Source organism: Streptomonospora wellingtoniae, from assembly GCF_031845375.1.
In the GTDB taxonomy this organism is placed as follows: domain Bacteria; phylum Actinomycetota; class Actinomycetes; order Streptosporangiales; family Streptosporangiaceae; genus Streptomonospora; species Streptomonospora wellingtoniae.
The window spans coordinates 1-57,671 of the sequence record NZ_JAVREK010000009.1 but is presented as its reverse complement, the minus strand read 5'-3'; the positions used below and the strand labels follow the sequence as shown (position 1 = coordinate 57,671).

Sequence of the window (57,671 nt, the reverse complement as noted above, 5' to 3'; positions counted from 1 at the left end):
GGCCACGCCCGCGCGGCCGCCGCGCATCCCGGCGAGGCGGCGCGCGTGGCCGGCCTCCATCGCCGCGCTGCGCAGGGCGGCGACTCCGGGGACGGCGGTACTGACACCGACGGCCAAGCGGTGGTCGCGCAGTCCCGCCTCCAGTACCGCCGCGCGTCGGGCGATCTCGGCGCGCAGCGCCTCCGCGCCCGCGCCCGCGTTCGCGGCGGCGCCCGCGGCGGGCGGCGCGCCCCCTTCAGCGGCTTCGCCCGCGGCGCCGCCGGATTCTTCGGATTCGCGGGAAGCGTCGCTCGGCGGTTCCTCCGCGGCGACCGGCACCACGGCCATCGCTCCTCCCTCGGCGGCCAGCGCCGTGGCCGACAGCCCGGCCACCAGCTCGCCCAGGACGCGCCGTGCGAGGTCGCAAGCCGCGGGCTCGGGCACCAGCTCGGCGCTGACCACCACATGCCGGGCGCGGGCGCGCTCCTCCTCGTCCGGCGACCCGGCGACCTCCAGCAGGGCGGCGGCCTCGTCGAAGCGCTGAGCCGCCAGTAGGCGCCCAAGCCCGTGGAGGTGGCGGGCGTCGTCGGCCGCCCGCTGCTCGCCCAGGCTGCGCGCCAACCCGGCCAGGGCCGCCAACTCCTCCACCGACTCCGCGCCGTCCTCGGGCCAGGAGTCGGGTTCGCCGTCCACCGCCAGCACCCAGTCCACCAGCGGGTGGGACTCGCGCCCGCCCACCGGCACCACGGTGACGCGGCGCCCGGAGCCGCCAGGTTCGGCCAGGTCCGCGGTGTGGCGGTGCGGTCGCCGCAGCGCCTGCGCGGCGAGCCGCTCGCGCTCTGCGCGCGAGGGGCGGGGGCCGACACCGGCCACCGGCCGCCCGGTGCTGGAGACCACCCGGCACGCCAGGCCCGCCTGGTCGGCGGCGGTGGCGAACACACCGCCGAAGCCGGCTCCGGCGGCCAGGTCGGCCATCAGCCGCCGGTGCCGCTGCCGGGTCTCGGCCATGCCGGCGAGCAGGCTGCCCGTCTGCTCCCGCTGCACCTCCTCGGCGACCGCGGCGAATGAGGTCTCGGCGGGGACCTCGATCAGCGGCAGGCCGTGGCTTTCGCAGGCCTCGACCAGGTCGGCCGGTACGGCGCCCAGCGCGGCGCCCGCGCCCAGTCCCGACGCGCCGGACCCGACCAGGCCGCGCACGAAGGTGTCGCTGTCGCCGGGGCCGCTGCGCCACATCAGCCCGGTCAGCACCAGGTCGCCGCCGCCGATGTAGCGCTCGGGGTGGAGCAGGTCGGTGGTGTAGACGCGGGTGACCGCGCGATCGGCGTGCTCGGCCCGTGTCAGGAAGCGCAGCCGCAGGTGAACGGCGGCGACCAGATCGCTGATACGCATCGTCGCTCCCCTCGCCCGTTCCGACTGCGCACCCCGGCACGGCACGCGCCCCTGGGTCGCGCGCGGCCGCCGTGTGGGCCCTGCTCCGCGTGGCGGACACGTTAGTGCACCGCCGCGGTTGTAGGAAACAACGAAGAGGGAATGGTGGCTGTGCGTGCACTTCGTGCCATCGCGTGCTGGTCGAGGGCGGGCGCGCGGCTGTCTACTGCAGGACAGGGAGCGCCCGAACAGCGGCGGCAGGCGCCCCCGTTCGCCCCGCGCCGCCGATGAGGAACACCGATGGAGTTCATCGCCCCCACCACGTGGGAGGACGCACTGGCCGCCAAGAGCGGCCGACCCGACGCGGTGCCGATCGCGGGCGGCACCGACGTGATGGTGGAGCTGAACTTCGACCGGCGGCGGCCCGGGGTGCTGCTGGACCTGAGCCGGGTGCCCGAACTGGCGCAGTGGGGCTCCGACGGCCCCTACCTGCGGCTGGGGGCAGGGGTGTCCTACACCGAGGTCGTCGAGCGGCTGGCCGCCCGCGCGCCCGCGCTGGCGCGTGCGGCCCGCTCGGTGGCCTCGCCGCAGATCCGCAACCGGGGTTCGGTGGGCGGAAACCTGGGCACGGCCTCGCCGGCCGGCGACTGCCACCCGCCGCTGGTGGCCGCCGGTGCGCTGGTCGAGCTGGAGTCGGTGCGCGGAGTCCGGCGGGTGCCCGCGCGCGACTTCTACCTCGGGCCGGGCCGCAGCGCGCGCGAGGACGACGAGCTGATCTCGGCGGTCCTGGTGCCCGCCCCCGGCGGCCCCCAGCAGTTCAGCAAGATCGGCACGCGCAACGCCATGGTCATCGCGGTCGCCTCCTTCTCGCTCGTGCTCGACACGCCCGCGCGCAGCGTCGGCACCGGGATCGGCTCGGCCGGGCCGCGGCCGCTGCGCAGTCCCCGGGCCGAGGAGTTCCTGGCCGCGGAGTTCGACTGGGAGCGCGGGGCCGATCCGTCCGAGGCGGCGGCGCGGCACTTCGGGGACCTGGTGGCGGCGGCCGCCCAGCCCATCGACGACGTGCGCGGCAGCGCGGCCTACCGCAGGCGCGCGCTGTCGGTGATGGCGCGCCGCGCCGTGCTCTGGTGCGCCGCCGACTATCGGAAGGGAGCCCGCTGATGCGGGTCGAGTTCACCGTGAACGGCGAGGACGTGGCCGCCGAGGACGTCTGGCCCGGCGAGAGCCTGCTGTACGTGCTGCGCGAGCGCCTGGGGCTGCCGGGCAGCAAGAACGCCTGCGAGCAGGGCGAGTGCGGCTCCTGCACGGTCTACCTGGACGAGGCGACGGTGTGCTCCTGCATGGTCGCCGCCGGGCAGGCGCAGGGCCGCCGGGTGCGCACCGTCGAGGGCCTCGCTGCGGCCGAGGACGACGACGCGGCCCCCGGGGTCCGGCTGAGCACCGTGCAGGAGGCGTTCGTCGAGGCCGGTGCCGTGCAGTGCGGTTTCTGCACCCCGGGGCTGGTGGTGCAGGCCGACGACCTGATCGGGCGCACCGTGGGCGCGGGCGGCCCGGTCCCCGGCGACGCCGAGATACGCGAGGCGCTGGCGGGCAATCTGTGCCGGTGCACCGGGTACCAGGCGATCGTCGAGGCGGTGCGCACCGCCGCCGAGCGCGAGCAGGCGGCCGCGGCGGGGGGTGCGCGATGAGCGCAGTGGTGATCGAGGGCGCCTACGTCGCGGCTGGCAGCGGCGCCGAGCACGAGAGCGGACACGTCGTCGCCGAGGACGGGGTGATCACCGCCGTGGGGGCCGGACCCGCGCCGCCCGCGGCCGGGGCGCGGCGCATCGACGGGCGCGGCCTGCTGGCCACGCCGGGCCTGGTCAACACCCACCACCACCTCTACCAGTGGGCCACCCAGGGGATGTTCGCCGACGCCACCCTGTTCGAGTGGCTGAGCGGCTCCTACGCCCTGTGGAGCGGTCTGGACGCGCAGACCGTCTCCGAGACCACCACGGCCGGCACCGCCTGGCTGGCCCTGTCGGGCTGCTCCACCGCCGGCGACCACCACTACGTGTTCCCGCGCGAGGCCGAGGCGATGGCGGCCGCCGAGGTCGAGGCGGCGCGCGCGGTAGGCGTCCGGTTGGACCTGGCCCGCGGATCGATGGACAGGGGCCGCTCGGCGGGCGGGCTGCCGCCGGACGGCGCCACCGAGAGCCTGGAGGGCGCGATCGCGGCGACGGAGGCGGCGATCGATGCCCACCACGACCCGTCCTTCGGGTCGATGACCCGGGTCGCGGTGGCCCCGTGCTCCCCGTTCACCGTCAGCCGCGAGCTGATGACGGCGGCCGCCGAGCTCGCGCGCGCCAAGGGGGTGCGCCTGCACACTCACCTCGCCGAGACCGCCGACGAACAGGAGCAGTGCCTGGCCGAGTTCGGCACCACGCCGGTGGGCTACGCCGAGAAGCTGGGATGGCTGGGCGATGACGTGTGGCTGGCGCACGGCGTCCACCTCTCCGACGACGCCATCGAGCGGGTCGCCGCCTCCGGCACGGGGGTCGCGCACTGCCCCAGCTCCAACGCGCGCCTGGGCGCGGGCGTCTGCCGCACCCCCGAGCTGCTCGATGCGGGAGTCGCTGTGGGGCTGGGCGTGGACGGCCCGGCCTCCAGCGAGCTGACCGGGCTTGCCGGCGAGATGCGCCAAGCCCTGCTGACAGCCCGGGCCCGGGGCGGCCCGCGCGCGCTGAGCGCCCGCCAGGCCCTGCACATGGCGACTCTGGGAGGCGCGCGGTGCCTGGGGCGCTCCGCCGAGCTGGGGTCGCTGGAGGCCGGCAAGCTCGCCGACATCGCGCTGTGGCGCGTGGACGGCTTCGGCCGTGACGTCATCGACGACCCCGTGGTGGCGCTGGTGTTCTCCCCGGCGCCGCCACTGGAGCACCTGCTGGTGGGCGGGCAGGCCGTGGTCGGGGACGGCGAGCTGCGCACCGTCTCCGCCGAGGCCGCCGCTGCGGCCGGCCGCAGCGCCCACCGCCGGATCGTCGCCGAGGAGGCCCGCCGATGACCGCATCCGCCGCCGGCCGCGAGGCCGCCGCCGGCCGCGAGGCCGCCGCACGCCTCGGCGCAGGCACGGCGAGCGCCGCTCGGACGGGCTTGGAGAGCAGTACCCGCGACGGTGTCGGCGCCAGCCCGCGCCGGCCGGACGGGACGCTGAAGGCCGCCGGCGAGTTCGCGTTCTCCTCCGACATGTGGATGGAGGACATGCTGTGGGGCACGACGCTGCGCAGTCCGCACCCCCGCGCGCGGATCCGCTCGATCGACGTCTCCGCGGCGCTGGCCGTCCCCGGTGTGCACGCTGTGCTGACCCACGAGGACGTGCCCGGCGAGAAGCTCTTCGGTCTGGAGACGCGCGACCAGCCCGTGCTGGCCGTCGACCAGGTGCGCTACAAGGGCGAACCGGTGGCGATCGCGGCAGCCGACCATCCCGAGACCGCGCGCCGGGCACTGGAGCGGGTCGCCGTCGACTACGAGGTGCTGGAGCCGGTCTGCGACCCGCGGCGCGCCGCTTTCGACCCCGACTGCCCGCTGGTGCACGAGGAGCCGATCGGCGCCCACCCCGAGCACAATCCCGGCGGCAACGTCGTCCGCCGCCAGCCCGTGCGCACCGGCGCTTTCGCGCGCGGCGCCGAGGCCGCCGAGCTGCGGGCGAGCGCCGCGGCGGTGGTGCACGGCACGTACCGGGTGGGCATGCAGGACCAGGCCTTCCTGGGACCGGAGTCGGGGCTGGCGGTTCCGGCGCCCGACGGCGGGGTGGACCTCTACATCGCCACCCAATGGCTGCACGTGGACCAGGGCCAGATCGCGCCCTGCCTGGGGCTGGCCCCCGAGCGGGTGCGGATGACGCTTGCGGGGGTGGGCGGCGCGTTCGGCGCCCGCGAGGACCTGTCCATGCAGATCCACGCGTGCATGCTCGCGCTGCGCACAGGCCGACCGGTCAAATTCGTCTACAACCGCGAGGAGTCGTTCTTCGGCCACGTGCACCGGCACCCGGCCACGATGCGCTTCGAACACGGCGCCGACGCCGAAGGGCGGCTGCTCTACGCCACCCTCGAGATCGTGCTCGACGGCGGCGCCTACGCCTCGACCACCGCCGCGGTGGTGGGCGTGGCCTCGTCGCTGGGCCTGGGCCCCTACGAGATCCCCGACGCGTCAATCGACGCCTACGGGGTCTACACCAACAACCCGCCCTGCGGGGCGATGCGGGGCTTCGGCGCCGTCCAGGCGTGCTTCGGCTACGAGGCGCAGATGGACCGGCTCGCCGCCGAGCTGGGGCTGCACCCGGTCGAGCTGCGCACGAGGAACGCGCTGTCGCAGGGGTCGCGCATCGCGACGGGGCAGCGCATCGACATGCCCCTGCCCATGGCCGAGATGCTGGCGCGCTCGCGCGGCATGGCGCTGCCGGCACGCCGCGAGGAGCTGCCCGATCCCGCCGACCCCCGCACGCTGCCGGGCGGGGTGGCCGGCACGAGCCGCGGCGAGGGAGTCGTGCGCGGCGTCGGCTACGGGGTCGGGCTGAAGAACCTGTGCTTCTCCGAGACCTTCGACGACTACTCCACCGCCCGAGTGCGCCTGGAGGTCGTCGGCGGCGAGCCCGCCGTGCTGGTGCACACCGCCGCCGCCGAGGTGGGCCAGGGCCTGGTGACGCTGCAAGGGCAGATCGCCCGCACCGAACTGGGCGTGCAACGGGTGACGATCCACCCGGCGGACACCTCGGTGGGCTCGGCCGGCTCCTCCTCGGCCTCGCGCCAGTCCTACGTGACCGGCGGCGCCGTGAAGGCGGCGTGCGAGGCCGTCCGCCGGCGCGTGTTCGCGCTCGTGCGCGAGCGCGGCCTGGCCGGTGCCGACCACCCCGAGGACGACCTGGCGCTGGAGGGCGGCAAGGTCGTCTCGGCCGCCGGAGGGGTGCTGGCGCCACTGGCCGACGTGCTGGGCGGAGCCGCCGTGGAGGAGACCCGGGTGTTCCGGCACCGCCCCACGCGCATGCTCGACCCCACGACCGGCCAGGGTGACTCACACGTCCAGTTCGGAATGTGCGTGCACCGGGCGGTGGTCGACGTCGACGCGGACCTGGGGCTGGTGAAGGTCGTGGCCTTGGACGCGGTCCAGGACGTGGGCCGGGCGATGCACCCCCAGCAGCTGCTCGGGCAGATCCACGGGGGCTCGGCCCAAGGGCTGGGACTGGCGCTGATGGAGGAGGTCCGCGTCGCCGACGGCGTGATCCGCAACCCCTCCTTCACCGACTACCTCATCCCCACGGTGCTGGACACTCCGCCGATGCGCGTCGAGGTACTGGAGCACGCCGACCCGCACGCGCCCTACGGGCTGCGCGGCGCGGGCGAGCCGCCCACGCTGTCGTCGACACCGGCGATCGTGGCGGCGGTGCGCGACGCGACGGGCCGCACGCTGGCCCGCGCGCCGGTGCGTCCCGAGGACATCGCGGGCGTCGAGCACTGAGGCGCCCCCCGGCGGCGCCCGCCGGCCGGGGCGGCGCGCCGGGCGGACCGGCCGCGCGGGCTGGCTAGTCTCGGGACCATGAAGATCTCTACAGCATTCGTCACGGGGGCCAGCACCGGCTTCGGCGCGGAGATCGCGCGCCGCTTCGCGGGGTCGGGCGTGCGTGTGGTGGCGGCGGCGCGCCGCGGAGAGCGGCTGGCCGGCCTGGCCGAGGAGCTGGCGCCCAACGTGCACGCGGTGGAGCTGGACGTGCGCGACCGGGCGGCGGTGACCGCGGCGGTCGAAGGGCTTCCCGCCGAGTTCGCCCAGGTCGACGTGCTCGTCAACAACGCCGGGCTGGCGAAGGGTCTGACGGGGGCGGCCGAGGCCGACCTGGACGACTGGGAGCAGATGGTGGACACGAACTGCAAGGGCGTCATGTACTGCACGCGCGCGCTGCTGCCGGGCATGGTCGAGCGCGGGCGCGGCCACGTCGTCAACATCTCGTCGACGGCTGCCAACTACCCCTACCCGGGCGGCAACGTCTACGGCTCCACGAAGGCGTTCGTGCGCCAGTTCAGCCTGAACCTGCGAGCCGACCTGCACGGCACCGGTGTGCGGGTGACCGACGTCGAGCCGGGGCTGGTCGGCGGCACGGAGTTCTCGGAGGTGCGCTTCGACGGCGACCGGGAGCGCGCGCAGGCGGTCTACGAGGGCACCCGGCCGCTGACGCCCGAGGACGTGGCCGAGACCGTGCAGTGGGTGGTGGCCCAGCCGGCCCACGTCAACGTCAACATCCTCGAACTGATGCCGGTTTCGCAGTCGTTCGCGGGGCTGTCGGTGTGGCGCGGGCAGGAGTGAGCGCGGTGCCGGTCGGCGCCCCGGACCGCGGCAGGCCCGGGCGCCGTTGCGGCGCCGGCGGCCGGGACCTCCGCCGCCGAGCATGGTGCGGGGTCAGTCCAGTGACCGCACGAAGTGCGCGGCCTCGGCCTCGTTCATGCCGGTCTCCTCGGCGACCAGGCTGATCGCTTCGGCCGTTCCCTTCCGGTCGCGCAGGTCCCGCACGCGTGCGGCCAGTCCGGCGCCCTCACGGTTCGGCTCGGCAAGGGTGGGCACCGCGATCCCGGCGCCGATGGCGTCGGCGACGTCCTTGGCGGTGCGCAGGTCGTAGCCGGTCGCCTCGCGCAGCTCCTTGATCGCCTGGATCCTCCTGCCCTGGGCGAGAACCGCTCGGGCCCGCTCCACCACGGGAGCGGGCAGCGGGTGCGGCGGCGCCTGGGGTACCCGGGCGCGCCGACGGCGGCCGTTCGCCGCGCCTGCCACTGCGACCGCGGCGCCGGCGACCGCGACCGCGACCGCGACGGCGGAGAATGCGGCCGCGAGGGTGCTGCTGTCGAACTCCACGGCGCACTCAGTCCAGCGACCCGACGAGGAGGGCGGCGTCGACGGTCTCGCGCGGCGCCGACCCGGGTTCCAACGGCGCGGACGGCCCCGGCGAAGGGCGGCCCGGCGCCGGCGACGCGTTGCGGAGGTCGAGCCGCAGGTGCGGCCGCACGAACCCGGGCAGCACGGCGACGGCGGCCGGCGCAGCCGCCACGACCAGCATGAGGTCGGCGCGGATACCGAAGACCTCGGGTGGCGCGCCGGAGAGTGCGGAAAGCATGGCCGGAAGCCTAAGGGCTCCCGGCGGGAGTCGGTAGCGGGGGGCTGCGGCCGCCCTCGGCCGCCGATCCGGCGGCGGGGCGGTTTCCGAGAGGCGCCGGAACGGGGGGCTGTGCCCGTCAGTCCTCGGCGGACTCGCCGAGAGTGGGCACGCTGCGCCCCTCGCTCAGCGCGTCGACCACCGCCTTCGCCGAGCGCAGGTCGTAGCCGGTCGCCTCGCGCAGCTCCTTGACGGCGAGCACGCGCTTGCCCGCGTCGATGCGCTCCCGCGCCCGCTGGAGCACGTCGGCGGGCAGCGGCCTGCTCAGCGGCGCACCCGGCGAGCTCCGCCGCTCGGCGCGCCGCTGCGACTCCCGGTACAGGCCGAGGCCGATTCCGCCGAGGACGACGGCGGCGACCGCGAAGGCCCAGAGGTAACTCTCCACCCCGCGATTCTAGGCGCCGGCAGCAGGGCTCGAACCAGAGGTGCCCGACTCGGGCCGGCCTGCGGGCTCCTCCCGCCTGACCAGTCCGGCGACCAGGTCGGCCACGAGGGCGGCGAGCTCGCCGCCCTCCTCGGTCTGCAGGCCCTTGCGCGCCAGGTGGCCGGAGCCGGCCAGGGTGACCAGCCCGTGCAGTGCCGACCACGAGAGGATGGCCATGGCGCGGGGATCGCCCGACCGGACGACGCCGGCACGCTGGCCTTCGGCGAGGGAGTCCACGCTCAACTGCATGAGTCCTTCGGCGGCCTCGTGCACTCCGGTGCCGTCGACGTGGGACAGGTGCTCGCCGAACATCAGCCGGTAGTGCTCGGGGCGGTCGACGCCGTGCCGCAGGTAGGCGTGGAAGGCCCGGCGCAGTGCGGCGGGCACCTCGTCCGGCCGGGTCCGCGCCGTCGGCAGCTCGGCGGCCACCTCGGCGTGCACCTTTTCCAGGCTGCGCAGCGCGACGGCGCGCAGAAGGTCGTGCTTGTCGTCGAAGTGGCGGTAGGGCGCCGCCCGCGAGACGCCGGCCAGCTCGCCGACCCGGCGCATGGTCACGGCGTCGGGACCGCCATCGGCCAGCAGCTCGGATGCAGCCCTGATCAGTCGCTCGCGGGTGTCGCCCGCGGCTGCGGGCTCGGCCGCGGCGCCCGCCCTTCTCCGCTGAGCTGCCGACATGCCGCGACCGTAGGCCACGGGTGTTGACAACGTCAACACCACCTCCTACGTTGACGATGTCAACACCGCCGCCGGCCACCTCTTGGGAGCACCGCGTGGGCACCACAGTCAACGGGACCCCGGCGCAGATCGGCGCCGACCCCGCAACCACCGCCGCCGAGTTCGTCCGCGACGGACTCGGCCTGACCGGAACCAAGACGGCGTGCAACGCCGGGGTCTGCGGATCCTGCACGCTGCTCCTCGACGGCGCACCCGCCGCCTCCTGCCTCCTGCCGGCGACCGCGCTGGAGGGCCGCTCGGTCACCACCGTCGAGGGGATCGGCAACGGCGCGGAGCATCCGGTGCAGCGCGCCTTCGCCGCCCACGACGCCATGCAGTGCGGATACTGCACGCCGGGCTTCGTCGTGGAGGCCGCCGCCTTCGTCGATCGGCACCGCGCCGAGCACGGTGACACCGCACCCGCACGCGACGAGATCGCCGACGCCCTGGCCGGGCACCTGTGCCGCTGCGGCGCCTACCCGGGGATCTACGCCGCCGTCGCCTCGGCCTGCGCCGGGGAGCACGACGGCGCCGCCGAGTCGGCGCCGCCGCGCACCGAGGCCGCCGAGAAGGCGTCCGGGCGCGCCCGCTACACCACCGACGTGCGGCCCGAGGGCTGCTGGGAGGCGGTGATCGTGCGCTCGACGCGGGCGCACGCACACGTGCTGGGCGTCGACGCCGGCGGTGCGCACCACGTGGACCTGCTTGGCGCCGACCGCACGGTCCGCTATGTGGGGCAGCCGCTCGTGGCGGTCGCCGCGCCCACGGCCGCCAAGGCGCGGGCCGCCGCCGAGCAGGTCTCGGTCGACTACCGCGACCTGCCGGCCGCTGCGGACCCCGCGGCGGCCCGCCTGCCCGGCGCAGCGGTCGTTCACTCCACGCGCGCCGAGCGCGGCGCGGCCCCCTCGCACAGCGAAGGCTTCGTGCCGCCGGCCCGGTGGAAGGACAACGTCCGCGGCCCCTTCAACATGGGGTGGCGCAGCGCCACCGCCGTCAAGCGCATCCGCGAGGCGGCCCGGCGCGGCGACGACCGCCTGGTCACCGGCGTGTTCCAGACCGCCGTCCAGGCGCACACGCCGCTGGAGCCGCATGCGTGCGTCGCGCGCTGGGACGACGCCGGCGACCTGCACATCCACGTCTCGACCCAGGCGGTCGCGGCACTGGCCGAGGAGGCGGCCGAGCGCTGGGAGCTGCCGCGCGGGCGCGTCCACATCACGGCCGAGCACGTGGGCGGCGCGTTCGGCGCAAAGGCCGGCCTGCGGGTGGAGACCGTCGCGGCCGTGGAGCTGGCGCGTGCCTGCGGCGCCCCCGTGCGGCTGGTCTTCGACCGCGCCGCGGAGCTGACCGACGGCGGGCACCGCCCCGCCTCGCGCACCGAGATCGCGCTGCTGGCCGACGCCGACGGCCATCTGTCCGCGATGACCATGGACGCCTACTCCGACGGCGGGGTGTCCGTGGGCGGAATGGTGACGACGCTGGCACGGCTGATGTACGGCCGCGGACCGCGGCGGCTGCGCGACTTCGACGTGGTCTCGCACCGCCCGCCGGGCGCACCGTTCCGCGGTCCCAACGGCCCGCAGCTGCTCTGGGCGCTGGAGCAGGCTGTCGACGACATGGCGCACCGCATCGGCGAAGATCCGATCGCGCTGCGCCGGCGCTGGGACGGCAACACCAAGCGGCACGCGCTCTACGACTGGGCCGCGGCGCTGCCGGTGTGGCGCGAGCGCACCGCAGGCGCGCCGCCGGGGCGCTTCCGGCGCGGTGTTGGCGTGGCCGCGGCCAACTGGATGTACCTGGTGGACTCGGCCACGACGATCGAGCTGGTGGTCGAGGACGGCACCGTGGTGGCCGAGACCGCGGTCCAGGACATCGGCACCGGCGCCCGATCGGTGGTCTCCGGCGTCGTAGCCGACGAGCTGGGCGTTCCGGCCGGGCTGGTGCGCGTGCGCGCCGGGCACAGCGACCTGCCCTACGCCCCTGCGTCCACCGGCAGCCGCACCACCGCGTCGCTGGGGCCGGCGGCCCGGGACGCGGCCGCGAAGCTGCAGGAGGAGGCGCGCGGCCGCGGCGCGGGCACCGCAGGCTCGGGGCGGCTGGACGCCGCCGCGCTGGCCGCCCTGGAGGGCCTGCGGGTGCGCGGGCGCCGCCGCCGCGACCGCCGCGGCTACGTGACGCCGTTCGCCCTTCCCGACGGCGGCACGATCGGGCGCGGCTTCACCGGCGCCGTGCACGTGGTGGAGGTGGAGGTCGACACCCTGCTGGGCGCCGTACGGCCCACCCGCTGCTGGGCGGGGATCTCGGCGGGGCGGATCTACGCCGAGCGGCCCGCGCGCAACCAGTGCGAAGGCGGCGTGGTGCAGGGCATCGGCTACGCGCTCTACGAGCAGCGCCGCGACGACCCGCTCACCGGCGCCGTTCTAACGGCCAACATGGAGGACTACCGCATACCCGGGATCGGGGACACGCCCGAGATCACCGTGCACTTCCACGAGGAGGGCTGGGAGCACGTGACCGGCGGAGGCGTGGGCCTCGGCGAGGTGTCGACCATCGGCGTCGCCGCGGCGGTGGGCAACGCCGTCTTCGACGCCACCGGATGGCGCCCGCGCGAGCTGCCCCTGCGGCCCGACCGAATTCTCGAAGGGATCGGCGCGAAATGAGCACACCAGTGGACGTTCCCGCGGCCGCCGCCGCGCTGCGTGATTCCACCGCCGAGGCGCGGGCCGGCGGCACCGACGTCATGGCGCGTCTGAGCGAGGGGCTGGCCGCGGCCCCCTTCACCGACCTGCACCGGGTGCGGGAGCTGCGCGGGGTGGAGTGGCGCGCCGACGGGTCGGCGCGGATCGGTGCCATGACCACCGTCGCCGAGATCGCGGCCGACGCGCGGCTGCGCTCGGCCTACCCCGCGCTGACGGCCACCGCCGGCGCCCTGGCCACGCCGCAGATACGGTCGGTGGCCACGGTGGGCGGCAACCTGCTGCAGCGCAACCGGTGTCCCTACTTCCGCAGCGCGGCGTTCGACTGCCTGCAGAAGGGCGGCGACTCCTGCCCGGCCCGCACGGGCGACCACCTGCACGGCACCGCGGTCGACCTGGGGGCGGCCTGCGTCGCCCCGCATCCGTCGTCGCTGGCGGCGGCGCTGCTGGCCTACGGAGCCGAGGTGCAGGTCGAGGGCACCGAACCGCGGCCGGTGGGCGAGCTCTACGACGGGTCCGACTCCGGCCGCGACCACGTGCTGGAAGCCGGCGCGCTGGTCACCGGTGTGGCGCTGCCGGTTCCCGCCGCGGGAGAGAGCGCCGCCTACCGGCGGGCGACTTCCCGATCGCGCGCCGAGTGGCCGCTGGTGGAGGCGGTGGTGCGGGTCGTACGCACCGGCGGCGCCGTCACCGAGGCGGCGGTCGCCGCGGGTGCGGTGGCGCGGACCCCCCTGCGCCTTCCCGATGTGGAGCAGGCCCTCCTCGGGGCGTCGGGGCCCGAAGCGGCGGCGGCCGCCGTGGCGCCGGTCCCCGACCTGTGCTCCCCGCTCCCCCAGACCGGCTACAAGGCGGTCCTGCTGCGCGACACCGTCCGCGACGCGCTGGAACGGGCACTGGAGCCGCTGGAGGCATAGGCGCGTGGCCCACGGCGTGTCGATGCCGCACGCGCGTCCCGCCCCTCCGCCGCCCGTACGCACCGCGCTCCCGCGGCGCGTGCGGGCGGCGGCGTGCGGGACCTGCCCCAAGGAACGGGGCGCCGCCTTCAGGCGCCGTCCGCCCCGTGCGCGGTGCGGGGGTGGCGCAAGGCCGACCCGCGAGCCGCGGACCGGGCCGCTTGGGCGCCCCCGGTGCCGCTTCGCTCCGGTCAGCCCTCGCCGGACGCGAGCCGGCCGCGGAGCCAGCGTTCGACCTCCAGGACGTGCATGGTGGCCGCGGCGCGGGCGGCGTCGGGGTCGCGGTCGCTCAGCGCCTGGTAGATGCGCTCGTGGTCCTCGCGCAGGCGGGCACTCGGCCCGGCCTCGCGGTGGCCGTGCCAGACGCGGGCGTTGAAGGTCCGCGAGGACAGCCCGTCGTTGACCGCCACCAGAGTCGCGTTGCCCGTGATCTCCACGATGGCCTGGTGGAAGCAGAGGTCGGCGGCCACGGTCTCGCCCTCGCTGCCGCCGGTGCCGATCCGGTCCAGGACCGCAGCCAGCCGGCGCAGCTGCGCGTCGTCGGCGCGTGCGGCGGCGAGAGCGGTGGCGGCCGGCTCCAGCATCCGGCGCACCTGCAGCACCTCGACCAGGGTCTCGCCCTGGGAGATCTCGGCGAGCACGGAGAACGTCTCCAGCAGGTCGCCGGGACGCAGCCGCGTGACGTAGACCCCGGCGCCGTGGCGCGCCTCCAGCACACCCAGGGTGGTAAGCGCGCGGATCGCCTCGCGCATCGAGCTGCGCGAGACCCCGAGCTCGGCCGACAGGTCGCGCTCGGTGGGCAGCCGGTCGCCCGGACGCAACAGCCCGGCGGCGATCATCCCCTTGATGTGCTCGATGGCCCGCTGGGTCACCGGCAGGCGCTCGGCCGGGGCCGCGTCGGCTCCGGGCTCGGCGGCATGGTCGGGCGTGGTCACCGGTGCCTGCCCTCCGTGGGTCGTGGGTGCGCGCCCGGCGGTCGGGGCGCTTTGCCGGGCGCGCTGCCGACGGCTCACCCCAATCTTGACATCCGAGTTCGACGCGGCGTAGAAGTGGTCGGACCAATCGTACCGATCGTCGGCCTTCCTCGCCGGACTGCGCCGCCGTTTCGGCTGATACGCGAAAAAGTGACCACTACTACTGCCGAGCAGAAGCCGGACCACTGGCCACTGTTTGCCGGGGCCGACGGCGCCCGGCCCGCCCGCCGCGTTGCCGCGCCGGTGCGGCGCAGCCGTCCTGGTTGCGGTACGGGCCGGGGAGCGTGCCCGCTCGCGCAGCGGGGGTCGGGCGGGAATCGAGGGAGCGCATGCGGATCGCGTTGTTCATCACCTGCGTGAACGACACCCTGTACCCCCGGACGGGACAGGCTGTCGTGCGCCTGCTGCGCCGGCTCGGCCACGAGGTGGTGTTCCCCGAGTCCCAGACGTGCTGCGGCCAGATGCACTACAACACCGGCTACCGCCGGGAGGCGCAGAAGCTGGCGGTGCGCTTCGTCGAGACCTTCGCCGACGCCGACGCGGTGCTCGCCCCCTCGGGGTCCTGCGCCGCGATGGTCCGCGACAACTACCCCCGGCTGGGCGAGGCCGGCAGCCGCCTCGACCGCGCCGTCTCCGAGCTGGCCCCGCGCGTCTACGACCTGTCCGAGCTGCTCGTCGACGTCCTCGGGGTGACCGACGTGGGCGCCTACTTCCCGCACACGGTCACCTACCACCCCACATGCCACGGGCTGCGGCTGCTCAAGCTGGGCGAGCGCCCCTACCGGCTGCTGAGCAACGTCCGCGGCATCGACCTGCGTGAGTTGGAGGGCTCCGCGGAGTGCTGCGGCTTCGGCGGCACGTTCGCGATGAAGAACGCCGACGTCTCCGCCGCGATGGGCGGCGACAAGGCCCGTCACGTCGCCGCCACCGGCGCCGAGGTGCTGTGCGCGGTCGACAACTCCTGCCTGATGCACATCGGCGGCACACTCAAGCGCCAGCGCGCCGGCGTGCGGACCGCACACCTCGCCGAGATCCTCGCCTCGACCGAACAGGAGCCGGCACGGATATGAGCCCCGAGCACCGGACCGACCGCCGCACCGGCGGCGACCGCTCCTCGGCGGGCCGCGCCGCCGGGCACGCGACGTTCATGGGCATGCCGCCCTTCCCGGAGGCCGCGAAGAGCGCCACCGGCGACTCCCAGCTTCGCCACAACCTGCGCAAGGCCACTCACACCATCCGCGACAAGCGCGCCGGCGTGGTCGGCGAGCTCGACGACTGGTCGGACCTGCGCGCGGCGGGCAAGGCGATCAAGGACCGCACGCTGCGCCACCTCGACGGCTACCTGGAGCAGCTGGAGGAGGCGGTCACCGCGGCCGGCGGCCGGGTGCACTGGGCGGCCGACGCCGACGAGGCCAACGAGATCGTCACCGGCCTGGTGCTCGCCACCGGCGAGAGCGACGTCGTCAAGGTCAAGTCGATGGCCACCCAGGAGATCGAGCTGAACGAGGCGCTGGCCCAGGCCGGGATCACCGCCTACGAGACCGACCTGGCCGAACTGATCGTGCAGCTCAGCGACGACCTTCCCTCCCACATCCTGGTGCCGGCCATCCACCGCAACCGCGCCGAGATCCGCGACATCTTCCGCGACCGCATGGCCTCCTGGGGCGTGCCCGCGCCGGACGCGCTCAGCGACGACCCGCGCGCCCTGGCCGAAGCCGCGCGCGTCCACCTGCGCGAGCGGTTCCTGAGCACCAGGGTGGCGATCTCGGGCGCGAACTTCGCCGTGGCCGACACCGGGACGATGGTGGTGCTGGAGTCGGAGGGCAACGGGCGGATGTGCCTGACCCTTCCGGAGACGCTGATCTCGGTGGTGGGCATCGAGAAGATCGTGCCCACCTGGGCGGACCTGGAGGTGTTCCTGCAGCTGCTGCCGCGCTCCTCCACCGGCGAGCGGATGAACCCCTACACCTCCACCTGGAGCGGCGTGACGCCGGGCGACGGCCCCCAGGAGTTCCACTTGGTGCTGCTGGACAACGGCCGCAGCGACGTCCTCGCCGACGAGGTGGGCCGCCAGGCGCTGCGCTGCATCCGCTGCTCGGCGTGCCTGAACATCTGTCCGGTCTACGAGCGCACCGGCGGGCACGCCTACGGTTCGGTCTATCCCGGCCCGATCGGCGCGATCCTCACCCCGCAGCTGCGCGGGACCGCCTCGGAGACGGAGGCGTCGCTGCCCTACGCGTCGTCGCTGTGCGGCGCGTGCTACGAGGTCTGCCCGGTGGCCATCGACATCCCCGAGGTGCTGGTGCACCTGCGCGAGGAGGTCGCCTCCTCGGGCGGGCACCGCGCCGAGAAGGCCGCCATGGGCGCCGCCGGATGGGTACTGGACGGCGAGCGCCGGCTGGGCGCCGTCCAGCGCGCGACCTCGGCCGTGCGCTCGCTGCTGCCCCGGCGCATGCCCGGGCCCGCCTCGGCCTGGACCGACACGCGGGACATCCCCGACATTCCCGCGGAGTCGTTCCGCTCCTGGTGGCGCCGCGAGGGGGCGGCCGGTGACGGGGACGGCGGCGCAGGCGAAGAGCGCGACGGACGGGAAGGCGGTCGGCGATGAGCGGCTCGCGCGAACGGGTGCTGGGGCGCGTGCGCGCGGCCCTGGCCGACGTCCCCCGCGGCGAGGAGCCGGGGGACGTCGTGGTGCCCCGCGACTACACGCCCTCCCACGACCAGGGCGAGACCACGGCGTTGCTGGTCGACCGGCTGGAGGACTACAAGGCCGTGGTGCACCGCACCACCGCCGAAGGGCTGGCCGGCACCCTCGCCGACGCGCTGGGGCGGCGCGGCGTCCGGCGCGTCGCCGCCCCCGACGACGCGCCGGCGGACTGGTTCTCCCGAGCCGGGGCCGAGGTCGTGCGCGACAGCACCCTGGACGTTCCCGGGCTGGACCGGGTGGAGGGCGTGGTCACCGGGTGCGCGGCGGCGATCGCCGAGACCGGCACCATCGTCCTGGACGCCGGCGAGGCCCAGGGCAGGCGCGCTCTCACGCTGATCCCCGACTACCACCTCTGCGTGGTCCACGGGGACCGGATCGTCGCCGGGGTACCCCAGGCGCTTCCGCGCCTGGCCCCCGAGCGCCCGCTGACCTGGATCAGCGGCCCCTCAGCCACCAGCGACATCGAGCTCGACCGCGTCGAGGGCGTGCACGGCCCGCGCACACTGGAGGTCGTCGTCGTCGAGTGACACCGTGTCCGCCTGCGGTGCGGCCCGGACAGGCGCGGGCGTGCGAGCGGCGGCGGCAACTGGCACAGCACCGTCGATCTTGTAGCCATCGTCACTGGAAATCGTTTTACTTCACGATGGCTACAAGATCGACGGGGTTCGGGGCCGGCGATCTCGCTAGCCCGTTCCGCGCTCGGTGCAGACCTCGTCGGAACGCGCGATCTCGTCCACGCTCAGCACGGCGACGACCGTGAAGCAGTACTCCTGGCTTGCGTTCAGGCCGCTCACGGTGGCCTCCGTCGCGCCGGCCTCGGCGTCGGCGAGGTTGGCCGGCGTGGTGCCCACCGGTCCGCCGATGACGTGGTGCGAGGCGCCTCCCCCGCTGTTGTCGGTCCACGTCACGACCACCGTGTCGCCGCTGTCGTCCAGCGCCACTCCGGTGGGCGCCGCCGCCGGGTTCGTCCCCGCCGCAGGCGCCGGCGGGCCGCTCGGGCCGCCGGAGGCGCCCGATCCACCGTTCGGAGCCGGCGAGGGGCCCTCGCCCGCCCCGGCCTGCTCCATGAGGTCGCCGCCCAGGCCGGGGCGCAGGATGGCCACGGCGCCGACGGTGACGACCACGAATCCGATGGCCACGACGGCCACGGCGATGTAGAGCGGGCGGCGCCGCACGGGCCGGGCGGCCGGAGCGGCGGGCGGCTCCGGAGCCGCGGGGGCCTGCGGCGGAGCGAACGTCGGACCGGGCTCCTGTGCCGCCGCGAAGGGCAGGCCGCCCCCGCCGCTCCACGAAGTCGCACCGGAGCCGTCGGGGAGCCCTGCCGAGCCCGCACCGTGGCCGGACGCGCCGGTGTGCGGGGCGTGCGGGTCGTGCGAGCCCGTCCAGCCCGCCAGTCCGGCCCAGGCGTCCTCGGGCAGTCCGCCGGGCGCCGCGGGGCCGCCGCCGGTGCCGGTTCCGGCGCCGGGCTGACCGCCCGTGCCGCGCAGCGTGTCCACGGCCTCCTGCACGGCGTGCGCCCACTGCGCGGATCCGTCGCCGGGGCCGCGAGCGGGGGCATCCACTCCGTCGCCGCAGGGGGCCGGGCCGGAAGCCGCCGCCCCGTGCCCGGCCGGTTCCGCCGCCCCTCCACGCTCCTCCTCGCCGGAGGCGTCGGACCGCGGAGGCGGAGCAGGTCCCTCCGGCACCGCTCCGGCGACGGTGTCGGCCGCCGACTCCGCGGCGGCGCCCGGGTCCGGTTCCGGTTCCGGTGCGCGCTCCCCCGCCGGAGCGGCGTGCGCGACCGCGTCGCCGGAGAGGGCGGCCGCGAAGTCGGCGGCCGTGGCGTAGCGCTCGTCCGGGGCCTTGGCCAGTGCCCGCCCGAACACCGGGCGCAGAGCGCCGGGCAGGTCGGCGCGCGGCAGCCGCGGCGGTGCGGCGCCGAGCGCCTTGTCCCGGTAGTCGAACGGGTCGACGCGCTCCTGGTCCGGCCCTTCACCGAAGGGCGGATACCCGGCCAGCAGCGTCCACAGCGTGGAGGCGAGCCGGTAGACGTCGGAGGCCGGTGCGGCCGACTCGCCGCGCAGCGCCTCCGGCGGCGCGTGCAGGACGGCGTCGGGGTCGGGGCCCGGCGCCGGGAACGGCTCCCCGGCCGGGCGCACCGCGCCCGCGTCGGCCAGCACCGCACCGTCGGGGCACCGCAGCAGGTTCCCCGGCTCCACGCCGTGGTACAGCAGCCCCTGCTCGTGGACGGCGTGCAGTGCCGACGCCGCGGAAACCCCCGCGCGCACGACCTCCTCCACCGGCAGGGGATGGCGCCGCCGCAGGTTGGCGGCGTAGTCGCCATCGGGGCAGTAGTCCATAGCGACGAACGCGCGTCCGGAGGAGGTGCGCCCGCGGCCCAGGACCGCGACCATGCCGGGAAGCCGGGCGAGTTCGCGCAGCCGCTCGATCTCCGCCTCGCCGCCGTCGTCGCGCATGACCTTCAGCGCGGCGGGCTCTCCGCTGCCGTCGCGCAGGGCCCGGTAGACGGTGGAGGCCGCGCCGCGGTGCACGACCTCCAGGGAGTGGAAGCCCGGGGCCAGGCTGCTGTCGTGCTCCGCGCCGCTCATCGGCGTCCTCCTCGTCGCTGGTCGCGCCGGCGTTCCGGTGCGCGTGCCGCCCCGCCCGCCGGTCGGTCGCTCATCGGTTCCTCCAGAACAGGGGTCGGGGGTCGAGCCACCAGGTGAGCCTTCTGCCGCGGCCGCGGCTCGCGCGCAGTGCGCGCACGTGGCGGCGCGCGCCTCCGGCGATGCGGTCGGCGGCGGCGTCGTCGATCCCGGCGCCGGGCGCTGCGCCGCCGAAGGAGACGACGTTGACGGCGGCGGCCAGGCGGTCCAGGTCGGGCCGCGCCTCGGCCCGCGCGACTTCGGGCAGCAGGCGGCCCGCCAGCGCGGCGGTGTCGGTGGCGGTGTGGCCGTGCGGCGGCGCCGCACGGCACATCCGCAAGGCGTCGCGCAGCTCCTGCCAGGCGCCCAGCACCCGCGCTTCGGCGGTCCCGCTGCGCAGGCGCCGACCGGTGCGGGCCAGCCTCAGGACCGGCACGGCCAGCACGAGCGCGAAGGCGCCCGCCGCGGCGGCACCCGCGGGCCGCCACCAGCCTCCGTTGGAGCGGCTCGGGGGCGCGGCGACGTCGTGGGGGTCGGCGTCCGCACCGGGGTCGTCGCCGTCCTGGGCGGCGTCGGCCTCCTCGGGCTCGGGGGCGCTCTCGGGCGCTCCGCCGGTGTCCTCGCTGTCCTCGCCGCCGGGGGTGACGGCGAAGGGGACCCAGCCGACGCCGTCGAAGTAGACCTCGCCCCACGCCACGGCGTCGCCCGTGCGCACCTGGTAGCGGCCGCCGCCCTCGTCGGTGCCGGGCCCGAAGCCGACGGCCACGCGGCTGGGCAGGCCCGCGGCGCGCGCGAGCATCGCGAAGGCGCTGGCGAACTGCTCGGAGGTTCCTCCCCCGCCCTTCTGCCCGGGCTCGGCGAGGATCGCGGCGACGTTGGCGTAGCCGTGCCCGCCGGGGGTGTGCGGGTCGAAGGAGTGGGACTCCCGCAGGTAACGGGCGAGCGCCCGGGCTCGCTGGTAAGGCGGACCCTCGGCGGCGACGGAGCCGACGATGTCGTTGAGGACCGGCGGCGCGCCGGCGGGCAGTTCACGGTAGCGGTCGAAGACCGCGCCGGCCGGCGTGGCGGCCTCGGCCAGCTCCCCGGGCCGCCAGCGGGCGACGTCGCCGACGGTCCGGTAGGTGCTCTCGTCCAGGGAACCCTCCATGCGTACGACGGTGCCCGACACCGGCGCGTAGCCGAGCGAGGGCAGGTCGACGCGTCGGGGCGCGCCGACGACCGGCACCCAGGTGCCCGGCAGGTTCGGGTCGACCGTGATCTCGGCGGTGGCCCGGCGGGCGTGCGGCGGCGGGGGCACCGGCTCGGGCAGCACACGCCCGGCGGCGCGGTATCCGCCTTCGGGCAGCCAGGTGGTGCCGGTGAAGTCGCCGAGCGCGACCCAGCGCAGGTCGACCGGCTCGGCTGCGGCGACGGTGAGCAGCGGCTCGTCTGGATCGGCCGCCCATCCGGCCAGGTAGCCGAGCGGGTTGAGCGCCGCCTGCGGGCTCACCGGAGGGCTCAGCACCGCGCGGGGATCGCCGGGCCGAGCGTCCCAGCCGGCGAGAAGCACCGGGCCGCCGAAGACCGTCGCGGCGGCGGCGAGCACGGTGGCCAGCCCGGTGACCACGGCGCGGCGCAGGGCAGCTGAGCCGGAGCGGTGCGCGGCCGGCTCGACCCGCACGGTCAGCGCCGGGGACGGCCCCCCGTCCGCGCCGGCGGGGGCGCCCGCTCCCTCCCCCGGGGCGCCGAAAGCCATCAGCAGCGCCGCCGCCGCGGCCAGCATGCCGATGGCGGCGAACCCGGGAGGCGCGACGGGGCCGTTGAGCACGACCGCGCCCACGAGCAGCAGCAGGCCCGGCAGCAGGGCCAGCCCCGTCCGCCCGCTGCGGTGGGCCAGCGCCTGGGCCGCGCCGGTCAGCCAGGTGGCGAGCATCGGCAGCGCCAGGGTGTCGACGCTCAGCGGCGTGGGCGCGGCGCTGGTGAGGATGCGCGCCCCCGAGTGCAGCACCGCCTCGGCGGCGCCGCCCAGCACCCCCGCGCCCTCGCCGGGCAGCAGGTAGGCGCAGACGGCGACCGCGGCCAGCGGCAGGGGCAGGCCCGCCAGGAGCGCGGCCGGGCCGCTCAGTCGGCCGCGCAGCAGCAGGGTCGCCGACACCGCGGCCAGCGCGCAGGCGGGCAGGATGGCGTAGACGGCCGCGGGGGCCGCGTAGCCGGGCGCGACCGCCACCCCGCCGGCCGACGCCGCCACGAACAGCGCGGCCGCGGTGAGCAGCGTCCGCGTCCCGGGCGGCGTGCGGGGCACGGGCGGCTCCCGCCGCGGCGGCGCCGCGGGACCGGCGGCCCGGTGGGGCGGGTCGGTCACCGCGACCATGGCGCCTCGTTCCAGCGGTCGGCGAATCCGGCGGCGTCGCCGGCGGTGATCAGGGTGAGCCCGGCGGGGGCGGCCGGACGCTCCTCGGCGCCCACGACCACGGCCAACAGCCCGGCGTAGTGGACGCCCAACTGGCCGAACAGCCGCACGTCGGCGTCGCTGAGCGCACCGCTGACCAGCACCGCGGTGTCGCCGGCCGGCCGGGTGCGGGCCAGGCGCAGGGCACGCCCCAGGTCGGCCTCGGCGGAGGGCGCCGCCTCGGCGAGCAGGTCCAGCAGGGGCGCCAGCCCGGCGGTGCTCTCCCGGCCGCGGCCGCTGACCAGGTGCAGCTCGCAGTGCAGCGCAGCGTGGACTCCAGTGGCCAGGATCGATGCGGCGGCGCCGGCGACCTCGTCGAGCCGCGTGTCACCGCCGGGCGTGGGGCGGTCGTCGACCAGCACGCACACCCGCGTCTGGGAGGTGTCGACGAACTCGCGCACGACGAGCTTGTCCAGCCGCGCTGAGCTGCGCCAGTGGACGTGGCGCAGGTCGTCGCCGGGGACGTAGTCGCGCAGGGTGCGGAACGTGAGCGTACCGGCGCGGGCTCCGTCCACGGCGCCGTCGGGGTCGGCGACGCGGCCCACCGGGACGGCGCGCAGCCGCTCCCAGCGCGGGTGCACCCAGATCCGGTCGGCACCGCCGCACGGGCGGTGGAGGGCGGCCAGGCCGAAGGGATCGCTGCGCCCGGCCCGCACCGGCCCCAGCTCGACGACACCGCGGCGCGCGGCGGCGATCCGATATCCCGAGCCGCCGGCGGCGCGCGCCGCCAGCGGCGCCAGCCCGAGGGCCCGCTCTCCGCCCGCCCCCGCGATCCGCTCGCTGACCTGCACGCCGCGCCGCCCCGGGTTGCGCACGCTCAGCCGCACCCGCAGCTCAGCGCCGGGTGCGCTGCGGCGACTGGGTATCGACCGCTCGGTCACCACCTCGGGCGGGCGGCCCACCAGCAGAACCGCGGCCAGGACGGCGACCAGGGCGAGCCCGCCCAGCAGCGCCAGCTCCTGATAGGCCGATACCACGCCGGCGGCGAGGAGCAGCGCGCCCGTGCCCGCGACCAGCCATCCCCGTCCGGTCGGCATCAGCGGCCCGCCGCCCCCGAGTACCGCGGCTGCGGTGCCGGTGTCTCCTCCAGGACTTCGCCGAGCACGTCGGCTCCGGTGCGCCCGCCCACCGACGCCTCGGGCGAGAGCACCAGGCGGTGCGCCCACACGTGCGGGGCCAGCCGCTTGACGTCCTCGGGGTTGACGAACGTGCGGCCCGAGGTGAGGGCGAGGATGCGCACGATGTGGGCCATGGCCACGGTGGAGCGAGTGGACAGGCCGACGCTCAGCGCCGCGTGCTCGCGCGTGGCGTGCGCCAGGCGCAGGACGTACTCGTAGACGGAGTCGTGGACGTGCACGCGGCGGGCGGCCCGGGCGATGCGGGCCATCCGTTCGGCGTCGGTGCGCGGCGCCAGGTCGTCGGGCGAGGTGAGTCCGTCGCCGCGGATGATGGCGAGCTCGGCGGCGTGTTCGGCGTAGCCCAGGGACAGCCGGATCAGGAACCGGTCGAGCTGGGCTTCGGGCAGCCGGTAGGTGCCGTCCATCTCGACCGGGTTCTGGGTGGCCACGACGAGGAACGGCGAGGGGACCAGGTAGCGCGAGCCGTCGACGGTGACCATGCCCTCCTCCATGACCTCCAGCAGCGCCGACTGCGTCTTAGGCGAGGCGCGGTTGATCTCGTCGGCGACGACGACGTTGGCGAACACCGGGCCGGGGTGGAACTCGAACTCGCGGGTGCCCTGGTTGAACACGGTGACGCCGGTGACGTCGGAGGGCAGCAGGTCGGGTGTGAACTGCACCCGCCGCCACTGGCCGTCGACGCAGGCCGCGATGGCGCGGGCGAGCGTGGTCTTGCCGGTGCCGGGGACGTCCTCCAGCAGGATGTGGCCCTGGGCGAGCATCGCGACCAGGGCCAGGCGCACGACCTCGGTCTTGCCGAAGACGGCCGCCTCGACGGCGGAGGCGATGCCGTCGAACTCGTCGGCGTGGACGGCCGCCTCGTCCGCGGTCACGGGTCCGGCGGTGCCGCCCGCGGCGTCGGGCGCGGGTCCGGCGGGAACGTGGTTGGTCACAGAGGGTCTTTCGACGGGTCTCGGTCGGGAGGGTCGGGGCTGCCATCATGCCTCAGCGCCCGCCGTGCCCCGGGCGCACGGGGGCTGCGGCGCCGGCGGCGGCCGTGGCGGGACCCGCCTGCGCCGGGACGCGGAGGTGCTCGGCGTCCCCCGCGCGGCGCGCGCACCGGGCAGCGGCTCCGGGGCGGTCAGCGTACGGCCGGGTCCGATCCGGGGGTGCCGCGCCCCGGCTCCTGCGCCGCCGGGACGCCCGAGGCGGGCGAGGCGTTCTCGCCCACGACCGGCGGTGACGGCTGCGGGGAGCCCGTGGTCGCGGGCTCGTCCAGCCCTTGGCGGCGCTCGTCGTTGATGACCTGCTGCGCGTCGAAGGCGCCGGCCACCACGATCACGCCCGCCAGGACCGCGGCGAGGATGCCGCCCGCGATGACCGCGGGCCACACCCGCTGCCTGCGCCGCCAGTATCGGCTGGAGCCGTACAGCAGGGCGGCCCGCAGCTGCCGCCGCCGCAGGGCGTCGGCCTGCAGCACGTAGCTCTCGGCGTTGGGCGTGGCCTGGAAAGCGTCGGGCAGGGGCGGCTGAGCCGGAGGACCGGACTGCGTCGGCGTCGGGGGGCCGGTGTCGGACACGGTGGGGTTCGCGGGTCGCGGCGGTTCAGGTGAACAGGTCGTTCAGGTAGTTGCGGGTCTGGCTCCAGCCGTCGACGGCGCCGTCGGTGGCGTCGATCATCTTCGCGAAGCCGCGGTTGGCCATCTCGAATGCGGCGTTGAACTCGTCGGCGCGGGCCTTGTACTCCTCGTTGCCGCCCTCCCAGCGCGTGACCAGGTCGTTCGCCTGCTGGTGGAGGTCGGACATGATGCCGCGGAACCGCGCCAGGTACTGCTGCTGGTCGGCGCTCAGCTGCTGGAGGCGGGCGATGTCGGCGCCGACCTCGAAACCACTGACGGACATGGTGGAGTCCTCGCTTAGGCGTTGGGAGAGCGGGAGAGGGTGAAGGAGGACAACTCCGAGCGGGCCTCGGAGTACTCCTGCTCGCTGTCGACGTCGGTCTGGTCGAGCCGGGCGTCGCCGAGGTCGAGGTTGACGCCGTACTTGCCGCACCAGTCGGTCAGCGTGTTCATGGCGACGACGAGCTCGGCCTGCCCGTCGCGGAACGCCTTGAGCGCGTTGCCGCGCAGCGCCGCCTGGTCCTGTTCGAGGTCGTTGAGCAGCGCCTGGACCCGGTCGCGGATGCCCTGGCCGCCCTGCGCCACCTGCTCGGCGCCGGTATGAAGGGCATTGCGTTGTTCGGCACCGACTTGCTCTGACATAGGCCCGTCCTCTCCTGATGCCCCCGCACATCCGACCGCCGGCCTGTGCGGCGCACGGTTCGACAGCGCGGCCGCGCATGCGGTGGTCCCCGTCGGGGCGGGTCGACTGCTTCCGCCGTTTCGGACGATTCGGCTAATCGAAGCTAGTTAACCACGCAGTCGGGTGTCAACGCCGGGCGGGGCGGCCGATCCAGGCACCCGCCCGGAGGATTTCCGGCCCTTCCCGCAGGGGTTCGCCGCGCTCAATTCGGAACCGATTCGCAATCGTACGGAAACGGTCACCGCGGCGCCGGCGGCCGCACGGCCGGCCGACTGCTTCCGAGTCCGGGCGGTCCGCGCTTCGCTGCGCCGGCCTGTGGTCGGGCCGCGGCTCGCAGCCGGCGGCGCCGCAGAATGCGCCGACCGGCGGAATCGATCCGCTCGCGGGGGGCGATCAGGTGAACGGCGGGTGATCGGCTACCCTCGAAACACCGAAAACGCGAATCGGTGGAGATGAAACCGCTCCAGGAATCCTCATGTCCACCGGACGGAATGCGGAATAGGAGGTCCCAATGGCTGGCGAGGAAGGCGTCGGGGCCAATCCGAACGACGCCGGCAGCAGGGGCGGCGAAGCCGTCACCGTCGCCGAGACGTTCCAGGGTCTCAAGCACAGCTTCACCACGGCCGTGGACTTCCTGGACGCGGTGGCGGCGGACGAGGGCATCAAGGGCGCTTTCTCCTCCTTCGGTGCGGACCACGCGGTGCAGATGTCGGAGATCCAGACCCACGGCGAGCGCATGGGCGGCAACATCCAGGCCGGCTCGACCCGGATCACCCGCACGGACTCCGAGGCGGAGACCTATTACTACGGAGTCGGCTACCAGTACCAGGAGCAGGCCGCAGAGGGCCGGGGCGACTACGACACCCCGATGCAGGGCCTGCTCAACCGCCACGTCAACGACGACACCGCCAGGTACTCCCCTTAGGCCCCAGACGCCCCCGGACCGTCCGCCGACAGAGGAGTGACAGCCTTCATGGGAACCCCCGACCAAGAGACGGCCACCGCTTCCCATCCGCTATTCAACCCGCCCGAGGCGAAGACCGACGTGAGCGCTCTGCGCGAGGGCACCAACTGGCTGTGGGACCTCACGGGCCGCATCGTGGGCCGCTCCGGCGACATGCGCTCGGTCGTCACCGGCGCCGCCATGGAGTTCTCCGACCTCGTCACCCAGGACATCAGCAACAGCGGCGAGTACAACGACGCGCTGTGGCGCAAGACCTGCATGAACATCAGCTTCGCCGCCGGGGTGGGCGACCGGTGGGCCGACGACGTCATCGACTACAAGAACGACCGCGCCCGACTCGTCGCCGACTTCGAGACCGCGCTGAACGCGGGCAACAGCGTGTCGGGCGAGCCCTCTGCGACCATCGCCGAGGACAAGCGCAGAGCCAACCTCGTCCGCCAGTTCGAGACCATGGCCCAGACCCGCCTGGAGGACCTGAACGAGACCGGCCGCGAGCGCAAGCGGATGCTGCAGGACGGACCGGAGCCCGCCCACGTCGCGAAGCTGGTCGACGCCGGCGCGCTCGGCTGGGCCGCATACAACATCCTCGGCCCGGGCGATAACCCGCCGCTGCCTGTGTCCAAGGCCGAAGCCGAGTCGATGTCCCGGGACATGGGGGCCTACCTCGACGGCAAGGAGCCAGACGCCCGCTACTTCGAGATCGTCGCGGCGCTGACCGCCATCACCAACAAGGCGGTCGCGCTCCAGGGCCTCGACCGCGCCAACCCGAATCAGCGGCTGAGCAGCAACAACCTCCGCGCCAGTGAGATCGGGTTCCTGAAGGAGTTCTACGCCGGGATCGAGGACCAGAGCACGCGCGGGATGCTGTTCCTGCCCGACAACACGGACCCGCAGACGAACTACGGCCAGGGGCTGGAGCACGACACCTCCGACCCCGTAAGGGAAGAGACCTGGTCGGCGCTCGCCAACGGCTTGCTCGTACTCTCCGACGAAGGCCTGGGCGGCTCCTACGACGACCTGCCGCCCAGCATCCAGCGGTTCGCCGACGGCGAGCCCTACCCCAACAACGCCCCCGGCGCTACCCACTCCGCCGAGGAGAACGCGCGCGCCTGGATGCGCGAGGCGGAGGGCTTGGAACGCCTGCTGGGACGGGCCGATCCCGAGCTCCAGGGCGGCGTCGAGTTCTCGGCCAACGTCACCACCAGCGCCGGGCACCACCTCAACGCCATCGACCAGCAGGAGCATATGTGGGACGGCTCGCTGAGCTCCCTGCTCGAGGTGACCACTCGCAACGAACAGGCCGACCACAGCATCCTCACCGGAGAACACGACAACCCGACCTTCGACCGCAACGCCAACGCCCTCAAAGGCCTCTACACCCACGAGTGGGAGGACGACGGCGCCGGGGTCGCCGGGCTGACCGACTGGATCCCCGAAGCCGCGAACAGCGACGACGAAGCGCGGCAGGAGATGGCGCGTGAGGCCGCTCTCGGGCTGATCGAAACCACGGCCGGTGAGGGCGGCCTCCGCGACGAACTCATCGACACGGGCATCACGGTCGAGGCGGGCGGTCGGGAGGTGACCGACGCGGCGGTCGGCCTCGTGAATCCGCGCATCGCGCAGAGCTTCGGCAACGTCGCGACGACCTATCTGGACGATCTGAGCGATCCGGATTCGCCGGACGGGTTCTCCATCGACCCCGGAACGGGACGGATGGAGATGAGCTACGAGGCCCGGACACGCTTCTTCGAGTACGCCATGGCCGACCAGGGGGCGGCTTCCCGCCTCTTCTCCGGCGCCAACTCGATGGATCTCGCGGGCACGCAGGCGGTCGCCGCCGAACAGGCCGGACCAACCGATGCCGGCCTGCGCAACGGCACGCTCCGGGCGCTCCTGGACTCCGCCCTGACCGCGGAGTCCTTGGACCGCACCGGCGACGATCTCGACCGCCAGGAACTGGAGCAGCAAAACCGCGACCGCTGGCTGGCAATCGCGCGGACTGCCGCATACGCGGGTACCAACTTCGCGGGAAAGGGCTTCCAGGCGGCGTATGCCTCTACGCGCGTCGCCACGTTGTTCTTCGGCGCCGGAGTCGGCTTCCAGGAGTACGACATGCGGGTCAACCAACAGGAATTGGCGCCCAACTACCAGGCTCCCATGACGTTGGCTCAGGAAACGCCGGGCGAAACCCCGCACCCTTATGCGCCGAACAAGTACGGACAGACCTACAACGACTCGAACCTCCGCTACAAGATCCAGCTCGACACCCTCGACAGACTCGTACGCGGCGGCGAGGTCGACGCCTCCTCCATCGCCGAGGTCTCCCCCGACCTCATCGACGACAAGGGTGACGTCATCACCTATTACGACTTCAAGGACGAAGACGAGCGGGATCGGGCGTCGACGGTCAACGACGTGTCCGACGCCCTGGACGACCTGGCGCTGAACCAGGACGATCGGACGGGCGACCGCGACACCATCCAGGACGGTTTGGAGCGCGCCGAGCGCTACTCCGACCGGTACCGCGAAAAGTACGACGAGGTCTGGGACGACCTCTACAACAGGGTCAATCTGGACGACCAGGAGCAGGCCGACCAGAAGTAGCCCGGCCGAGCCGTCGACACGCGCCATTCAGCCCCTCCGCCACTCTTCCCCCCGCGTTCACCGCGGCTTCGCCGACCGGAGCGCGCACCCGGCTAGTGTGCGCGTGTTCTGCGCACCGGCGGCGCCACCCCCGGTGCGGTCGGATCGTCGGCGGAGGGGGGCGGCATGGGCAGTGGGCCGGTCGGGGCGAACCCCGGCGATGCGGTCGAGCGGGGCGGTGCCGCCGAGGCCGTCGCCGACACGTTCACGGGACTGAGCACGGACTTCCAGACCCTGGTCGAGCAGGCCGGGCAAGACGCGGCCGAGCCGCTGTGCCGGGAGGGCTACGCGGCGTTCCTAGAGCTGGCGGCACCGTGGATCCGCGACGTGCAGGAGTACGGCACCGATCTCGCCGGCAACATCGCTGCCGCAGGCGAGCGCGCCGGAGCCGCCGACGACGGCGCGGACGCCGGCTTTCGGACGGCCCGCGCCCTCCTAGCCGAGCGGATCGACGGGCGGACATCGCCCTACAGCCCCCGCCACTGACGGCGGCCCGCACGCGCACCCCGCCCTCGAATTCCCCGCCGCGCCGGACTGTGAACGCACGGCCGCGCACCGGCCAAACCCGCTACCGGAGGCCGCCATGAGCTCGTTCGACCCCGAAGGCACCGACGCCGACGCGGAGGCCATCGACGACCGCGCCGTCGACCTGTACAACGTCGCGGGCCGGATCCTGGGCCGGTCGGCCGAGGAGCTGAAACCGGTCCTCACCTCCGCGGCGGTCCAGTTCAGCGACCTGGTCGCCGAGGGGATCCGCGAGCAGAGCGGCTACAGCACCACCGCCTGGCAGAAGGCCTCCTTCGCCGCGGTCTACGCCGCGGGCGTCACCGAGGGCTGGGCGAGCGACGTGCGCTGGTTCACGGCGCGCATCGCCGAGCTTGAGGACGAGTGGGAGCAGGCCCGGGCCGACGACTTCGGCGCCCGGATGCGGCAGTACTCCTCGCAGGAGGAGAGCGACCGCGCCGCGCAGGGCCTGCCCTCGGCGGGGGAGGCGTTCGCGGCGGACCGGTCGGCGGGGCGCATCCGCGCCGTCGCCGACCTGGAGTCGCGCGAGCGGACGAGCCGCGAGGAGTTCGAGCGCCGCGCCCGCGCGCGGGCCACACAGCTGCGCGACGGCCCCACCGACGACACGGTCCGCACGCTGGTGCGCCAGGGGCGTCTCGGATGGGCGCCGCACAACATGGGCTGGAGCGACCCTCCGCTGCCGCTCGCCGAGGAGCGGGCCGCCCGCTGGGCCGAGGAGCTGCGGGACTACCTCACCGGGGACAGACCGGTGGACGCCCGCTACGCCGAGATCGTGGCCGCGCTCGGCGCGCTGACGCGGAAGGGGTGGTGGCAGGGCGCCCACGGCGGCCGCGAGCGGCTGCCCCGCGCCGAGATGGACTTCCTCGAGGAGTTCTACCGCGTGCTGGACACCGAACCGGTCGACGGCGAGGTCCCGCCCACCATGCTCACCCTGGTGCGGGAGGTCCACGGAAACGGCGGCCTGAGCGAGCGCGCCCGCAACGAACTGCTCGGTGCCCTGGGAGACGGGCTGCTCACCCTGTCCGACGAGGACCGCGGCGGGGGCTGGGACGCGCTGCCGCCCAGCATCCGGTCGGTGGCGTCCGGTTCCGGCGGCATCGACTACGACGGCGCCCGGTGGCCCGTCTACGGCTGGCGGGAGACTCGGGCGCCACTCTTGGACCGGCTGCTGGCGTTCACCAACCCGGGCATCGCGGGAGGCCGGGAGTTCTCCGAGATCCTCGCCACGACGCTGGGCAACAAGCTGCAGGACTACGCCCAGACCCACGGCGACGCCGTCGAGGACCGGCGGGACGGCCCCTTCCGCATGATGCTGTCGGTGGCCGCGCGCAACGAGGACTCCGTCCACGGCCTCTTCACCGGAGCCGTCGACCATCCTCAGGGCTGGGGCGCCCAGCGGGCCGTGCGCGGCCTCTACGCCTTCCCCTGGAGTGACGACGGCCGGACCCTGCGCGAGCTGACCGACTGGATGTCCTATGAGGACGTGCGCAGCGACCCCGACCGCCGCGAGCTCGCAGACGAGGCGGCGGCCGGCCTGATCCGCGGCCTCGCCCACGACCAGGACACCTTCGACCTGCTGTCGGGCGGGAACACGGTGACCGGTTCCGGCATGAACCTGGGCATGCTCAACCCCGAGGCGGCGCGCGGCCTCGCCGACGTGGCGGAGCTGCACATCGCGCCCTTCGCCCAGGAGGGCCGCCTCGGCCCCACCGAGTACGGCGGCGGGTCGCTCAAGGTCAACAGCGCCGACCGGGTGCGCTTCTGGATGCTGGCCGCCGGCGACACCGAGGCGGCCAACGACCTCAGCGCCGCGGTGCAGGGCTACCAGTCGCGGCGCTTCGCGGACCTGGTCGAGGACGGAGCCGACGCCGCGGTCGTCGGCGGCGAGACCGGGCGGCTGCGCGGACTCTACGACCTCGCCGTGCTCGACGAGGCGCTCGCGCGCGAGCACTTCGCCGCCGAGGACGCGGCGGCGGAGCAGGGCGCCGTGACCACCGACCGGCGCGGCGTCGCGCTGGCCTCGGGCATCACCAAGGAGCTGCTGAACAACTTCGTCCTGCGCAACCCGGCGGCCAAGGCCGCGACCGGGATCGCCCACGAGGTCGTCCGGTTCGGCCGCCACTACCTCTGGGAGGCCCCCTCCGCCGGCTCGGACTACACGCCGAGGCTTCCCACCACACGCGGCGCCGGCGACATCCAGTACCACAGCCTGGTGGGCCTGGCCGACGCCGCCGTCGCCGACGACCGGCTCGATCCCGGCGACCTGCCCGCCTATCGCCGCTACCGGGAGCTGGGCGCCGAGTACGACCGCCACGCCGCGCAGGGCGACGCTGCGGAGCTGCAGGAGACGGTCGACGAGCTCGCGGGGATCCAGGACGAACTGCGCGGCGAGCTGACCGGCGCGCTGAAGGCGGAAGAGCTCTACGACCCGGAGCTGATCGACGCCCAGCGCGACGCCTGGGAGCAGCTGCTGGGAGATCCGGAGGCCCACGACGCCCAGCGCTACGCCGACACCGTCAAGCGGGGGCGATTGCGCCGCAACCAGCCGACGACCGAGGACCTCGCCGACTCGGCCCCGTCGATCTTGTAGCCATCGTCACTGGAAATCGCTTTCCCTCACGTTGGCTACAAGATCGACGGTGAAGGCCAGTCCGGCCGGCGGGATCAGCCGCCGAGGGAGATCGAGGTCACCGCCGTGTAGAGGCCCAGTGCCCAGGCGGTGGCGACGCACAGTCCCACGACCGCCACGATCTCGACGCCGTTGAGGATCCGGCGCAGCGAGGCGCGCGGCACCTCGGCCAGCTCCACCCAACTGAGGGCCGCAACGGCGACGCCCGCCGCCAGCGCCGCCGCCGGCAGCAGCGCGAGCATCTGCTCCGAGCCGGAGGCGGCGCCCACCGCGGCGGCGGACAGGCCCGCGACGCCGCCCACCCGCAGCGGCAGGACGTGGCGGACCCGGTCGAACAGCCGCGACCGCATCAGCAGGACGAAGGAGACCAGCGCCGCCAGGACGAGGTCGGCCCGGCCGTCGCCGGCCACGACCAGCAGCAGCACCATCGCCACCGCGCTCGCCACGGCCCCGAGCAGCGCGCCCAGAAGCAGCCGGTCGCTGTTGGCCATGCTCTCCTCGAAGCGGGGCGTGTCGGTCTGGCCGACATGGCGCACCTCGTAGTCCAGGCCCGACAGTCCGCCCATCGACAGCGCAAGCCGCGGCAGGGCGCCCACACCCAGCACGAGCAGCACGGCCATGACCCGCGTGCCCAGCGCCCCGTCGACGAACAGTCCCACCGCGACCAGGACGCCGGCCGCGACCGTGGCCACGCCCAGCGCCGCCAAGTAGGGCAGAGCGGTGCTGTGCACCCACCAGCCCGCCGCGGCGGCGGCCAGCGCGCCGGCGCAGGCGAAGGCGGCCGGCACCACGGGCGCCGGCGCCGCCGACCCGCTCATCTGCAGCGCCGCCAGCGCCGCGGTCAGCCCTCCCCAGCCGCAGGCGGCGGCGAGCACGGTGTGGGCGACGCCGGTCATCGAGCGCCGCGCCGCCAGCCACATGGCGCCCAGCGACACCAGCAGCCCGGCCGGGGCGACGGCGAGGTCGACCGGGCTCTGGCGTACGGCGGCCATGCCGGCGGCCAGCAGCAAGGGGCCGACGGCGGCCAGCACCAGCCCGAAGGCGAGGCCGACGGGCGCACGCCAGATGCGCGCGGCGCCGTCGACCCGGTCCTCCACCGCGCCGCGGACGTCGTCGACGAAGGCAGGGCGCTCGGGTGCGGTCTCGCGGCGCAGCAGCAGCACGTCGCCGTCCAAGACCCCGGCGTGCTCCAGCGTCAGGTCGGGGCGCACCGCGGCTCCTTCGGCCGTGGTCAGGGTCCATCCCGCGGGTTCCAGGCCGTCGGTCTCCGGCGAGCACACCCGCACCACCTGCGGCAGCAGGCTCGCCACCGGGACCGTCCCCGGCAGGGCGAGGTCCGCCCACCGCTGCGGCCCGGTCACCGTCACCCGGCAGTATCCGCTCACCCGCTCCTCCGTTCGTGCACCGCTGGGCCCCGCGGCGCCGATCGCCGGCGGTCCGGCCGCACCCCGGCGGCCCCTGTCCGCCGTAGGGCCGCCGTCGAGCCGCGGCGCCGTCCACAACCGGCCGCCGTCCGATTGTGCGATGCGGCGGCCACGCGGGATCATCACGTTAGCAACTGGTTCGTACTCGATCTCCCGGCCTCGGGCGGGTGTAGAGAAGGGGTCGCCGTGTCGACGACGCTGATTCACCGGCCCGCCCGCCATGCGGTCCCCGATCCCGGTGAGTCCCCGCTGGTCATCGCCACTCCACCGCAGCTGCCGGAGAACCCGCCCGCCACCAGCTCCTCGGCGATGATCATGATGCCGATCATCACCGGGTCGGGCTCGCTGCTGATGACGATCACCTTCGGCAACCGGCCGCTGTACGCGGTGGCCGGCGTGATGATCATGCTGGCCAGCGTGGCGGTGGGCGTCATCATGTTCATCTCCCAGCACAACGGCCCGCGCAAGCGCATCCGCGAGCAGCGCGAGCGCTACCTGGACTACCTGGACCACCTGCGCGGGACCGTGCGGGAGGTCGCCGGCATCCAGCGCCGGGCGGCCGCCTTCCGGCATCCCGCGCCCCACCTGCTGACCGAGCCCGCCCGCCAGACCCAGCGCCGCTGGGAGCGCCGCGCCTCCGACCCCGACTTCCTGCACCTGCGGGTGGGCCAGGGCACCCGGCCGCTGGCCCGGCGGCTGAACCTGAACATCGACACCTCCAACCCCCTGGTGGCCTACGACCCGGTGTGCCAGGGCATCGCCGAGCAGATCGTCGACCTCTACGCCCACGTGTCCGAGCAGCCGCTGGTGGTCCCGCTCGGCGAGCACGGCGTGGTCTCCCTCGTCGGCGACCGCGCGGCGGGCCGGGCCGCCGCCCGGGCGATGGTCGCGCAGCTGGCGACGTTCTGCGCGCCCGAGGACGTGCGGGTGGGCGTGGTGCGCCACTCGCGGCTGCTGGCCGAGTGGGACTGGCTGAAGTGGCTGCCGCACGGCGCCTTCGACGGCGGCCGCGACGGTCCGCTGCCGGCCCGGCTGGTCACCTCCAACACCGTGGAGATGACCGAGCTGCTCTCGGCCGAGATCGAGCAGCGCACCATCGACATGCAGCGGCGGCGCAACCTCCCGCCGGGTCCGGGCACCCAGCGGCTGGTGGTCGTCGTCGACGGCGAGTTCCAGTCCACGCTGTCGGGGCTGTCGGCCGAACCCCCCGTCGCCTCGCTCGCCGACATCGGGATCCACCTGATCGTGCTGGTCGGCGACCGGCGCGAGGAACCGGGAACGGTCGACCTGCGGCTGCGGGTCGACGCCGACGGCCGACTGGCCGAGGACGCGTCGGAGGCGGCGCAGCAGCCGGAGGCCGCCGGGGCACCCGGCCCGCCCGCCGCGGGTACGCCGCTGGAGGGCCGGGCCGACCGGGCCGACGTCGCCCAACTGACCACGCTGGGCCGCATTTTGTCGCCGATGCGGCTGGCGGCTGCCGACAGCGGCGACGCGCTGCACTCCACGGTCGGTTTGGGCGCCGTCCTGGGGGTCCCCGACGTCGCCCAGCTGGATCCGCGCTCGACCTGGCGGCCGCGCAGCGCCGGCGACTTCCTGCGGGTGCCCATCGGCGTGGGCCCCTCGGGCTCCACGGTGCTGCTGGACCTCAAGGAGTCGGCGTTCGGCGGCATGGGCCCGCACGGCCTGGTCGTGGGGGCCACCGGCTCGGGCAAGTCGGAGATGCTGCGCACGCTGGTGGCATCGCTGGTCATCGGCCATCCGCCGGAGCACCTGGCGCTGCTGCTCGTCGACTTCAAGGGCGGCGCCACCTTCGCCGACACCGACGCGCTGCCGCACAGTGCCGGGCTGGTCACCAACCTCGCCGACGACGACAGCCTGGTGCTGCGGTTTCGCGAGGCCATGTTCGGCGAGCTGATGCGGCGCCAGCAGATCCTCAAGGATGTCGGCAACCTGCCCAACCTGCACGCCTACGAGACGCTGCGCGCCGGACAGCGTCCCGATCTGGAGCCGCTGCCGCACCTGCTCGTCATCATCGACGAGTTCTCAGAGCTGCTGACCGCCCACCCCGACTTCGCCGAGCTGTTCGTGGCCATCGGCCGCATCGGCCGCTCCATCGGCGTGCACCTGCTGCTGGCCACCCAGCGCCTGGACTCCGGCAAGATCAAGGGGCTGGAGTCGCACCTGTCCTACCGGATCGGGCTGCGCACGTTCTCCGAGGGGGAGAGCCGCGAGGCGATCGGGGTGGGCGACGCCTACCACCTGCCGCCCGAACCCGGGTCGGGATACCTGAAGGTCGACACCTCGGTGTTCGAGCGGTTCAAGGCGGCGATGGTCTCCCAGCCCTACGCGCCTCCGGCGGAGGACTCCGGCGAGGACGCCCCGGTGCTGCCGCTGATCTCGTTCAACGGCCTCGACGGGCTGCTGGGGCGGAGCCCGGCCGCGGACGAGGAGGACTCCGCCGCGGCGGAGCCGGACGGCGGCCAGGCGCCCAGCACGCTGCAGGTGGCCATCCGGCGGCTCGTGGAGGCGAATGCGGCGCCGGTGCGTCCGGTGTGGCTGCCTCCTCTGCCCGAGCGCGTTTCGCTGGACGAGCTGCTGAGGCGGCTGGACGAGGAGGCCACCGCCCCCGACGGCAGTCCCGTCGAGCCCGACCCGGCCGAGGCCGCGGCGATCGTGGGGCTCACCGACATCCCCCGCGAGCAGCGCCAGGAGGCCGCTGCGCTGGACTTCACCGGCGGCGCCAGCAACATCATCGTGCTCGGCGGCCCGCAGTCGGGCAAGTCCACCCTGATCCGCACCATGATCGCGAGCCTGGCCTGGCGCTACCCGCCCGGCCGCATCGCGGTCTATGCCATCGACTTCGGCGGCGGCTCTCTGGCCCCGTTCGAGGACCTGCCGCACGTCGCGGGCGTGGCAGGGCGCTCCGACCCCGAGCGCGTGCACCGGGTGCTGGCCGACCTGCGCAACCTGATGGACCAGCGCGAGCGCGTGTTCCGCAGGTCCCGGATCGACTCCCCCGCCGCGCTGCGCCGCGGCCGCGCCGACGGCTCGGTGCCCGAGGGGATCTTCGCCGACGTCTTCCTGCTCGTCGACGGCTGGGCGGGGGTCCGCGAAGCCGTCGAGGACGCCGACGACATCCTCACCGACGTCGTCTCGCGCGGGCCGTCGCTGGGCGTGCACACCGTCGTGACCGGCGCCGCCAACTCCCAGATCCGCACGAAGCTGCAGGCGCTGTTCGGCGGGCGCCTGGAGCTGCGCCTGTCCGACCCCTTCGACTCCCAGATCGGGCGCAAGCAGGCCGAGCAGCTGCCCAAGGAGGTCCCCGGGCGGGCGCTGCGCGCCGACGAGAGCGTCCTGCAGGTGGCGCTGCCGCGGTTGGACGGCTCGGAGGAGGACGCCGACCTCGGCGAGGGCGTGCGCGACGCGATCGCCCGCATCGCCGACCGGTGGCCGCGGCGGCGGGCGGTCCCCCCGGTTCGCGTCCTGCCCGCCGGCGTCGGCCTCGACGAGCTGCTGCCGGCCCACAGCGGGCCCGGCCTGGTGCTGGGTATGGGCGAGCGCGACCTCGCCCCGGCGGTGTACCGGCAGGACGAGGACCCCCACCTGGTGGTCTTCGGCGACCCGCAGACGGGCAAGAGCACGCTGCTGCGCGCCCTGCTGCGGCAGATCATCGCCCGCCCGGCCAGCGAGGTGGGCGTCGTGCTGGTCGACTACCGCCGCGCCCACCTGGGGCTGGTGGGCGAAGACCACCTGCTGGCCTACAGCACCGGCCCCGAGCACACCAAGGCGGTGGCCGCCGAACTGGCCTCCTCCGTACGCGAACGGCTTCCCGGCCCCGACGTCACGCCGCGCCAGCTGCGCGAGCGCAGCTGGTGGAAGGGCCTGGAGCTGTACGTGGTGGTCGACGACCTCGACCTCGTCGCCGGGCGCAACAACCCGCTGGCGCCGCTGGCGGAGTTCCTGACCCAGGGCGCCGACCTGGGCCTGCACCTGGTCACCGCGCGCCGCACCGGCGGCAGCTCGCGGGCGGTGTACGAGCCCGTCGCGCAGACGCTGAGCGACATGGCCACCCCGGGCGTGCTGTTCTCCGGGGACCGGATGGAGGGGCGCATCGCCAATGGTGTGGCCTCGCGCCGCCTGCCGCAGGGCCGCGCCCTGATCGCCCGCCGGGGCCGACCGCCCGAGCAGGTGCAGGTGGCCTGGTCCGAGCCGCCCGAGTAGCCGCGGGCCGGGGCGGCGGACCGCCCCGGCCCGGTGCTCAGGCCAGCCGGGCCGGGAACCCGCCGGTGGCCACCGGGCCCCAGCGCTCGGGGGTCACGCGCACCAGCGACTTGCCCTGCCTGCGCATGGCGTCGCGGTACTCCTCCCAGTCGGGGTGCTCGCCGGAGATCACCCGGAAGTACTCGACGAGCGGTTCCACGGCGTCCTCGCCGTCGAGGACCTCGGCGCTGCCGTCGACCTGCACCCAGGGGCCGTCGAAGTCCTCGGAGAGCACCAGCACGCTCACCCGCGGGTCGCGCGCGGCGTTGCGGGTCTTGGCGCGCTCGGGGTAGGTCGAGACGACGATGCGCCCCGCGCCGTCGAGTCCGCAGGTCACCGGCGAGGCCTGCGGCTCGCCGCCGGCGCGGCGGGTGATCAGGATCGCGCGGTGGCGGGGCCGGACGAAGTCGTGCAACTCCTCGCGGGTGACGCGGGTGTTGGTGGCGGTCGACGGGCTCATCCGGATGCTCCTCCACACTGGCTGCGGGCGGTCGGTACCCCGCCCCTCCCCCGCCCCCGCGGCGGGACCGCTGCCCGGGGCGCGGCGATCACGCCTGGAACCCTATACCGGTCCCGCCCCGGAGCGGAGCCGCCGCGGGGCGCGGCGCCGGGTGCCCGACCGCAGGCGCCGTCGTGCTCTCACTCGCCGCAGTTGGTGTTGGTCACGGTCGCCGACCGGTCGCCCACGGCACCGGTGAAGTCGACGCAGATGCCCTTCGCGCTGACGTATTCCGGCCCCGCGTAGTCGGAGAAGGTTCCCGAGTCCCAATATCCCTGGCCTGCGCCGTGCCGCCGGAGCCCGACGTCCATGTAGGTGCTCCCCGACACCGCGCCCATGGTGATCGCGCAGTTGATGCCGGTGGCGGGGTCGTAGTACAGGTACAGGGTGCCCTGCCCGCCGGGGATCGCCTTCTGGTTGGCGGGCTGCGTGTACTCGCTGCCCTGGGCTCCGGCACCGTCCGAGCACACCTGCGCCGGGTCGGCGCCCTCGGCGACGGTGGCCGAGGACAGGACCAGCGTCGCGGCGGCCGCCGCCACCGCGCCCGCCCCGGTGAACCAGGCCCGCCCGGATCGTCGCGTGTTCGCCACGTCCGCTCCCTCCGCCTCTGTCGTGCGGCCCATCAGTTGAAGTCCTGCGCGCATCGGGCGTCGCTGGTGGTCGAGGACTCGGCGGCGGTGCCGCCGGGGCCGATCGCCAGCACGGTGAAGGAGTAGCAGCGCCCGGCGCCGCGCGGCCGGTAGGTGTAGGTGGTCTGCGAGGCCGTGGCCTCCGGCAGCGCGGCGGCGCCGTCGCCGCCGGGGGTGATGCGGTACTCGGCCGCGCCCTCCACCGCGCTCCAGTCGACCGTCACCGCGTCGGCCGCGGTCTCGAACGTGACGCTGGCGGGCGCCCCGAGCTCCAGCTCCGGCATGGTGATCGGCTCGCTAGTGGCGGGCTCGCCGCTGACGCCGCCGTCGGTGCGGGGCGTCACGGTGAACGTGTAGGTCGCGCCGGGCTCCAGACCGGAGAAGTCCACGGAAGTGCGGGTTGACGTGCGGTCGGAGACGCCCTCCCGGTCGGCGGTGACGACGTAGTCGGCGGCGCCGTCGACCGCCTGCCAGGAGACCGTGGCGGTGTCGCTTCCGGTGGCCTCGGCGCCGACATCCGCCGGCGCGCTCAGGGCGCCGGGGCCCGGGGTGACCTCCTCGGTCTGGGCGGCGGGGCCGGTGCCGTGCTCGTTGGCGGCCCGGACACGGAAGCGGTAGGCGGTGCCGTTGTCCAGGCCGTCGATCTCGGCGCTGCGGGCCGAGCCGTCGAGGGTGGTACTGCCGCCTTTCCAGGTGACCGTGTAGGTCTGCACGGGTGCGTCGGGCGAGTAGGCCTTCGGCCACGACAGGGTCACCGCTCCGTCGCCGGCTTCGGCCGTCACGGGAGTGGGCGCACCGGGGGCGTCGGTGCTCTCGGGCTCGTCGCGTTCCTCGTCGTCGCCGGTGCCGGAGGGTGGCGGGGTGCCGGGCGCGTCACCGGGCTCCCCGCCGTCGGGTGCGGGCGGGCCCTGGGCTCCGGGCGTGGCGCCGTCGGCCGAGGCCGCGATGCCGCCGGGGCCCTGGCCCTTGCCAGGCGGCGGCTGGGTCTTGTCGATGACGCTGGCCTTGCCCGAGGGGTCGACGACGGCCGCCACGCCGGCGTCGGGGGCGTTGACGAACAGGTGCCCTTCGCGCGCCTCGACCTCCAGCGGCCCCTCGGCTCCGGGCAGGCGGACGGGGTTGAGCTCCTTGCCCTCGGGCGTGAAGACGCGCACGGCGCCCTCGCCCTCGAAGGGCACGTAGACGCGTCCGCCGAACGGCACCGCGGTACCCCCGCCCTTGTGGCGCACCGCGAAATGGCCGAGGCGGGGCGTGCCCCCGGCGTCGGCGACGGTGACGATGCGGCCCGAACCGGGGACGGTGACCGCGGCGGTCTCGCCGCGGGTGCGCGGCGGCAGCACGGCGCCCTTGAGCGGCACCGGCGAGGAGACCAGCCGCGGGTCCTCGCCGTTGCGTGCCGCGACCAGGCGCTTGCCGGTGCGGTCGACCGCGAGCGCACCGTCGTCGAGGACCGTCATGGCGATGTCGGATCCCGGGTCGGCCACGGACACGGTCTGGGAGATGGCGGCGTCCTCGCCCTCCACCCGGATCCCCACGGCCGTGCCCTGGGTGGGTACCCCCAGCCACAGCGTGTCGGTGTCGTCGAAGGCGCCGCCGACCAGGGGGCCGGGGATCTGCAGTGAGGCCCCGGTGGGCTGGAGGGTGGCGGGGTCCACCGCCTTGATCTCGCCGCCGGCGCGGTCGATGACGACCGCGGTGCGCTTGCCGAGGACGAGTCCGAAGTCGCCGCTCTCGCCCAGTTGGAGCGCGCCGGAGAAGCCCATCTCGCGCAGGTCGACCGAGGTGACCTTGCCGGTGGCGGGGTCGTGCAGCAGCAGGTAGTCGTCGTTCTGGGTGACTCGGACGTCGCCGCCCTTGGAGTCGGGCAGTGAGGTGACGAGGTCGACCTCGGCGTTGTTGCCGTTGACGCGGGTGACCTCGCCGGTGGGGCTGTTCCACAGCCAGGCGGCGCCGTCGGAGACCTCGTCGGCGCGGCCCATGGCGCCGACGCCGAACGCGGTGCTGATGAGCGCGGTCGCCATCAGCACGACGGTCAGTCCCGAGGCGCCGGAGCGGACGCGCCGGCCGAGTTCCGGCACCGCACGCCGCACTGCGGAGCCGGGCGCGCGCTGCGCAGCGCGGTCCGCGGAGTGGGCCGACTGGTCCGCCATCGGCAGGCTCTCTTTCCCGTTCACGGAAGGGGGGCGGCGGCCGCGTCCTCCGGCCTCCGGCCGCGGGGGCGTGCGCAATCCGGTGGAGAGGGGCTTCGGCGGGTTCGGGGAGGCCGGTGTTCAGGGGAGCACGGGCAGAATGTAGCAAACCAGAACGGGACAATCGCGTCAATGGATGCGCTCCGGGGTACCGGGCGACGGGATATCACCGTTGATCTTGTAGCTATCGTCACTGGAAATCGTTTTCCTTCACGATAGCTACAAGATCAACGGGGGTCGGTGACCTCCACGACGGCGAATGACTCCGGCGGCAGGAGCAGGCGCATGCCGCCCGCCGAGGCGTCGGCCGAGGACAGCAGGACGTCGCGGGCGGGCAGGTCGAGTTCCGGCTCCGCGGTGCGGGCACGCAGGTTGCAGGCCACGCGCAGCGGCCCCCGGTACAGCACCAGTTCCCGCCCGTCGGTACTCGCCCGCACCCGGAACCGGTCCAGCCGGGGGTCGGCCAGCTCGGGGCGCGTCCGGCGCAGGCCGATGAGGCGGCGGTAAAGGTCCAGGATGTCCCGGTGCGGCGCCAGCTCGCGCTCCTGCCAGCGCAGCACGGCCCGCTCGCGGGTGGCGGGGTCGAGCGGGTCGGGGATGTCGGCCTCGTCCCACCCGTGCGCGGCGAACTCGCGGCGGCGGCCCGCACGCACCCCCTCGGCCAGGCCGGGATCGGTGAAGGAGGCGAAGAACGGCCAGGGTGTGGAGGCCGCCCATTCCTCCCCCATGAACAGCATAGGCGTATACGGCGAGCACAGTACGAGCGCGGCGCCGCAGGCCAGCAGGCCGGGCGACACGGTGGCAGCCATACGGTCGCCTGCGGCGCGGTTGCCGACCTGGTCGTGGTTCTGCAGATAGGCCAGGAAGCGGTGGCCGGGGGTGTGCGCCGTGTCCACGGGAGCACCGTGCGTGCGGCCGCGGAAGGCGGAGTAGCGGCCGTCGTGCCAGAAGGCGCGGGCCAGGGTGTCCGGCAGCGCGTCGGGGCCGGTGAAGTCGGTGTAGTAGCCGCGGCCCTCGCCGGTGAGGGCCGCGTGCAGGGCGTGGTGGAGGTCGTCGCACCACTGCGCACCCAGCCCGTTGCCGCCGGCCTCGCGCGGGGTCACGGTGGCGGGATCGTTGCGGTCGGACTCGGCGATGAGCGACAGCGGGCGTCCCAGCCCGGCAGCGAGCGCGTCGACCTCGGCGGAGAGCTCGGTGAGCAGGTGGCGGGCGCGCGTGTCGTGCAGCGCGTGCACGGCATCCAGGCGCAGCCCGTCGAGGTGGTAGTCGCGCAGCCAGCCCAGGGCGTTGTCGACGACGTAGCGCCGGACCTCGTCGGAGCCGGGGCCGTCCAGGTTGAGCGAGGGACCCCAGGCGGTATCGCCGCTGAAGTAGGGGCCGAACCGGGGGAGGTAGGCGCCTTCGGGGCCGAGGTGGTTGTAGACGACGTCGAGCAGGACACCGACGCCGCGGCGGTGACAGGCGTCGACGAAGCGCTTGAGGCCGTCGGGGCCGCCGTAGGGTTCGTGGACCGCCCCCCACAGCACGCCGTCGTAGCCCCAACCGTGGTCGGCGCCGCCGAAGGCGTTCACGGGCATCAGCTGCACCAGGTCGACGCCCAGGGACGCGAGGTGGTCGAGGCGCGCGGTGGCGGCGTCGAACGTGCCTTCGGCTGTGAAGGTGCCCACGTGCAGTTCGTAGACGACGCAGCCGGGCAGCGCCCGGCCGTGCCAGCCGGCGTCGCTCCAGGCGAAGTCCGCGTGGTCGTAGACGCGCGAGGGGCCGTGCACGCCGTGCGGCTGGTGCCGGGACCGCGGGTCGGGCAGCGGCTCGCCGGAGCCGTCGAGCACGAACGCGTAGTCGTCGCCCGGACCGGCGGCGGCCGCGTCGGCGTACCACCATCCGCCGCCGCCGGCCCGCATGGCGTGCTCCGCTCCCCCGATGCGCAGGTCGACCCTGCCGGCCGTCGGCGCCCACACTCCGAACGACCGCCCCCCGTGCTCGCTCACGCGGCGTATCTACCCTGGCGCGGCCGGAGCAACGCGCTCGGAATCGGCCGGTCGGGCGGGGCGGTAGACGGAGAGGGCGAAGGACGCGGCGGCCTCGACCGGGTCGCCGAGGCCGGCGACGCGGTCGGCGATCTCCGCGGGCGAGAGGTGGCGGGCGCTGGGCCCCATGCCGACCAGGGCGGCGGCCTCGGCCGGCGACAGCGAAAGCGCGACCTCGATCTCCTCGCCGCCGGTGCGGGCGAAGTGCGCCGACAGTCCGCTCTCCAGCCGCTCGCGCTTGTCCGCGTCGACGCCGACCAGCCCGAGGTCGGCAACCAGCCCGCGCAAGTGGCGGTCGGTGGGCGTGGCGACGAGCAGCGCGCCGTCGTCGGCGAGCACGCGGTGGAACTCGGCGGGCCGGCGCGGCGCGAACACGTTGAGCAGCACCGCGGCCGATCCGGTGCGCAGCGGGAGACCGCGCCAGGTGTCGCAGGCGGCGGCTCCTGCGCGCGGGTGGGCGCGGGCGGCGCGGCGCAGCGCGAACTTGGAGAGGTCCAGGGCCAGCCCGACGGCGCCGGTCACCCTGTCCAGTACCGCGGAGAGGTAGTAGCCGGTCCCGGCTCCGGCGTCGACGGCCAGGCCCCCTGCGGGCAGCGGCGCCTGCGCGGCGAGTTCGGCCAACCGCGCGGCCAGTGGCGCGTAGTGCCCGGCCTCCTGGAACTCCTGCCGGGCGCGCACCATCTCCTTGGTGTCGCCGGTGCCGGCGGTGCGGTGGCCGGTGAGCAGGCCGGCGTAGCCCTCCCGGGCGACGTCGAAGCGGTGGCCGGCGGTGCAGGCGAGCGCGCTGCCGCCGGGACCGAGGGCGGCGCCGCACACCGGACAGGCCAGCGCCTCCAGCACCGGTTCGGGCATCCGCAACCGGTCGAGCACGGCCGGACGGTCGTCGTCGGAGGAGGTCATGGGCCTTCAGCTTAGGGCGTCGGGGCGGTATCGCGGTCCCGGCCGGCGGCGAGCGCCCGCGCTCAGTCGCGCATCAGCAGCGCAACGGGATACCGGTTCAGCAGGCTCTGCAGGTCCGCGGCGCAGAAGCCGTCGGTGCGCTGAGGCAGGAGCACGCGGCCGGTAAGGGCGTCGCGCCAGGTGCCGCTGCCGCCGGGAAGCGGGAGGGCGGTCCCGCGCCAGCCGCCCTCGGCCGCCAGGCCCAGCGGCAGCCGGGTGGCGACGGCGACCACGTCGTTCCGGGGGCCGCGGGCGAAGGCGACGGCGTGGTCGGCGGCGGGCCCCGCGGGTTCCAGGGGGAGGTATCCGCGCAGGTCGCGTTCGCGGCGCACGTGCAGCGCGGTGCGGACCACGTGCAGCTTGGCCTCGCCGCCCGCGTCGACCTCGGGCAGCCGTCCGCCCTCCAGGCGCTCCAGGTGTGTCTGGCGGCAGGTGAAGTCGACGGGGCGGCGGTTGTCGGGGTCGACCAGGGAGAGGTCCCACAGCTCCGACCCCTGGTAGAGGTCGGGGACTCCGGGGCCCGCCAGCTGCAGCAGCTTCTGGCCGAGCGCGTTGCTCCAGCCGGCGGCGCGGATGCGCCCGACGAACGCGGCGACGTCGGCGCGCACGTCCTCGTCGGAGAGCACACGCTCGGGCCAGGCGGCGACCTCCTCCTCGAAGCCGGGGTCGCCGTCGACCCACGCGGTGCGCTCCTTCTGCTCGCGAGCCGCCTTGAGCAGGTAGTCGCGCAGGCGCGCGGCGCTGATGGGCCACGCTCCCACCAGCGTCTGCCAGGCGAGCAGATCCAGGCCGCCCTCACCCAGCCCGCGGGCGGCACGCCAGCGGTGCACGGCGGCGGCGAAGTCCCGGGGAACCTCGCTGAGGACCGCCAGGCGGGCGCGCACGTCCTCCGAGCGCTTGGTGTCGTGCGTGGAGAGCGCGGTCATGGTCCGCGGGCGGCAGGCCTCGCGGCGGGCGGAGCAGGCGTGGAACTCGGCCGGGGACACGCCGAAGCGGGCGGGGTCGCCGCCGACCTCGTTGAGCGCGACGAAGCGTGTGGCGCGGTAGAAGGCGGTGTCCTCGTCGCCCTTGGCCACGACCATGCCGCTGGTCTGCTGGATGCGCACGGCCAGCTCGCCGGCGGGGTCGGCGCACACGCGCGCGTCGACGTCGTCGAGGACGGCGGCGAGGTCGGGGCGGGCGCCCCGGGCGGCGGCCACCGCCCGGTCCCACACGGGCCGGGCCTCGGGCAGGTAGCTGCGGTAGGCCTCGAAGGAGGCGAGCAGTTCGGCGACGGCGTCGCGGACGCGCTCGGGGCCGGAGCCGGCGTCGGCGTGGGCGTGGGCGTGCGCGTGGGCGTCGGCGGAGCCGACCAGCGCGGCGATCCGGCCCACCTCGGGCGCGAGCAGCTCGCGGGCCGCGAGCCGCCGCGACTCGGCCCGCACGGCTGCGGAATCGGTGGGCGCGCCCACCGAGCGGGCCAGTTCGGTCAGCGGGCCCTCACCGCGGGGGTCGACGAACAGGCCGCACACCTCGCGCAGCGCGTCGTATCCGGTCGTGCCGTCGACCGGCCACGAGGCGGGCAGGGCCTCGCCGGGTTCCAGTATCTTCTCGGCGACGATCCAGCCGCCGAAGGCGTCGCGCAGCCGGCGCAGATAGCCGCCGGGGTCGCTGAGCCCGTCGGGGTGGTCGACCCGCAGGCCGTCCAGCTCGCCGCGCTCGGCCCAGCGCAGGATCTCGGCGTGTGAGGCGGTGAAGACGTCGGGGTCCTCGACCCGGACCGCCGCCAGCCCGGTGACGTCGAAGAAGCGGCGGTAGGACAGCCGCTCCCGGCCGCGCCGCCACGACACCAGCCGGTAGTGCTGGCGCTCGTGGACCTCGGCCGGGTCGTCGCCGGGGCTGTAGGTGCCCGGCGCCAGCGGAAAGCGGTGGTCCTCGTAGGTCAGGCAGTCGTCGGCGACGCCTAGGCGGTCCAGGGCGGCGGCTCCGCCGTCGCCGTCGTCGGCCAGGACCGGCAACTCCAGGGGCCCGGCGGTCCAGTCGACGTCGAAGCACCGGGCGTAGGCGGAGCCCTTACCGCTGCGCAGCACGTCCCACCACCACGGGTTGGCGGCGGGGGCCGCCACGGACATGTGGTTGGGCACGATGTCGGCCACCACGCCCATGCCGCGCTCGCGCAGCCGCTCGACCAGCTCGCAGCGCGCCCGGTCGCCGCCCAGCGGCGCCGAGACCGACGCGGGGTCGACGACGTCGTAGCCGTGCTCGGATCCGGGCGCGGCGGTGAGCATCGGCGACAGGTAGGCGGCGCCGGCGCCGAGCCGGTCGAGATAGTCGACCAGTTCGGCGGCGCGGTCGAGCGTGAGTCCCGGTCCGAGCTGCAGTCGGTAGGTGGAGGTCGGGCTGTAGGGGTCCATCGGGGTGTTCTCTGCCCTGCTCACGCGCGCTCGAACCCCGGCGCGCCGTCCGCGGCGCTCAGGAGCGGTGCGCACGAGCGGTGCGCACGAGCGGTGCGTGGGACCCGGCGGGGCCCCGCCCGGCGGTCCGCCGCGCAGCGAATAGGATCGTCGGATCCGCAACCGCCGATCCGCAGCATCCGGGGAGAGGGTCCGTCCATGGCCGAGTCCAGTGCCGCCGTCCGCGTGCTCCTGCTGAACGGGCCGAACCTGAACCTGCTGGGCAGCCGCGACCCGCAGCAGTACGGCACCGTGACTCTGGAGGGGATCGAGCGCCGGGTCCGTGCGCTGGGCGCCGAACTGGGCGCCGAGGTGGAGTGCGCGCAGAGCAACCACGAGGGCGTCCTGGTCGAGCACGTCCACCGGGCGCGCGAGCTGGACGGGGTCGTGTTCAACCCCGGGGCGTTCGCCCATTACAGCATCGCGCTGCGCGACGCGATCGACGCGGTGGAGACCCCCTGTGTCGAGGTGCACATCTCCAACGTCTACGCCCGTGAGCCGTTCCGGCACACATCGGTGACGGCGCCGGTGGTGCAGGGATACATCGCCGGTTGCGGCCCAACAGGCTACGAGCTGGGACTGCGCGCGGTGCTGGCGCGCGTCCAGGAGCGGCGCTCAGCCGCGGGATGATCACCTGTTGATCTTGTAGCCATCGTGAAGGAAAACGTTTTCCTTCACGATGGCGCTACAAGCTGTGTGGGGCCTCCCTCTGGTCGGCCGTACCGGAGGAACAAAACGAGGGTGAACCGGCCCGCTCCAGACCCACTTCAGGGAATGTCACGGAACGATAACGGGATTTCGTGGGCGCCTCGCGATGGAGTGCGTTTGCCCAGCTCAGAGGTGCTAGCTCCGCTGTTTTGGGAATAGATCAACGAGGTTCGGAGCCGCACAGGCCGGCGGGAGCGAGTCGGGTCCGCGCGGCGGGAGCGGGCGGTGTGCGGCGCGGAGGCGCCGGACGGTGCGCGCCGATTCACACGGGTGCCGTTGGGCAGGGCACTTCAGCTGTTGTTAGTTTTCTCTTCAGCATTCGGCCACACCACCGGAAGCCCCCGTTTCCAGCACGAACCCTGATGCACACGCAGGGTTGCCACCTCGCAAAGGGGAATGAACGTCCCGTGACCCTGCCCGGCCACCGCCCTCTCGCCGCGGCCGCCCTGGTCGGCGTCCTCGCACTCACCAGCGCATGCGGCAGCGACAGCGCCCTCAGAAACGGACAGCGGCCGCCCGCCGTACCCGACGACGTCGCCTGCTTCGACGGGAGCCTCTCGGCGGCGGGGTCCAGCGCCCAGGAGAACGCCATGTACACCTGGGTGGCGGGCTACCAGATGGCCTGCAAGGACGCCCTGATCCTGTACGACTCCGTGGGATCGGGTGCCGGTCGCAGCCAGTTCCTGCAGGACGCGGTGGACTTCGCCGGATCCGACGCCGCGCTGGACCGGCGCGAGCGCGAACGGGCCCGCGACCGCTGTGTCGGCGGCGCCCCCGCCCTGAACATCCCCGGCTACGTCGTGCCGATCGCGGTCATCTTCCAACTGGAAGGCGTCGACTCGCTGAACCTGCCGCCGGAGACCCTGGCCAAGATCTTCGACCAGCGGATCACCCGCTGGAACGACCCCGAGATCGCCGAGCACAACCCGGACGCCGACCTGCCGGACCTGCGCATCACCCCGGTCACGCGCGCCGACGACTCCGGCACCACCGAGAACTTCACCGGCTACCTCGCGTCGGCGGCCGGCGAGGCCTGGCCGCACGAGCCCGGCGGCACGTGGCCGACCCGCCCGGTCGAGGCCGCGCAGGGCAACAGCGGCATCGCCGAGGCGGTCGACGGCGGCCGCGGGACCATCGGCTACGTCGAGGCCTCGCACACCGGTGACATGCCCACCGCGTCCATCGGCGTGGGCGGCGAGTTCGTGGACGTGGCCCCGGAGTCGGCTGCGCGGGTGGTCGCCTCCTCCCCTGAGCGCAAGGGCGGCCACCGGCACGACCATGCATTGGAACTGGATTACGGCACCGCCGAGGCCGGCACCTACCCGATCGTCCTTGTGACCTACGAGATCGCGTGCCTGCGCTACGGCACGGCCGACGAGGCCGAGCGCGTGCGGTCCTTCCTGGAGTACGTGCTGAGCGCCGAGGGCCAGAAGGCCGCCTCCAAGGAGACCGGGTCGGCTCCGCTGCCCGGCGACTTCCGCCGGAAGCTGCTGGACTCGGTCGCGGCCATCAGCTCAGCCGAGTGACCGGGCGGGCGGCAGCGATGTCCGGAATCGGCCTGTTGCAGCGCTGTTCATCCGAGATCAACGCTGATTGCCGCCCGATGGTCTAGTCTGGGGCCCTCTCAGCGGCCGCTCCCCTTTCGCGGACGCGCTCCGGCAGCGGACGGGCCTATTCGGCACCCCCCTCGGACGCGCCGACGGCACTGCCCCTGCCCGCCGGGACGGCCGCCGGACCCGGCGGGATCACGATCGCGCCTCGGAGGCGGTCGGGATGTGCCGTGACCGGGGCCACCCGCTAGGATCAGCCGGGTTCACCCCCCCTTTTGTCCCACCGATCCCGAGGAAGTCCGATGAACCAGTTGCAGACGCTGACGCAGCTCGCCGTGCGGCAGCGGATCCGGATGATGGTCAACCAGTACGAGGTCCGGACGCTGCTGCCCGACGGGAGCGAGGGCGACCTGATCGCCTTCGCCCAGCAGAAGCGCCTCGCCTTCAAGGAGCAGGTGACGCTCTACACCGACGACAGCAAGCAGTATCCGGTCCTGGGCTTCCAGGCCCGCCAGGTCGTCGACCTCGGTGCGACCTACGACGTCACCGACCACAACGGGCAGCCGATCGGCAACTTCCGCAAGGACTTCAAGCAGTCGCTGCTGCGCTCGACCTGGCACCTGGAGCAGCCGGGCCTGTTCACCGCCACCGGTCAGGAGCGCAACCAGGTACTGGGCATCCTGCGCCGCTTCATCGACGCGGCCAAGTTCGTGCCCTACCACTTCGACTTCGCCGCGGGCGAGCACCCGATCTTCAGCGTCGACAAGCGCTGGGGCATTCGCGACCGCTACACCGTCCAGATCCCGGACCCCAACGTCGACCGCCGGCTGGTCATCGCCATGGCTGTCGCACTGGACGCGCTGCAGGCCCGCTGACCGGCCCTGCCTTCGCACCCGCGCCTCCGTGTGCGGGGGCGGCGCGGAACGCCTCCGCCCGCCCCGCCTGCCCGCCGATCCTGCATCCCGGATGCCGGCGGGACCGGCGAACCGCCGGGCAGGCCCTGCCCCCGCCTCCCCCTCTCCCCCGCGTCCCCCGCGCGCTCCGCCCACGCGTGCTGAACACGCCTCCCGCACCGCCGCCGCGCGGCCGCCCGCGGGTCGCCGACCCGCACACCCACCGCCGACGTGGCTGAATTCCCCGCGATCGGCCACACTGCCGGAAGTTGCCGGCACGGACCCGGGTAGCCCGCGCGTGTCCCGACCACCTCGACCCCCTTGCAGACGGAGACCGCGTGTCCCGGGTCCCTGCCGGCAGCTGCCGGGGCGGCGGCGGTGCGGGAACGGGGTCAGTCCCCGCCCGCCACCAGCACGCGCATCTCCGCATCGAGGCCGCGGATCTCCAGAGTGCGCAGACCCGCCGGGCGCAGCAGCGCCTCGTACTCGGCGGCAGTGCGCTCCCGGCCGGTCGTCATCACCATCATGTGCACGTCGAAGGCCCGCGACAGCCACGCCTGCCGGTCGTCGGGCATGACGCGCTCCAGGATGAGCAGCCGCGCCCCCGGGGCCATCGCCGCTGCGCAGTTGGCGAGGATGCGTGCGCAGGAGTCGTCGTCCCAGTTGTGCAGCACGCGGCAGAGCAGGAAGGTGTCGGCCACGACGGGCACCTCGGCGAGGAAGTCGGCCCCCACCAGCTCGCAGCGCCCTTCGCCGACGAAGGCGCCGAGCCGCCCGCGCGCCCCGGCCAGCACTTGCGGACGCTCCTGGAGTACGCCGTGCAGGCCCGGATGCGCCTGGAGCAGCGCGGCCAGCCGGCTGCCGTCCCCGCCGCCGACGTCGGCCACGCGCTCGGCCCGTGAGAAGTCGTAGACGGCCGGGAGCGGGTCGGCGAAGGAGCCGCCCGCCGCCATGCCGGCGTCGAAGAGCGCGGCGTCGACGGGGTGCTCGGCCAGGTAGGTGTAGACGTCGCGCCCGTACACGGACGCGAAGGCCTGGCGGCCGGTACGCACGGAGTCGGCCAGCCCGCGCCAGGCACCGCGGAAGAGGTCGCTGCGGTAGAGCAGCGCCAGGTCCCGCATCGAGGAGGGGTGCCGGCTGTGCAGCCGCTCACCCACCGGCGCCAGGCCGAAGCGGCCCTCGCGCTCCTCCAGGACCTCCAAGCCCACCAGCAGGAGCAGCAGGCGCTCAAGCGGGTCGGCGGCCAGCGACAGTTCGTCGGCGAGCTCGCCGGCCCGCGCCGGGGCGTCGCCCAGCCGGTCGATCACGCCCAGCCGCACCGCCGCGGCGACGGCCTCGGCCAGCCACGGCCCCATCAGCAGCCGCAGCAGCCGCTCGTCCTCGCCCTCGCCCTCGCCGCCGGCCATTCCGCCCCCGTTCAGCCTCTACCCCTGCGACCCACCCAACCGTAGCGCCGGGGCGCAGCGCCATCACCCCGGGACCGCGCGACCGCCGGGGCCCGGCACCGGACCGCCCCGGGACGGGCCTCCGGAGGCTCGTGCCGCCGGTGCCGAATCGAAGCGCCCAATGGGGCAGGGGCGGGGCGTGCGGGCACGTGAGCCGTACGGAACTGTCGGTGCCGGGCGCTAGATTTCCCTTCGTGAGCACACGCTGGACCACCGACGACGTCTGGGCTCTCGCGCCCGACTCCTCCTCCCGCAAGGCGGCGGTCAAGACCGCCGACCCCTCCCAATGGAGCGCCACCGGCCACCGCCCCGCGACCGGCGCCGAGGCGCCCGCCGTGTGGGGCGAATGCGCCGGGAGCGGCAAGAACGCCTACCGGGTCGTCGCCGAACTCGGCTCCCCGCCCGCCTACCGCTGCAGCTGCCCCAGCCGCAAGATCCCGTGCAAGCACACGCTGGCGCTGCTGCACCTGTGGGCCGAGGGCGGCTTCGAGGCGGGTGACGCCCCCGAGTACGCGGCCGAGTGGCTGACCCGCCGCGCGGCCGCACGCCGGCGACCAGCCGAACCCGCCGATCCCGAGGCGGCCGCGCGGCGCCTGGAGAAACGCGAAGAGCGCGTGGCCGAGGGCCTGGCGGAGCTGGACCTCTGGCTGCGCGACCAGATCGAGACCGGCCTGGCCGCGGCACGCGGCGACGGCTACCGCCGCCTCGACTCGATGGCCGCCCGCCTGGTCGACGCCCAGGCGGGGCGCCTCGCCGACCGCGTACGCGACCTCGGCCGCCTTGGTGCGGCCCGCGACTGGCCCGACCGCATGCTGAGCGAGTACGCGCTCCTGCGCCTGCTGATCAGCGGTTTCCGGCGCCGCGACGAGCTTCCCGGCGGCATGCGCGCCACGGTCTCCGCGCGGGCGGGGCTGCCCGCCGCGGCCGACGAGTCGGCGCCCGTGCGCGACACCTGGCGGGTGCTGGGCATGCACGACTTCCCCGCCGGCCAGGTCCGCGGCCGCCGCATCTGGCTGCACGGCGCCTCGACCGGGCGCACGGCCGCGCTGCTCTCCTATGCCCCGGCCGGACAGACCCCCGAGACCCCCGCGCGGCCGGGCACCGAGATCGAGGCCGATCTGGCGTGGTACCCGGCCGAGTGGCGGGCCTCGCTGCTGGCCGTGCACGCCGAACGCACGGCGGACCCCCCGCCCGGCTCCGGCGCCGACGCCGCGCTGGACTCCTATGCCGGCGCTCTGGCCGCCGACCCCTGGCTGGAGGCCTGGCCGGTCGTCCTGGAGGGAGCCGTCCCCGTGCTCGGCGAACCGTGGGGGGTCGCCGACTCCGGCGGCACAGCCCTGCCACTGCTCGCGGAGTGCTCGCCGTGCTGGCCGCTGGCCGCCGTGTCCGGCGGCGCACCGGTCACCGTCGCCGGCGAGTGGACACCCCAGGGCCTGCGGCCGCTGTCCGTGTGGGACGCCGAAGGCCGGTTCGCCGGCCTCGCCCGGATGCCGGGAGCCCTCGCCGGCACCTCGTGAACACCCCGCCCCGGCCCTCGCGCCGAAGGCGGCCCCGCACACGAACCGCGCCCGCCGCACCCCCATGCCTCCGCTCCCGCTCCCGACCCGCCGTACCCCCGGGCACGGCTCTACCCGCCGCCCGCACACGACTTCCGAGGACGCCTTGTGACGACCTCCTCCGAGACACCCCCCGATCCCGCGCACCCGGCCGCCGACTCCTGGTCCGACCTCGTCTCGGCCGCGCTCGTGGGAACCGCGCGCCGGTCCGCGCCCCGTCCCGCGGGACTGCCGGAGGTGGACCGCGACGACCCCGCGCACACGCTGCTCGACCGCGCCGCACTGGCCGCCGTGCGCGCCCGCGCAGGTCGGCCGGCCGACCGGGCGGCTCCCCGGGACCCCGCGGCCTTCGACCCGGCGCCGCCGGAGACCGCGCCCCTGCCGGACCCGCGCGCCGCACGGCGGCTCGCCGACCTGCTCGCCTCCGACTCCCGGCTGCTCTTGGAGTGGCTGGAGCTGGCGGCGCAGCGGGGCCTGCGGGTTCCGCCCGAGCTGCTGCCCGAGCTGCTGGACCGGGGCGCACGCGACCACGGCGGAATCGGGCGGGCGCTGCTGCCGGCCGCCGGGCGGCGCGGCCTGTGGCTGGCCGGGCTCGACCCCCGCTGGGCGTACCTGCTCCGGCTCGACGAAGCGCAGCGGGTCAGCGCCGAGGAGTGGCGTGCTCGTCCGGCCCAGGAGCGCCACGCGCTGCTGGAGGCCCGCGAGCCGCACCTCACCGCCGACGACGAGCCGCTGCTGCAGGAGGCGATGGGCGATCGCAGCACGCGCGTCCGGGGACTGGCCAGGGGCTTGGCGGCCCGGCTCCCCGACACCGGCCGCGGCCGCCTGCTGACCGGCTACGCCCGGCGCCATGTGCGCCGGGGCTCCGACGGCAGATGCGCGGTCCGCCTCCCCGACCTGGCCGACACCGAACTCGCCCGCGCGCTGGGGGTCGAGCCCCGCACCGACGGCGGCACACGGCGCGACGCCCGGGAGCGGCTGTGGATCCTGGTGTCCTACGCGCCGCTGGCCGCCTGGTGCGGCCACCTGGGCGAGGACCCCGCCGATGTCGCCGCCTTCGCCGCCGCCGCCGACTCCGAGCTGTACGAGGCCCTCGCCGACGCGGCGGTCCTGCAGCGCGACCGGGAGTGGGCCCGCGCCCTGCTGCCGGCCAGACTGGGCTCGCTGGCCGGCGAGTACAGCGAGCGCGCCGGCCGCGGCACCGCGCTGCTGGCCCTGCTGCCCCCGGACGAGCAGTGCGCCTGGGCGCTGCGGTGCCTGGGCTCCGGCCGCCGCGTCCCCAACGCGGCGGCCGTGGAGTCGGTCGTCGAACACGTCGTCTGCCCCTGGAACGCCGACCTCGCCGCTTTCGTGGCCGACACGTTCGACGCCGCCGAACGCACCGGCACCTCCCTGACCCGGCTGTGCGCGATCGCCGGTTCGCGCATGCCGCCCTCCCTGCACGAGCGCATCGCCGTCTCCGCCCGCCGCGAGCGGGCCGGCGGCGACGGCCCCGAAGCGCTCATCCGCCTCGCCGACACCCTCAGGTACCGATCCGAGATGCACAAGGAGTTCTCTTGACCGTCTCCGCCACCCCCGCCGCCGCTCTGCGCCCGCACGCCGAGCAGAGCTTCGCCGAGGAGCTCGCCGCCCTGGAGCGCGCCGACTCCCGCACGCGCCCGCCGGGCTGGCGGCTGTCGCCGTGGGCGGTCACCCGCTACATCCTGGGCGGCACGCTCGACGACGGCACCGAGATCACGCCCAAGTACATCGGCTCCCGGCGGGTGGTCGAGGTGGCCGTGGCCACCCTGGCCACCGACCGCGCCCTGCTCCTGCTGGGCGTCCCCGGCACAGCGAAGACATGGCTGTCGGAGCACCTGGCGGCCGCCGTCACCGGCGACTCCACACTGCTGGTCCAGGGCACCGCGGGCACCGCTGAAGAGGCGGTGCGCTACGGGTGGAACTACGCCCGGCTGCTGGCCGAGGGCCCCTCCGAGGCGGCGCTGGTGCCCAGCCCCGTCATGACCGCCATGTCCGAGGGCCGCCTGGCCCGCGTCGAGGAGCTCACCCGCATCCCCTCCGACGTACAGGACGCCCTGATCACGGTGCTGTCGGAGAAGACCCTGCCGGTACCGGAGCTGGGCACCGAGGTGCAGGCCACGCGGGGGTTCAACGTGATCGCCACGGCCAACGACCGCGACCGCGGGGTCAACGACCTCTCCAGTGCGCTGCGGCGGCGCTTCAACACGGTCGTGCTGCCCGTCCCCGACAGCGTCGAGGACGAGATCGACATCGTCAGCCGCCGGGTGGCCGCGCTCGGCCGCTCCCTGGAGCTGCCCGAGGTGCCCGCGAGCCTGTCCGAGATCCGCCGGGTTGTCACGGTCTTCCGCGAGCTGCGCGAAGGCGCCACCGCCGACGGCGGCGCGAAGGTCAAGTCGCCCAGCGGCACGCTGAGCACCGCCGAAGCGATCTCGGTGCTCACCAACGGCATCGCGCTGGCCGCGCACTTCGGCGACGGCACCCTGCGCCCGGCCGACGTCGCGGCGGGCATCCACGGCGCCGTGGTCCAGGACCCGGTCTCCGACGGCGTGGTGTGGCGGGAATACCTGGAGACCGTCGCGCGCGACCGCGACGGCTGGGACGACTTCTACCGCGCCTGCCGCGAGGTGAGCCGCTGATGGCGCGGGTCGGCACCGACCGCGTGCACGTGCTGGGCGTGCGCCACCACGGCCCCGGCTCGGCCCGCTCGGTCGCGGCCGAGCTGGAGCGCATCGGCCCCGAACTCGTGCTGATCGAGGGGCCGCCCGAGGCAGATGGACTGGTCGGACTGGTCGGCGAGCTCACTCCGCCGGTCTCCCTGCTGGCGTATGTGCCCGCGGCGCCGGCGCGTGCGGCGTTCTGGCCGTTCGCGGCGTTCTCGCCGGAGTGGGCGGCGCTGCGCTACGCGGCCGAGCGCGGCGTCGAGGCCCGCTTCTGCGACCTGCCCGCCGCCCACACCCTGGCCGGGGACGACCCGGCCGGGGGAGAGGGCGGAGACGGCGGGGAAGGCGGCGAGGGCGCGGACACCGCCCGGCCGGAGCCCGAGCGCGCGGTCGCGGACCCGCTCGGCATGCTGGCCGAGGCAGCCGGCTACGACGATCCCGAGCGCTGGTGGGAGGACGTCGTCGAAGGGCGGGCGGCCGTGCCCGTCGGTTCGCCACCCGGCGGCGCCGAGGCGCACCCCGGCCCCTCCCCCTTCCCCGCGATCGCCGAGGCGATGGCGGCGGTGCGGGCCGAGTCCGGTGCGGGCCCGGCGGGGGCGGCGGGAATGCGCGAGGCCCGCCGCGAGGCCCACATGCGCCAAGTGCTGCGCAAGGCGATGAAATCGGTCGAGGGCCGCATCGCCGTGGTCTGCGGCGCCTGGCACGTCCCCGCGCTGCTGGACCGTCCGCCGGTGGCGGAGGACACCGCGCTGCTGCGCGGCCTGCCCAAGGCCAAGGTCGCGGCGACGTGGATCCCGTGGACGCACGGGCGGCTGGCGTCGGCCTCCGGCTACCGGGCGGGCGTGCGCTCGCCCGGCTGGTACCACCACCTGTTCACCGCCCCCGACCGCCCCATCGAGCGCTGGCTGGCCGAGGCCGGGCGGCGGCTGCGCGAGCTGGACCAGCCGGTGTCCTCGGCCCACGTCATCGAGGCCGTCCGCCTCACCGAGGCGCTGGCCGCGCTGCGCGGGCGCCCGGCGGCCGGTCTGGAGGAGGTCGCCGACGCCGCGGAGGCGGTGCTGTGCGAGGGCGCCCGCGCGCGGGCGCACATGCTGCACAGCCGGATGGTCGTCGGCGAGCGGATGGGCGCGGTCTCGGCGGACACGCCGCAGGTCCCGCTTCAGCGCGACCTCGCCGCCGAGCAGCGCAGCCTGCGCCTCCAGCCGAAGGCCGAGCCCCGCGACCTGGACCTGGACCTGCGCGAGGAGACCGGGCGGCGGCGCAGCGCGCTGCTGCACCGGCTGGGGCTGATCGGCGTCGAGTGGGGGCGACCGCGCGGCGACTCCGCGCGCTCCCGCGGCACCTTCCGCGAGAGCTGGACGCTGGGCTGGCGGCCCGAAATGGAGCTGGCGCTGATCGAGGCGGCGGTGTGGGGCACCACCGTCGAGGCCGCGGCGGGTGCGCGCGTGCGGTCGCTGGCCGGCGAGGCCGCCCTGCCGGACCTGACCGCGCTGGCCGAGCGGTGCCTGCACGCCGACCTCGGCGGGGCACTCGGCGAGGTCGTCTCGGCACTGACCGCCCGCGCCGCCGAGGACGCCGACATCGAGCACCTCATGGCGGCCCTGCCCCCGCTGGCGCGTTCCGCCCGCTACGGCGACGTGCGCCGCAGCGACTCCGCCGCCCTGCGCGGGGTGGCCGCCCAACTGCTGGCCCGGGTGCGGGCCGGCATCGTCCCCGCGGTGTCGGGGCTGGACGACGACGCCGCCGCGGCGATGGCGGGTGCGGTCGACGGCGTGCACAGCGCCGCGGTGCTGCTGGGCGGCGACGAGGAGTCCGCGTGGCTCGCGGCGCTGGAGCAGGTCGCGGTGCACGAGTCGGCGCCGGGGCGGGTGTGCGGGCGGGCGAACCGGATCCTGCACGACTCCGGCCGGCTGTCCGACGCCGACCTGAGCGGCCGGCTGTCGCGCGCCGCCTCGCGCGGCACGTCGCCGACCCGCACGGCGCACTGGATCGAGGGGTTCCTCTCCGGCAGCGGCCTGCTGCTGGTGCACGACACCGCGCTGCTGGGCATCGTCGACCGCTGGCTCGGCGGCCTCGGCGCCGACGCGTTCACCGAGGTGGTACCGCTGCTGCGGCGCACCTTCGGCGCCTTCGACGGACCCGAGCGCCGCGCCATCGGCGACAGCGCCCGCGCCCTGGGCGGCTCCGGAGAGGCGGGCGCCGCTCCGACCGGCGACACCGTCGAC

43 protein-coding genes (1 of these 43 running past the window's edge) are annotated in these 57,671 nt (G+C 75.0%); 22 read left to right on the top strand and 21 right to left on the bottom strand.

Annotation, left to right across the window (positions count from 1 at the left end; genetic code table 11):
- Positions 1-1,368: the 5' portion of a helix-turn-helix domain-containing protein gene (locus RM446_RS10470; protein ID WP_311545019.1), read on the bottom strand. It extends 309 nt beyond the left edge of the window; 1,368 of the gene's 1,677 nt are visible here — the first part of the coding sequence; the start codon lies at positions 1,366-1,368; the stop codon falls past the left edge of the window.
- 279 nt (positions 1,369-1,647) lie between these two features.
- Between RM446_RS10470 and RM446_RS10465 the strand changes: the two genes are divergently transcribed.
- From RM446_RS10465 to RM446_RS10445, 5 genes are all read left to right on the top strand, one after another.
- Complete coding sequence (locus tag RM446_RS10465; RefSeq protein ID WP_311545018.1) at positions 1,648-2,508, top strand: FAD binding domain-containing protein; 861 nt, start codon at positions 1,648-1,650, stop codon at positions 2,506-2,508.
- Positions 2,508-3,035, top strand: coding sequence for a (2Fe-2S)-binding protein (locus RM446_RS10460; protein ID WP_311545017.1), 528 nt, complete (start codon positions 2,508-2,510; stop codon positions 3,033-3,035). The genes RM446_RS10465 and RM446_RS10460 overlap by 1 nt, the downstream gene beginning before the upstream one ends.
- Complete coding sequence (locus RM446_RS10455) at positions 3,032-4,387, top strand: 8-oxoguanine deaminase (protein WP_311545016.1); 1,356 nt, start codon at positions 3,032-3,034, stop codon at positions 4,385-4,387. Before RM446_RS10460 ends, RM446_RS10455 begins: the two co-directional genes overlap by 4 nt.
- Positions 4,384-6,837, top strand: a complete 2,454-nt coding sequence (locus RM446_RS10450; RefSeq protein WP_311545015.1) for a xanthine dehydrogenase family protein molybdopterin-binding subunit — start codon at positions 4,384-4,386, stop codon at positions 6,835-6,837. The genes RM446_RS10455 and RM446_RS10450 overlap by 4 nt, the downstream gene beginning before the upstream one ends.
- A gap of 78 nt (positions 6,838-6,915) precedes the next feature.
- Positions 6,916-7,677: an SDR family oxidoreductase gene (locus tag RM446_RS10445; protein ID WP_311545014.1), complete on the top strand. Its 762-nt coding sequence runs from the start codon at positions 6,916-6,918 to the stop codon at positions 7,675-7,677.
- Positions 7,678-7,770: 93 nt separating this feature from the next.
- Here the strand turns inward: RM446_RS10445 and RM446_RS10440 are convergent, their stop codons facing one another.
- From RM446_RS10440 to RM446_RS10425, 4 genes are all read right to left on the bottom strand, one after another.
- A complete protein-coding gene (locus RM446_RS10440) occupies positions 7,771-8,220 on the bottom strand; it encodes a hypothetical protein (RefSeq protein WP_311545013.1) in 450 nt (149 codons plus the stop codon).
- A gap of 7 nt (positions 8,221-8,227) precedes the next feature.
- On the bottom strand, positions 8,228-8,479 hold the full coding sequence (locus RM446_RS10435; protein WP_311545012.1) for a hypothetical protein: 252 nt from the start codon (positions 8,477-8,479) through the stop codon (positions 8,228-8,230).
- A gap of 118 nt (positions 8,480-8,597) precedes the next feature.
- Positions 8,598-8,903 (bottom strand): hypothetical protein, encoded by a 306-nt coding sequence (locus RM446_RS10430; RefSeq protein ID WP_311545011.1) that lies wholly within the window; start codon positions 8,901-8,903, stop codon positions 8,598-8,600.
- A 9-nt stretch (positions 8,904-8,912) separates the two neighbouring features.
- A complete protein-coding gene (locus tag RM446_RS10425; RefSeq protein WP_311545010.1) occupies positions 8,913-9,617 on the bottom strand; it encodes a TetR/AcrR family transcriptional regulator in 705 nt (234 codons plus the stop codon).
- A gap of 95 nt (positions 9,618-9,712) precedes the next feature.
- On the opposite strand from RM446_RS10425, the gene RM446_RS10420 reads away from it, so the two are divergent.
- Together RM446_RS10420 and RM446_RS10415 are read left to right on the top strand one after the other, a co-directional pair.
- Complete coding sequence (locus RM446_RS10420; protein ID WP_311545009.1) at positions 9,713-12,313, top strand: molybdopterin-dependent oxidoreductase; 2,601 nt, start codon at positions 9,713-9,715, stop codon at positions 12,311-12,313.
- On the top strand, positions 12,310-13,263 hold the full coding sequence (locus RM446_RS10415) for an FAD binding domain-containing protein (RefSeq protein ID WP_311545008.1): 954 nt from the start codon (positions 12,310-12,312) through the stop codon (positions 13,261-13,263). The genes RM446_RS10420 and RM446_RS10415 overlap by 4 nt, the downstream gene beginning before the upstream one ends.
- 230 nt (positions 13,264-13,493) lie before the next feature.
- Here the strand turns inward: RM446_RS10415 and RM446_RS10410 are convergent, their stop codons facing one another.
- Positions 13,494-14,237: a FadR/GntR family transcriptional regulator gene (locus RM446_RS10410; RefSeq protein WP_311545007.1), complete on the bottom strand. Its 744-nt coding sequence runs from the start codon at positions 14,235-14,237 to the stop codon at positions 13,494-13,496.
- Between the two features lie 368 nt (positions 14,238-14,605).
- Between RM446_RS10410 and RM446_RS10405 the strand changes: the two genes are divergently transcribed.
- From RM446_RS10405 to RM446_RS10395, 3 genes are all read left to right on the top strand, one after another.
- A complete protein-coding gene (locus RM446_RS10405; RefSeq protein WP_311545006.1) occupies positions 14,606-15,346 on the top strand; it encodes a (Fe-S)-binding protein in 741 nt (246 codons plus the stop codon).
- 83 nt (positions 15,347-15,429) lie between these two features.
- On the top strand, positions 15,430-16,884 hold the full coding sequence (locus RM446_RS10400) for a lactate utilization protein B (protein ID WP_311545135.1): 1,455 nt from the start codon (positions 15,430-15,432) through the stop codon (positions 16,882-16,884).
- Complete coding sequence (locus tag RM446_RS10395) at positions 16,881-17,510, top strand: LutC/YkgG family protein (protein WP_311545005.1); 630 nt, start codon at positions 16,881-16,883, stop codon at positions 17,508-17,510. The genes RM446_RS10400 and RM446_RS10395 overlap by 4 nt, the downstream gene beginning before the upstream one ends.
- 156 nt (positions 17,511-17,666) lie before the next feature.
- On the opposite strand, the gene RM446_RS10390 is transcribed toward RM446_RS10395, so the two are convergent.
- From RM446_RS10390 to RM446_RS10360, 7 genes are all read right to left on the bottom strand, one after another.
- Positions 17,667-19,571, bottom strand: coding sequence for a protein kinase domain-containing protein (locus tag RM446_RS10390; protein ID WP_311545004.1), 1,905 nt, complete (start codon positions 19,569-19,571; stop codon positions 17,667-17,669).
- Between the two features lie 70 nt (positions 19,572-19,641).
- Positions 19,642-21,888, bottom strand: a complete 2,247-nt coding sequence (locus RM446_RS10385; RefSeq protein ID WP_311545003.1) for a transglutaminase-like domain-containing protein — start codon at positions 21,886-21,888, stop codon at positions 19,642-19,644.
- Positions 21,889-21,944: 56 nt separating this feature from the next.
- Positions 21,945-23,072, bottom strand: a complete 1,128-nt coding sequence (locus RM446_RS10380) for a DUF58 domain-containing protein (protein ID WP_311545002.1) — start codon at positions 23,070-23,072, stop codon at positions 21,945-21,947.
- Positions 23,072-24,046: an AAA family ATPase gene (locus RM446_RS10375; protein WP_398694938.1), complete on the bottom strand. Its 975-nt coding sequence runs from the start codon at positions 24,044-24,046 to the stop codon at positions 23,072-23,074. Before RM446_RS10375 ends, RM446_RS10380 begins: the two co-directional genes overlap by 1 nt.
- A 248-nt stretch (positions 24,047-24,294) precedes the next feature.
- Positions 24,295-24,732 (bottom strand): ABC transporter permease, encoded by a 438-nt coding sequence (locus RM446_RS10370; protein WP_398694889.1) that lies wholly within the window; start codon positions 24,730-24,732, stop codon positions 24,295-24,297.
- A gap of 25 nt (positions 24,733-24,757) precedes the next feature.
- Complete coding sequence (locus tag RM446_RS10365; RefSeq protein WP_311545000.1) at positions 24,758-25,054, bottom strand: WXG100 family type VII secretion target; 297 nt, start codon at positions 25,052-25,054, stop codon at positions 24,758-24,760.
- Between the two features lie 14 nt (positions 25,055-25,068).
- Positions 25,069-25,413 (bottom strand): hypothetical protein, encoded by a 345-nt coding sequence (locus RM446_RS10360; protein WP_311544999.1) that lies wholly within the window; start codon positions 25,411-25,413, stop codon positions 25,069-25,071.
- A gap of 551 nt (positions 25,414-25,964) precedes the next feature.
- Between RM446_RS10360 and RM446_RS10355 the strand changes: the two genes are divergently transcribed.
- The 4 genes from RM446_RS10355 to RM446_RS10340 all read left to right on the top strand — a co-directional run bounded on the left by RM446_RS10355 (position 25,965) and on the right by RM446_RS10340 (position 32,175).
- Positions 25,965-26,378, top strand: coding sequence for a hypothetical protein (locus RM446_RS10355; protein ID WP_311544998.1), 414 nt, complete (start codon positions 25,965-25,967; stop codon positions 26,376-26,378).
- 48 nt (positions 26,379-26,426) lie between these two features.
- Entirely contained in the window at positions 26,427-29,021 is a 2,595-nt protein-coding gene (locus RM446_RS10350; RefSeq protein WP_311544997.1) for a TPR repeat region-containing protein, read from the top strand.
- A 165-nt stretch (positions 29,022-29,186) separates the two neighbouring features.
- On the top strand, positions 29,187-29,546 hold the full coding sequence (locus RM446_RS10345) for a hypothetical protein (protein ID WP_311544996.1): 360 nt from the start codon (positions 29,187-29,189) through the stop codon (positions 29,544-29,546).
- Between the two features lie 97 nt (positions 29,547-29,643).
- Positions 29,644-32,175 (top strand): TPR repeat region-containing protein, encoded by a 2,532-nt coding sequence (locus RM446_RS10340; protein ID WP_311544995.1) that lies wholly within the window; start codon positions 29,644-29,646, stop codon positions 32,173-32,175.
- A 74-nt stretch (positions 32,176-32,249) separates the two neighbouring features.
- On the opposite strand, the gene eccD is transcribed toward RM446_RS10340, so the two are convergent.
- The gene (gene eccD / locus RM446_RS10335; RefSeq protein WP_311544994.1) at positions 32,250-33,599 is read right to left on the bottom strand and encodes a type VII secretion integral membrane protein EccD; all 1,350 of its coding nucleotides are present in this window, start codon (positions 33,597-33,599) and stop codon (positions 32,250-32,252) included.
- Between the two features lie 348 nt (positions 33,600-33,947).
- Here eccD and eccCa point away from each other — a divergent pair, with 348 nt between their 5' ends.
- Positions 33,948-37,859: a type VII secretion protein EccCa gene (eccCa, locus tag RM446_RS10330; RefSeq protein WP_311545133.1), complete on the top strand. Its 3,912-nt coding sequence runs from the start codon at positions 33,948-33,950 to the stop codon at positions 37,857-37,859.
- Between the two features lie 37 nt (positions 37,860-37,896).
- Here eccCa and RM446_RS10325 read toward each other — a convergent pair whose 3' ends face one another.
- The 6 genes from RM446_RS10325 to treY form a co-directional block, all read right to left on the bottom strand.
- Positions 37,897-38,358, bottom strand: coding sequence for a PPOX class F420-dependent oxidoreductase (locus tag RM446_RS10325; RefSeq protein ID WP_311544993.1), 462 nt, complete (start codon positions 38,356-38,358; stop codon positions 37,897-37,899).
- A gap of 179 nt (positions 38,359-38,537) precedes the next feature.
- Positions 38,538-38,987, bottom strand: a complete 450-nt coding sequence (locus RM446_RS10320; RefSeq protein WP_311544992.1) for a spore-associated protein — start codon at positions 38,985-38,987, stop codon at positions 38,538-38,540.
- Between the two features lie 32 nt (positions 38,988-39,019).
- Positions 39,020-41,176, bottom strand: coding sequence for a fibronectin type III domain-containing protein (locus tag RM446_RS10315; protein ID WP_311544991.1), 2,157 nt, complete (start codon positions 41,174-41,176; stop codon positions 39,020-39,022).
- 266 nt (positions 41,177-41,442) lie between these two features.
- Positions 41,443-43,203: a malto-oligosyltrehalose trehalohydrolase gene (gene treZ / locus RM446_RS10310; protein WP_311544990.1), complete on the bottom strand. Its 1,761-nt coding sequence runs from the start codon at positions 43,201-43,203 to the stop codon at positions 41,443-41,445.
- A gap of 9 nt (positions 43,204-43,212) precedes the next feature.
- Entirely contained in the window at positions 43,213-44,142 is a 930-nt protein-coding gene (locus RM446_RS10305; protein WP_311544989.1) for a putative RNA methyltransferase, read from the bottom strand.
- Between the two features lie 62 nt (positions 44,143-44,204).
- Positions 44,205-46,574 carry a malto-oligosyltrehalose synthase gene (gene treY / locus RM446_RS10300; protein WP_311545132.1) on the bottom strand — a complete coding sequence of 790 codons (2,370 nt, stop codon included), beginning with the start codon at positions 46,572-46,574 and terminating at the stop codon, positions 44,205-44,207.
- Between the two features lie 198 nt (positions 46,575-46,772).
- Here treY and aroQ point away from each other — a divergent pair, with 198 nt between their 5' ends.
- The 3 genes from aroQ to RM446_RS10285 all read left to right on the top strand — a co-directional run bounded on the left by aroQ (position 46,773) and on the right by RM446_RS10285 (position 49,746).
- The gene (gene aroQ, locus RM446_RS10295; RefSeq protein ID WP_311544988.1) at positions 46,773-47,243 is read left to right on the top strand and encodes a type II 3-dehydroquinate dehydratase; all 471 of its coding nucleotides are present in this window, start codon (positions 46,773-46,775) and stop codon (positions 47,241-47,243) included.
- Positions 47,244-47,728: 485 nt separating this feature from the next.
- Positions 47,729-48,847 (top strand): phosphate ABC transporter substrate-binding protein PstS, encoded by a 1,119-nt coding sequence (gene pstS, locus RM446_RS10290; RefSeq protein ID WP_311544987.1) that lies wholly within the window; start codon positions 47,729-47,731, stop codon positions 48,845-48,847.
- A gap of 326 nt (positions 48,848-49,173) precedes the next feature.
- Entirely contained in the window at positions 49,174-49,746 is a 573-nt protein-coding gene (locus tag RM446_RS10285; protein WP_311544986.1) for an LURP-one-related/scramblase family protein, read from the top strand.
- A gap of 410 nt (positions 49,747-50,156) precedes the next feature.
- Here RM446_RS10285 and RM446_RS10280 read toward each other — a convergent pair whose 3' ends face one another.
- On the bottom strand, positions 50,157-51,170 hold the full coding sequence (locus RM446_RS10280) for a methyltransferase (RefSeq protein WP_311544985.1): 1,014 nt from the start codon (positions 51,168-51,170) through the stop codon (positions 50,157-50,159).
- Positions 51,171-51,403: 233 nt separating this feature from the next.
- On the opposite strand from RM446_RS10280, the gene RM446_RS10275 reads away from it, so the two are divergent.
- From RM446_RS10275 to RM446_RS10260, 4 genes are all read left to right on the top strand, one after another.
- The gene (locus RM446_RS10275) at positions 51,404-52,726 is read left to right on the top strand and encodes an SWIM zinc finger family protein (RefSeq protein WP_311544984.1); all 1,323 of its coding nucleotides are present in this window, start codon (positions 51,404-51,406) and stop codon (positions 52,724-52,726) included.
- Between the two features lie 147 nt (positions 52,727-52,873).
- Positions 52,874-54,325, top strand: coding sequence for a DUF5691 domain-containing protein (locus RM446_RS10270; protein ID WP_311544983.1), 1,452 nt, complete (start codon positions 52,874-52,876; stop codon positions 54,323-54,325).
- Positions 54,322-55,422 carry an ATP-binding protein gene (locus tag RM446_RS10265; protein WP_311544982.1) on the top strand — a complete coding sequence of 367 codons (1,101 nt, stop codon included), beginning with the start codon at positions 54,322-54,324 and terminating at the stop codon, positions 55,420-55,422. Before RM446_RS10270 ends, RM446_RS10265 begins: the two co-directional genes overlap by 4 nt.
- Positions 55,422-57,671, top strand: a 2,250-nt coding sequence (locus RM446_RS10260) for a DUF5682 family protein (protein WP_311544981.1), incomplete at its 3' end; no start/stop codon positions are given. The genes RM446_RS10265 and RM446_RS10260, both read left to right, overlap by 1 nt.

What these genes read in the sequence shown, in the direction of transcription:
- RM446_RS10390 (WP_311545004.1), bottom strand. Translation starts at nt 19,571, where the DNA reads ATGAGCGGCGCGGAGCACGACAGCAGCCTGGCCCCGGGCTTCCACTCC.
- RM446_RS10285 (WP_311544986.1), top strand. Translation starts at nt 49,174, where the DNA reads ATGAACCAGTTGCAGACGCTGACGCAGCTCGCCGTGCGGCAGCGGATC.
- eccCa (WP_311545133.1), top strand. Translation starts at nt 33,948, where the DNA reads ATGATCATGATGCCGATCATCACCGGGTCGGGCTCGCTGCTGATGACG.
- RM446_RS10415 (WP_311545008.1), top strand. Translation starts at nt 12,310, where the DNA reads ATGAGCACACCAGTGGACGTTCCCGCGGCCGCCGCCGCGCTGCGTGAT.
- RM446_RS10405 (WP_311545006.1), top strand. Translation starts at nt 14,606, where the DNA reads ATGCGGATCGCGTTGTTCATCACCTGCGTGAACGACACCCTGTACCCC.
- RM446_RS10340 (WP_311544995.1), top strand. Translation starts at nt 29,644, where the DNA reads ATGAGCTCGTTCGACCCCGAAGGCACCGACGCCGACGCGGAGGCCATC.
- RM446_RS10345 (WP_311544996.1), top strand. Translation starts at nt 29,187, where the DNA reads ATGGGCAGTGGGCCGGTCGGGGCGAACCCCGGCGATGCGGTCGAGCGG.
- RM446_RS10450 (WP_311545015.1), top strand. Translation starts at nt 4,384, where the DNA reads ATGACCGCATCCGCCGCCGGCCGCGAGGCCGCCGCCGGCCGCGAGGCC.
- RM446_RS10400 (WP_311545135.1), top strand. Translation starts at nt 15,430, where the DNA reads ATGCCGCCCTTCCCGGAGGCCGCGAAGAGCGCCACCGGCGACTCCCAG.
- RM446_RS10325 (WP_311544993.1), bottom strand. Translation starts at nt 38,358, where the DNA reads ATGAGCCCGTCGACCGCCACCAACACCCGCGTCACCCGCGAGGAGTTG.
- RM446_RS10360 (WP_311544999.1), bottom strand. Translation starts at nt 25,413, where the DNA reads ATGTCAGAGCAAGTCGGTGCCGAACAACGCAATGCCCTTCATACCGGC.
- RM446_RS10315 (WP_311544991.1), bottom strand. Translation starts at nt 41,176, where the DNA reads ATGGCGGACCAGTCGGCCCACTCCGCGGACCGCGCTGCGCAGCGCGCG.
- RM446_RS10445 (WP_311545014.1), top strand. Translation starts at nt 6,916, where the DNA reads ATGAAGATCTCTACAGCATTCGTCACGGGGGCCAGCACCGGCTTCGGC.
- RM446_RS10395 (WP_311545005.1), top strand. Translation starts at nt 16,881, where the DNA reads ATGAGCGGCTCGCGCGAACGGGTGCTGGGGCGCGTGCGCGCGGCCCTG.
- RM446_RS10435 (WP_311545012.1), bottom strand. Translation starts at nt 8,479, where the DNA reads ATGCTTTCCGCACTCTCCGGCGCGCCACCCGAGGTCTTCGGTATCCGC.
- RM446_RS10305 (WP_311544989.1), bottom strand. Translation starts at nt 44,142, where the DNA reads ATGACCTCCTCCGACGACGACCGTCCGGCCGTGCTCGACCGGTTGCGG.
- RM446_RS10460 (WP_311545017.1), top strand. Translation starts at nt 2,508, where the DNA reads ATGCGGGTCGAGTTCACCGTGAACGGCGAGGACGTGGCCGCCGAGGAC.
- RM446_RS10350 (WP_311544997.1), top strand. Translation starts at nt 26,427, where the DNA reads ATGGGAACCCCCGACCAAGAGACGGCCACCGCTTCCCATCCGCTATTC.
- RM446_RS10455 (WP_311545016.1), top strand. Translation starts at nt 3,032, where the DNA reads ATGAGCGCAGTGGTGATCGAGGGCGCCTACGTCGCGGCTGGCAGCGGC.
- RM446_RS10425 (WP_311545010.1), bottom strand. Translation starts at nt 9,617, where the DNA reads ATGTCGGCAGCTCAGCGGAGAAGGGCGGGCGCCGCGGCCGAGCCCGCA.
- RM446_RS10355 (WP_311544998.1), top strand. Translation starts at nt 25,965, where the DNA reads ATGGCTGGCGAGGAAGGCGTCGGGGCCAATCCGAACGACGCCGGCAGC.
- RM446_RS10365 (WP_311545000.1), bottom strand. Translation starts at nt 25,054, where the DNA reads ATGTCCGTCAGTGGTTTCGAGGTCGGCGCCGACATCGCCCGCCTCCAG.
- aroQ (WP_311544988.1), top strand. Translation starts at nt 46,773, where the DNA reads ATGGCCGAGTCCAGTGCCGCCGTCCGCGTGCTCCTGCTGAACGGGCCG.
- treY (WP_311545132.1), bottom strand. Translation starts at nt 46,574, where the DNA reads ATGGACCCCTACAGCCCGACCTCCACCTACCGACTGCAGCTCGGACCG.
- RM446_RS10465 (WP_311545018.1), top strand. Translation starts at nt 1,648, where the DNA reads ATGGAGTTCATCGCCCCCACCACGTGGGAGGACGCACTGGCCGCCAAG.
- RM446_RS10380 (WP_311545002.1), bottom strand. Translation starts at nt 23,072, where the DNA reads ATGCCGACCGGACGGGGATGGCTGGTCGCGGGCACGGGCGCGCTGCTC.
- RM446_RS10280 (WP_311544985.1), bottom strand. Translation starts at nt 51,170, where the DNA reads ATGGCCGGCGGCGAGGGCGAGGGCGAGGACGAGCGGCTGCTGCGGCTG.